49 protein-coding genes and 1 riboswitch (2 of these 50 running past the window's edge) are annotated in these 57,011 nt (G+C 73.2%); of the genes, 30 read left to right on the plus strand and 19 right to left on the minus strand.

Going from position 1 to position 57,011, the window contains the following annotated elements; genetic code table 11:
* On the plus strand, window positions 1-1,623 hold the 3' portion of the coding sequence (pcrA, locus tag AB0J57_RS24980) for a DNA helicase PcrA (protein ID WP_366130501.1). Its footprint begins 840 nt before the window's first position; the window shows 1,623 of its 2,463 coding nt (coding positions 841-2,463); its start codon lies off the left edge, out of view; its stop codon occupies window positions 1,621-1,623.
* Window positions 1,624-1,630: 7 nt separating this feature from the next.
* Here pcrA and AB0J57_RS24985 read toward each other — a convergent pair whose 3' ends face one another.
* Together AB0J57_RS24985 and AB0J57_RS24990 are read right to left on the minus strand one after the other, a co-directional pair.
* Window positions 1,631-3,046 (minus strand): M23 family metallopeptidase, encoded by a 1,416-nt coding sequence (locus AB0J57_RS24985; protein WP_366130502.1) that lies wholly within the window; start codon window positions 3,044-3,046, stop codon window positions 1,631-1,633.
* Between the two features lie 239 nt (window positions 3,047-3,285).
* The gene (locus tag AB0J57_RS24990; RefSeq protein ID WP_366130503.1) at window positions 3,286-4,113 is read right to left on the minus strand and encodes an alpha/beta fold hydrolase; all 828 of its coding nucleotides are present in this window, start codon (window positions 4,111-4,113) and stop codon (window positions 3,286-3,288) included.
* 297 nt (window positions 4,114-4,410) lie between these two features.
* On the opposite strand from AB0J57_RS24990, the gene AB0J57_RS24995 reads away from it, so the two are divergent.
* Window positions 4,411-4,824, plus strand: a complete 414-nt coding sequence (locus AB0J57_RS24995; RefSeq protein ID WP_073753619.1) for a cobalamin B12-binding domain-containing protein — start codon at window positions 4,411-4,413, stop codon at window positions 4,822-4,824.
* A 145-nt stretch (window positions 4,825-4,969) separates the two neighbouring features.
* Here the strand turns inward: AB0J57_RS24995 and AB0J57_RS25000 are convergent, their stop codons facing one another.
* Window positions 4,970-6,562: a DUF5691 domain-containing protein gene (locus AB0J57_RS25000; RefSeq protein WP_366130504.1), complete on the minus strand. Its 1,593-nt coding sequence runs from the start codon at window positions 6,560-6,562 to the stop codon at window positions 4,970-4,972.
* A 15-nt stretch (window positions 6,563-6,577) separates the two neighbouring features.
* Window positions 6,578-7,924, minus strand: coding sequence for an SWIM zinc finger family protein (locus AB0J57_RS25005; RefSeq protein WP_366130505.1), 1,347 nt, complete (start codon window positions 7,922-7,924; stop codon window positions 6,578-6,580).
* A 144-nt stretch (window positions 7,925-8,068) separates the two neighbouring features.
* Between AB0J57_RS25005 and AB0J57_RS25010 the strand changes: the two genes are divergently transcribed.
* The 8 genes from AB0J57_RS25010 (at window position 8,069) to sucD (ending at window position 17,840) form a co-directional block, all read left to right on the plus strand.
* Window positions 8,069-8,491, plus strand: a complete 423-nt coding sequence (locus AB0J57_RS25010) for an MmpS family transport accessory protein (protein ID WP_366130506.1) — start codon at window positions 8,069-8,071, stop codon at window positions 8,489-8,491.
* Between the two features lie 124 nt (window positions 8,492-8,615).
* Window positions 8,616-9,737, plus strand: a complete 1,122-nt coding sequence (locus tag AB0J57_RS25015; protein WP_366130588.1) for an AAA family ATPase — start codon at window positions 8,616-8,618, stop codon at window positions 9,735-9,737.
* The gene (locus tag AB0J57_RS25020; RefSeq protein ID WP_366130507.1) at window positions 9,734-12,136 is read left to right on the plus strand and encodes a DUF5682 family protein; all 2,403 of its coding nucleotides are present in this window, start codon (window positions 9,734-9,736) and stop codon (window positions 12,134-12,136) included. Before AB0J57_RS25015 ends, AB0J57_RS25020 begins: the two co-directional genes overlap by 4 nt.
* Complete coding sequence (locus AB0J57_RS25025) at window positions 12,123-13,286, plus strand: VWA domain-containing protein (RefSeq protein WP_366130508.1); 1,164 nt, start codon at window positions 12,123-12,125, stop codon at window positions 13,284-13,286. The genes AB0J57_RS25020 and AB0J57_RS25025 overlap by 14 nt, the downstream gene beginning before the upstream one ends.
* Before the next feature lie 104 nt (window positions 13,287-13,390).
* Window positions 13,391-14,467: a hypothetical protein gene (locus AB0J57_RS25030; RefSeq protein WP_366130509.1), complete on the plus strand. Its 1,077-nt coding sequence runs from the start codon at window positions 13,391-13,393 to the stop codon at window positions 14,465-14,467.
* Between the two features lie 93 nt (window positions 14,468-14,560).
* Window positions 14,561-15,484, plus strand: coding sequence for a hypothetical protein (locus AB0J57_RS25035; RefSeq protein WP_366130510.1), 924 nt, complete (start codon window positions 14,561-14,563; stop codon window positions 15,482-15,484).
* 272 nt (window positions 15,485-15,756) lie between these two features.
* Window positions 15,757-16,935, plus strand: a complete 1,179-nt coding sequence (gene sucC / locus AB0J57_RS25040) for an ADP-forming succinate--CoA ligase subunit beta (protein WP_366130511.1) — start codon at window positions 15,757-15,759, stop codon at window positions 16,933-16,935.
* A gap of 20 nt (window positions 16,936-16,955) precedes the next feature.
* Entirely contained in the window at window positions 16,956-17,840 is an 885-nt protein-coding gene (sucD, locus tag AB0J57_RS25045; RefSeq protein ID WP_366130512.1) for a succinate--CoA ligase subunit alpha, read from the plus strand.
* Between the two features lie 387 nt (window positions 17,841-18,227).
* On the opposite strand, the gene AB0J57_RS25050 is transcribed toward sucD, so the two are convergent.
* Window positions 18,228-19,343, minus strand: a complete 1,116-nt coding sequence (locus AB0J57_RS25050; protein WP_366130513.1) for a sigma factor-like helix-turn-helix DNA-binding protein — start codon at window positions 19,341-19,343, stop codon at window positions 18,228-18,230.
* A 116-nt stretch (window positions 19,344-19,459) separates the two neighbouring features.
* Here AB0J57_RS25050 and AB0J57_RS25055 point away from each other — a divergent pair, with 116 nt between their 5' ends.
* Window positions 19,460-21,124, plus strand: a complete 1,665-nt coding sequence (locus AB0J57_RS25055) for a DUF6350 family protein (protein ID WP_366130514.1) — start codon at window positions 19,460-19,462, stop codon at window positions 21,122-21,124.
* 3 nt (window positions 21,125-21,127) lie between these two features.
* Here AB0J57_RS25055 and AB0J57_RS25060 read toward each other — a convergent pair whose 3' ends face one another.
* Window positions 21,128-21,940 (minus strand): hypothetical protein, encoded by an 813-nt coding sequence (locus AB0J57_RS25060; protein ID WP_366130515.1) that lies wholly within the window; start codon window positions 21,938-21,940, stop codon window positions 21,128-21,130.
* 249 nt (window positions 21,941-22,189) lie between these two features.
* Between AB0J57_RS25060 and purN the strand changes: the two genes are divergently transcribed.
* Window positions 22,190-22,807 (plus strand): phosphoribosylglycinamide formyltransferase, encoded by a 618-nt coding sequence (gene purN / locus AB0J57_RS25065; RefSeq protein WP_366130516.1) that lies wholly within the window; start codon window positions 22,190-22,192, stop codon window positions 22,805-22,807.
* Window positions 22,794-24,371, plus strand: a complete 1,578-nt coding sequence (gene purH / locus AB0J57_RS25070) for a bifunctional phosphoribosylaminoimidazolecarboxamide formyltransferase/IMP cyclohydrolase (protein WP_366130517.1) — start codon at window positions 22,794-22,796, stop codon at window positions 24,369-24,371. Before purN ends, purH begins: the two co-directional genes overlap by 14 nt.
* Before the next feature lie 98 nt (window positions 24,372-24,469).
* Here purH and AB0J57_RS25075 read toward each other — a convergent pair whose 3' ends face one another.
* The 4 genes from AB0J57_RS25075 to AB0J57_RS25090 all read right to left on the minus strand — a co-directional run bounded on the left by AB0J57_RS25075 (window position 24,470) and on the right by AB0J57_RS25090 (window position 27,977).
* Entirely contained in the window at window positions 24,470-24,889 is a 420-nt protein-coding gene (locus AB0J57_RS25075; RefSeq protein ID WP_366130518.1) for a hypothetical protein, read from the minus strand.
* Between the two features lie 87 nt (window positions 24,890-24,976).
* Window positions 24,977-26,362 (minus strand): protein kinase, encoded by a 1,386-nt coding sequence (locus AB0J57_RS25080; protein ID WP_366130519.1) that lies wholly within the window; start codon window positions 26,360-26,362, stop codon window positions 24,977-24,979.
* Window positions 26,359-27,126, minus strand: coding sequence for an FHA domain-containing protein (locus AB0J57_RS25085; protein ID WP_366130520.1), 768 nt, complete (start codon window positions 27,124-27,126; stop codon window positions 26,359-26,361). Before AB0J57_RS25085 ends, AB0J57_RS25080 begins: the two co-directional genes overlap by 4 nt.
* A 263-nt stretch (window positions 27,127-27,389) precedes the next feature.
* Window positions 27,390-27,977, minus strand: coding sequence for a hypothetical protein (locus AB0J57_RS25090; protein ID WP_366130521.1), 588 nt, complete (start codon window positions 27,975-27,977; stop codon window positions 27,390-27,392).
* A gap of 223 nt (window positions 27,978-28,200) precedes the next feature.
* Between AB0J57_RS25090 and AB0J57_RS25095 the strand changes: the two genes are divergently transcribed.
* The 5 genes from AB0J57_RS25095 (at window position 28,201) to AB0J57_RS25115 (ending at window position 34,024) form a co-directional block, all read left to right on the plus strand.
* Complete coding sequence (locus AB0J57_RS25095; protein WP_366130522.1) at window positions 28,201-29,067, plus strand: bifunctional methylenetetrahydrofolate dehydrogenase/methenyltetrahydrofolate cyclohydrolase; 867 nt, start codon at window positions 28,201-28,203, stop codon at window positions 29,065-29,067.
* Between the two features lie 23 nt (window positions 29,068-29,090).
* On the plus strand, window positions 29,091-29,849 hold the full coding sequence (locus AB0J57_RS25100) for a DUF3017 domain-containing protein (RefSeq protein ID WP_366130523.1): 759 nt from the start codon (window positions 29,091-29,093) through the stop codon (window positions 29,847-29,849).
* Window positions 29,850-30,134: 285 nt separating this feature from the next.
* Window positions 30,135-31,361 carry an NADP-dependent isocitrate dehydrogenase gene (locus tag AB0J57_RS25105; RefSeq protein ID WP_366130524.1) on the plus strand — a complete coding sequence of 409 codons (1,227 nt, stop codon included), beginning with the start codon at window positions 30,135-30,137 and terminating at the stop codon, window positions 31,359-31,361.
* 469 nt (window positions 31,362-31,830) lie between these two features.
* Window positions 31,831-32,883: an XRE family transcriptional regulator gene (locus AB0J57_RS25110; protein WP_366130525.1), complete on the plus strand. Its 1,053-nt coding sequence runs from the start codon at window positions 31,831-31,833 to the stop codon at window positions 32,881-32,883.
* A gap of 151 nt (window positions 32,884-33,034) precedes the next feature.
* A complete protein-coding gene (locus AB0J57_RS25115) occupies window positions 33,035-34,024 on the plus strand; it encodes a malate dehydrogenase (protein ID WP_366130526.1) in 990 nt (329 codons plus the stop codon).
* A gap of 12 nt (window positions 34,025-34,036) precedes the next feature.
* Here the strand turns inward: AB0J57_RS25115 and AB0J57_RS25120 are convergent, their stop codons facing one another.
* Window positions 34,037-35,194: an acyltransferase gene (locus AB0J57_RS25120; RefSeq protein ID WP_366130527.1), complete on the minus strand. Its 1,158-nt coding sequence runs from the start codon at window positions 35,192-35,194 to the stop codon at window positions 34,037-34,039.
* A gap of 106 nt (window positions 35,195-35,300) precedes the next feature.
* On the opposite strand from AB0J57_RS25120, the gene AB0J57_RS25125 reads away from it, so the two are divergent.
* From AB0J57_RS25125 to AB0J57_RS25155, 7 genes are all read left to right on the plus strand, one after another.
* Window positions 35,301-35,555 (plus strand): helix-turn-helix transcriptional regulator, encoded by a 255-nt coding sequence (locus AB0J57_RS25125; protein ID WP_126886202.1) that lies wholly within the window; start codon window positions 35,301-35,303, stop codon window positions 35,553-35,555.
* Window positions 35,552-36,085 carry a hypothetical protein gene (locus AB0J57_RS25130; RefSeq protein ID WP_366130528.1) on the plus strand — a complete coding sequence of 178 codons (534 nt, stop codon included), beginning with the start codon at window positions 35,552-35,554 and terminating at the stop codon, window positions 36,083-36,085. Before AB0J57_RS25125 ends, AB0J57_RS25130 begins: the two co-directional genes overlap by 4 nt.
* Window positions 36,086-36,220: 135 nt before the next feature.
* On the plus strand, window positions 36,221-37,705 hold the full coding sequence (locus tag AB0J57_RS25135) for an aldehyde dehydrogenase family protein (protein WP_366130529.1): 1,485 nt from the start codon (window positions 36,221-36,223) through the stop codon (window positions 37,703-37,705).
* 19 nt (window positions 37,706-37,724) lie between these two features.
* On the plus strand, window positions 37,725-39,251 hold the full coding sequence (locus AB0J57_RS25140) for a GMC family oxidoreductase N-terminal domain-containing protein (RefSeq protein WP_366130530.1): 1,527 nt from the start codon (window positions 37,725-37,727) through the stop codon (window positions 39,249-39,251).
* Window positions 39,251-40,330: a glycine betaine/L-proline ABC transporter ATP-binding protein gene (locus AB0J57_RS25145; RefSeq protein WP_366130531.1), complete on the plus strand. Its 1,080-nt coding sequence runs from the start codon at window positions 39,251-39,253 to the stop codon at window positions 40,328-40,330. Before AB0J57_RS25140 ends, AB0J57_RS25145 begins: the two co-directional genes overlap by 1 nt.
* A complete protein-coding gene (locus AB0J57_RS25150; RefSeq protein ID WP_366130532.1) occupies window positions 40,327-42,222 on the plus strand; it encodes an ABC transporter permease subunit in 1,896 nt (631 codons plus the stop codon). Before AB0J57_RS25145 ends, AB0J57_RS25150 begins: the two co-directional genes overlap by 4 nt.
* Window positions 42,223-42,224: 2 nt before the next feature.
* Window positions 42,225-43,181, plus strand: coding sequence for an ABC transporter substrate-binding protein (locus AB0J57_RS25155; RefSeq protein ID WP_366130533.1), 957 nt, complete (start codon window positions 42,225-42,227; stop codon window positions 43,179-43,181).
* A gap of 3 nt (window positions 43,182-43,184) precedes the next feature.
* On the opposite strand, the gene AB0J57_RS25160 is transcribed toward AB0J57_RS25155, so the two are convergent.
* The 3 genes from AB0J57_RS25160 to AB0J57_RS25170 all read right to left on the minus strand — a co-directional run bounded on the left by AB0J57_RS25160 (window position 43,185) and on the right by AB0J57_RS25170 (window position 47,139).
* Window positions 43,185-45,995: a SpoIIE family protein phosphatase gene (locus AB0J57_RS25160; RefSeq protein WP_366130534.1), complete on the minus strand. Its 2,811-nt coding sequence runs from the start codon at window positions 45,993-45,995 to the stop codon at window positions 43,185-43,187.
* A gap of 45 nt (window positions 45,996-46,040) precedes the next feature.
* Complete coding sequence (locus AB0J57_RS25165) at window positions 46,041-46,538, minus strand: SgcJ/EcaC family oxidoreductase (RefSeq protein WP_366130535.1); 498 nt, start codon at window positions 46,536-46,538, stop codon at window positions 46,041-46,043.
* A gap of 94 nt (window positions 46,539-46,632) precedes the next feature.
* Window positions 46,633-47,139, minus strand: a complete 507-nt coding sequence (locus AB0J57_RS25170; protein WP_366130536.1) for a DinB family protein — start codon at window positions 47,137-47,139, stop codon at window positions 46,633-46,635.
* A gap of 125 nt (window positions 47,140-47,264) precedes the next feature.
* Between AB0J57_RS25170 and AB0J57_RS25175 the strand changes: the two genes are divergently transcribed.
* The gene (locus AB0J57_RS25175) at window positions 47,265-48,326 is read left to right on the plus strand and encodes a GNAT family N-acetyltransferase (RefSeq protein ID WP_366130537.1); all 1,062 of its coding nucleotides are present in this window, start codon (window positions 47,265-47,267) and stop codon (window positions 48,324-48,326) included.
* Here AB0J57_RS25175 and AB0J57_RS25180 read toward each other — a convergent pair.
* Window positions 48,305-49,030, minus strand: a complete 726-nt coding sequence (locus tag AB0J57_RS25180) for an isocitrate lyase/phosphoenolpyruvate mutase family protein (RefSeq protein ID WP_366130538.1) — start codon at window positions 49,028-49,030, stop codon at window positions 48,305-48,307. The two genes, AB0J57_RS25175 and AB0J57_RS25180, sit on opposite strands and share 22 nt — an antisense overlap.
* Entirely contained in the window at window positions 49,027-49,551 is a 525-nt protein-coding gene (locus AB0J57_RS25185) for a carboxymuconolactone decarboxylase family protein (protein ID WP_366130539.1), read from the minus strand. The genes AB0J57_RS25180 and AB0J57_RS25185 overlap by 4 nt, the downstream gene beginning before the upstream one ends.
* Window positions 49,552-49,598: 47 nt before the next feature.
* On the opposite strand from AB0J57_RS25185, the gene AB0J57_RS25190 reads away from it, so the two are divergent.
* Window positions 49,599-51,047 carry a PLP-dependent aminotransferase family protein gene (locus tag AB0J57_RS25190; RefSeq protein ID WP_366130540.1) on the plus strand — a complete coding sequence of 483 codons (1,449 nt, stop codon included), beginning with the start codon at window positions 49,599-49,601 and terminating at the stop codon, window positions 51,045-51,047.
* Window positions 51,048-51,051: 4 nt separating this feature from the next.
* Here the strand turns inward: AB0J57_RS25190 and rocD are convergent, their stop codons facing one another.
* Window positions 51,052-52,254 carry an ornithine--oxo-acid transaminase gene (gene rocD, locus AB0J57_RS25195; RefSeq protein WP_366130541.1) on the minus strand — a complete coding sequence of 401 codons (1,203 nt, stop codon included), beginning with the start codon at window positions 52,252-52,254 and terminating at the stop codon, window positions 51,052-51,054.
* Window positions 52,255-52,362: 108 nt separating this feature from the next.
* Window positions 52,363-52,454: riboswitch (ZMP/ZTP riboswitch) on the plus strand.
* Window positions 52,455-52,490: 36 nt separating this feature from the next.
* On the opposite strand from rocD, the gene glyA reads away from it, so the two are divergent.
* The 3 genes from glyA to AB0J57_RS25210 all read left to right on the plus strand — a co-directional run bounded on the left by glyA (window position 52,491) and on the right by AB0J57_RS25210 (window position 55,690).
* A complete protein-coding gene (glyA, locus tag AB0J57_RS25200; protein WP_366130542.1) occupies window positions 52,491-53,768 on the plus strand; it encodes a serine hydroxymethyltransferase in 1,278 nt (425 codons plus the stop codon).
* Between the two features lie 150 nt (window positions 53,769-53,918).
* Window positions 53,919-54,932: a tryptophan--tRNA ligase gene (gene trpS, locus AB0J57_RS25205; RefSeq protein WP_366130543.1), complete on the plus strand. Its 1,014-nt coding sequence runs from the start codon at window positions 53,919-53,921 to the stop codon at window positions 54,930-54,932.
* 167 nt (window positions 54,933-55,099) lie between these two features.
* Window positions 55,100-55,690 carry a 2'-5' RNA ligase family protein gene (locus tag AB0J57_RS25210; protein WP_366130544.1) on the plus strand — a complete coding sequence of 197 codons (591 nt, stop codon included), beginning with the start codon at window positions 55,100-55,102 and terminating at the stop codon, window positions 55,688-55,690.
* 3 nt (window positions 55,691-55,693) lie between these two features.
* On the opposite strand, the gene AB0J57_RS25215 is transcribed toward AB0J57_RS25210, so the two are convergent.
* Entirely contained in the window at window positions 55,694-56,455 is a 762-nt protein-coding gene (locus AB0J57_RS25215) for a decaprenylphospho-beta-D-erythro-pentofuranosid-2-ulose 2-reductase (protein ID WP_366130545.1), read from the minus strand.
* A 24-nt stretch (window positions 56,456-56,479) separates the two neighbouring features.
* On the minus strand, window positions 56,480-57,011 hold the 3' end of the coding sequence (locus tag AB0J57_RS25220) for an FAD-binding oxidoreductase (protein ID WP_366130546.1). Its footprint extends 836 nt past the window's final position; only the last 532 of its 1,368 coding nucleotides appear in the window; the start codon falls outside the window, past its right edge; the stop codon is at window positions 56,480-56,482.

Below are 57,011 nucleotides of genomic sequence, written 5' to 3' on the forward strand. Positions count from 1 at the left end.
CGCTTCCGCCACGTCCTCGTCGACGAGTACCAGGACACCAACCACGCCCAGTACACCCTCGTCCGCGAGCTGGTCGGCACCGGGTACGAGGACCTGGACCCGGCCGAGCTGTGCGTCGTCGGTGACGCCGACCAGTCGATCTACGCCTTCCGTGGCGCGACCATCCGCAACATCCTCCAGTTCGAGGAGGACTACCCGGACGCGACCACCATCCTGCTGGAGCAGAACTACCGCTCCACGCAGACGATCCTGTCCGCCGCCAACGCGGTGATCGAGCGCAACGAGAGCCGCCGCCCCAAGAACCTGTGGACCAACGCCGGCGAGGGCGCCCGCATCATCGGGTACGTCGCGGACACCGAGCACGACGAGGCGCAGTTCGTCGCCGACGAGATCGACCGGCTGACGGACGCGGGCGAGGCGAAGGCCGGCGACGTCGCCGTCTTCTACCGGACGAACGCCCAGTCCCGTGTGTTCGAGGAGATCTTCATCCGCGTCGGCCTGCCGTACAAGGTCGTCGGCGGCGTCCGCTTCTACGAGCGCAAGGAAGTCCGGGACGTGCTGGCGTACCTGCGCGTGCTGGCCAACCCCGAGGACAACGTCCCGCTGCGCCGCATCCTCAACGTCCCCAAGCGCGGCATCGGCGAGCGCGCCGAGGCGATGATCGACGCGCTGGCGCTGCGCGAGAGGATCACCTTCCCGCAGGCGCTGCGCCGCGTCGACGAGGCGTACGGCATGGCGGCGCGCTCGGCCAACGCCGTGAAGCGGTTCAACACGCTGATGGACGAGCTGCGGACCGTCGTGGAGTCCGGTGCCGGACCGGCGGTGGTCCTGGAGGCCGTCCTGGAGCGGACGGGATACCTCGCCGAGCTCCAGGCCTCCACCGACCCGCAGGACGAGACCCGCATCGAGAACCTCCAGGAGCTCGCCGCCGTGGCCCTGGAGTTCGAGCAGGAGCGCGGTGAGGAGCCCGGCACCCTGGCCGAGTTCCTGGAGCAGGTGGCCCTCGTCGCCGACTCCGACCAGATCCCCGACGAGGACGAGGAAGGCTCCGGCGTCATCACGCTGATGACGCTGCACACCGCCAAGGGCCTGGAGTTCCCGGTGGTCTTCCTGACCGGCATGGAGGACGGCGTCTTCCCGCACATGCGCGCCCTCGGCCAGACCAAGGAGCTGGAGGAGGAGCGGCGCCTGGCGTACGTGGGCATCACGCGCGCCCGCGAGCGGCTCTACCTGACGCGGTCGACGATGCGCAGCGCGTGGGGCCAGCCCTCGTACAACCCGCCGTCGCGGTTCCTGGAGGAGATCCCGGGACAGCACCTGGAGTGGAAGCGTACGGGCGCGATGGCCAAGCCCGCCGGACCGACGTCCGGGATCGCCTCGTCCCTGTCCTCGTCGCTCTCGGCCCGCTCCCGGTCCGGCCCTTCGGGCTTCGCCACGCGGCGTACGTCCGACAAGCCGGTGATCTCGCTGGCGGTCGGGGACCGGGTGACGCACGACCAGTTCGGGCTCGGGACCGTGATGGCGGTGACGGGCGCGGGCGCCGACGCGCAGGCGACGATCGACTTCGGGGACGAGAAGCCGAAGCGGCTGCTGCTGCGGTACGCGCCGGTCGAGAAGCTGTAGGAGTCGCTCAGCTCGTCGGGTCGAGGCCGTGGCTGCGCAGCCACGGCAGCGGGTCGATCGCGGCGCCGCCGCCGGGCCGTACCTCGAAGTGGAGGTGCGGTCCGGTGGAGTTGCCGGAGTTGCCCGAGTACGCGATGACCTCGCCGGCCTTGACCTCGCCGGAGCGGATCTTGGTGCTGCTGAGGTGGCAGTACCAGGTCTCGGTGCCGTCCTTGGCGGTCACGATCGCCATGTTCCCGTACGCGCTGTTCCACTGGGTGCGTACGGTGCCGTCGGTCGCGGCCATCACGGGCGTGCCGTACTGGACGGGGAAGTCGATCCCGGTGTGCAGGGACATCCAGTTGACGCCCGCCTGCCCGTAGCGCGCGCTGAGCTGGTGCAGCTCCACGGGGAGGGCGAACTTGGGCCGCATCGCCTCGCGGCGGGCCGCCTCCTCCTCGCGCTTCTTGCGCTCCGCCTCCTGGCGCGCCTTGAGGTCGATGCGCTCCTGGGTGCGGCTGGCGCGGTCACCGAAGTCGCGGGCGTCGGCGCTGAGCGCGGCGAGCTGGGTGTCGAGTTCGCTGTTGGCGACGACCGGCTTGACCGAGGCCGGGTCGGCGGCGGTCACCGCCTTCTCGTCGGTCTTGTTCTCGCCGGGGGTGCTGCCCGTGAGGCCGCTGACGGACGCGGCGGCGATACCGGCGACGCCCATCACACAGGCGGAGGGCACCGCGACGGTCAGGAGCGCGGAACGCTTGGCGGGGGTGCGGCGGCGGCCACGGCTGCCTCCTCCTCCGCCTCCGCCGGAGCGGCGGCTGGCGCGGGGGGCGACGGGCGCGACCGGTGCGATCGCGGTCTCGGTGAGGCTGTCGTGCACGGCGGCGGGCTCGGGCTCGTACTCGTACTCGGGCTCGGCCTCGTACTTGCCCTCGGCCACCGGCTCTTGCTCGGCCGCGGACTCGGGCTCCGGCTGCGACTCGGGCGTCGGCAACTGGTCCGCCGCCGCGTAGTCGTACTGCTCGGGGACGGTGAACGTCTCGGTCGGCGCGGCGGCGTAGTTCCAGGCGGTGGCGTCGTACGCGCCGGTGTCGAAGGTCGCTGTCGCGGCGGCGGCCACGTTCCACTGGCCGGTGGTGTCGTACGCGCTCGCCTCGCTCCAGGCGCCGGCGTCCCACTGCCCGGTGTGCTCCGAGTACTCGACGTACCCGGTGGTGTCGGTGGTGGTCCACTGCTGGGTGGCGGCGGCCCACTGGCCGCTGTCGTACTGGCCGCTGTGGTCGGCGGTGTAGCCGGCCTGGTAACCGCTGCTGCTTTCGTAGGCGTTCTCGTACGTGCCGGGAAGGGCGCCGAAGAGAGGATCGGTGGCGAAGCTGCCGGTCTCGAAGCTGCCCGTGGAATAGGCGTCGTCTCCGACGTACCCGGCGTGGGGGTGCTGGTCGTTCACCAACTTCTCTCTCGCCTCGGCAGCAGGACCAGGTCTGGGATCGGCCCCGGCGAAGGGGGACCCAGAGGGGAAAGCAGTGGGCGCGACTGTACCCGGCGGTACGCGCGAGCGACAATCTTCCGTGGGTTTTAGCCCCGGGGGAAAGGGGCATTCGGCCGCCTTTCGGCGGAGTGTGGGGAGAGCTTTGGCCGTACGTTCGAGAAGTGTTCGAAGTTTGACCGGGGTTTGATCGGGCCGCGTCAGGCGACGGACACGGAATCGGATGTTCCGGCGGTCGCTCCGTCGGACTCCAGGGCCTGGCGGATGCCGGCGGCCACCGCCGGGTGCACGGGCAGGGCGAGGTGGCCGATCCCGGTGACGCGTACGTTCCGCGCGATCAGGTCCGGGTGATCGATGCGTGCCGTTTCCACGGGCACCATCCACCGGTCGAGATCGCTCCAGAAGCTGACGAAGTGCGTACGGCAGTGAGGGGCCGGCTCGCTCAACTCCCGCAGCACTGCGGAGCCGGGGCGCATCTGGCGCACCAGGGGGTGCGCGCCGGCGAGCGGCGCGACGCTCGTGCCGGAGTGCGGCGTGCCGAGGGTGACCAGGGTGCGGACGCGCCGGTCGCCGCCGAGCCGCTGGACGTAGTAGCGGGCGATCAGTCCGCCGAGGCTGTGCCCGACGATGTCGACCTCGGGGTGCCCCGTGCGGTCGCAGATCTCCTCGACGTGGCGGCCGAGCAGCTCGGCGGCGGCGCGGATGTCGCAGGTGAGCAGGGAGTAGTTGAGTGACTCCACATGGCGCCGGCCGTGCCGGGTGAGGGACCGGCGCAGCAGGACGAAGACGGAGCGGTTGTCCACGAAGCCGTGCAGCAGCACGGTCGGCGGGTGGGCGTGGCCGCCGGTGACATCGGTGTCGTCGGCGCCGCCGGTGACGGGCGGCCGGCGTTCCGGCGTGAGGCCGGTGGGGTAGAGGACCAGATGACCGGCGAGGATGGCCAGCTCCAGGGCGGTGGCCTTGATCAGCGCGGTGGACAGCCGGAAGGGGAAGAAGGACAGCAGCTTCCAGGGCAACAGGACCTTCACGGCCGACCTCCGAACTGGGGTGCCGTCTCGGAGGGTGGTGGCGATGAGGCCGTACCGCCGCGCCGCGCGGCTGGCGGCACGGTGATACGACGACCTCGTTGCGGCTCCCGTAGCGATCGTCCCGGCTCTCCTGTGGCCGATGGGGCCGCCCGGTGCGGGGACGACGCGTGGCGAACATGTCCCACGTGTGATTTCCCCCTCGCTATCCACCGCGAAACGGCCGGTTGCGGGATGCTGTCGATAACGTTCGTTCACCTCCCCGGCATTTAGGTACGGGGGACGCATGTGGAGGCAGTGATGGGTGTGACCGGTCCGATCCGCGTGGTGGTGGCCAAGCCGGGTCTCGACGGCCACGATCGCGGCGCGAAGGTGATCGCGCGGGCGCTGCGTGATGCCGGTATGGAGGTCATTTACACCGGCCTGCACCAGACGCCGGAACAGATCGTCGACACGGCGATCCAGGAGGACGCGGACGCGATCGGTCTGTCGATCCTGTCGGGCGCCCACAACACGTTGTTCGCGAAGGTGCTCGAGCTGCTGAAGGAGCGCGACGCGGAGGACATCAAGGTGTTCGGCGGCGGGATCATCCCGGACGCGGACATCGCGCCGCTGAAGGAGAAGGGCGTGGCGGAGATCTTCACGCCCGGCGCGACGACGGCGTCGATCGTGGACTGGGTCAACGCCAACGTGCGCGTCTCCGCCGAGGCCTGATCCCCGGCGGGGTACCCCGGGCGGGCGGGCCGCCCCGGGGTGGCGCCCTTCCCGTGACGGCCCGCGGCCCTCGGATGCCCGTGCGCGGGCGGGCACCGTCGGGGGCCGCTCCGGGGGCTGCGTGTCCCCCTTTCGTGGTCTGCCCTCAGGCCAGTTCCGCCAACATCGCCGCGCGGAGGCGCAGCGTGGCGACCAGGCGCTGGAACGCTTCCGACCAGTAGCCGCCCGCCCCCGGTGACGCGCCTTCCGGTTCGTCCGGGAGCGCCGTGAGGACCTCCAGGCGGTCGGCCTGGCCGGGGTCGAGGCACCGTTCCGCCAGGCCCATCACGCCGCTGAAGCTCCAGGGGTAGCTCCCCGCGTCGCGGGCGATGTCCAGCGCGTCGACCACCGCGCGGCCGAGCGGCTCGGCCCAGGGCACCGCGCAGACGCCCAGGAGCTGGAACGCCTCCGAGAGCCCGTGCGCCGCGATGAAGTCGGCGACCCAGGCGGCCCGTTCGTCGCCGGGCAGGATGGACAGCAGCTTGGACCGCTCGGCGAGCGAGGAGGTGCCGGGGCCCGTCGCCGGGGGCGTCGTCGGCGGGCCGAGGAGCGCGCGGGCCCAGGCCGGGTCCCGTTGCCGGACCGCCGCGCGGCACCACGCGGCGTGCAGCTCGTCGCGCCAGTCGTCCGCGACCGGCAGGGCGACGATCTCGACGGGCGTACGGCCGCCGAGCCGCGACGGCCACAGGGACAGCGGGGCGGACTCGACCAACTGGCCCAGCCACCAGGACCGTTCGCCCCGGCCGGACGGCGGATCGGGCAGGACGCCGTCGCGCTGCATGCCCGCGTCGCACTCGTGCGGCGCCTCGACGGTGATCAGCGCGTCGCCGCCCGTACGGTCCAGGCCCACGCAGGTGGACGCGCGCTCGGCCATGCGGTGGGCGAGCGCCGAGTGGGGCAGCGCGGACAGCAGCTCGGCGGCGGTGGAGCGGACGTTGCGGCTGCGGTCGGAGAGCGCCTGTTCCAGGAACGGCTCGTCGGCGTCGGACAGGTCACCGCGCAGCGAGTCGAGGAACATCAGCCGGTCCTCGGCCCGCTCGGTGGGCCAGGTCGAGGCGAGCAGGGCGACCGCGGCGGCCGGGTCGTGGGCCCGTACGGCGCCGAGCACGGCGACCCGCTCGGCGAACAGCCCCTCCTCCCACAGGCGCCGCACGGCGTCCTGGTCGGCGGGGTCGGGCAGCGCGGTCCCTCCCGAGGCGCCGCGCAGCGCGAACCGCCACTCCGGGTTGAGCCGGGCCAGCCACAGCCCGCGCGGCCCGGCGAACGCCAGCGCCGCCGGCCGCAGGTCGGTGCGCGCCCGGGCAGTGTCGAGGAGCGCGGGCAGGGCGGCCGCCGGCGCCCGGTAGCCGTGCTCGTCGGCGGCCGCCAGCCACTGCGGGAGCAGCTCGGTGAGGTCGGGAGCCGCGCCCCGGCGGCCGCCGCCCGAGGAGGCGCCGGAACGGTCGGCGAGCAGTTGGCCGAGCCGGCGCCGGGCCGCGTCGGGAAGCGGTGGCCGGTCGTCGTGCGGCGCCGGCTCGGGCAGGGCGGCGGCAGGCCCGGGGAGCAGCCCCGCCCGGCGCCGTACGGTGTGCAGCGCGGCGGCGTCCAGCAGTGCGGCCGGCGCGTCCTTGCCGGGCGCCAGGACGTCGGCGGCCGGCGGGCGGCGGTCGGTGCCCAGCAGCGCCGTGGTGACGAGGTCTTCCCAGGTCGTGGTGGTCATCGTGTCCTCCGTACGTCAGGTCAGCGCGACCGTCTCGGGCGTGTCCGCGGACCAGGCGGTCAGCGGGGTGAAGCCGCGGTGCCCGCACTCGCCGAACACCGTGACGGGCCTGCCGCCGGACAGGGCGGCCAGCCGCCACAGTCCGGGCCGGCCGAGCGCGGCCGGGGTGACCGGCAGCGCGGCACCGCCGTCCGCGTCGGCCATCTGCCAGGCGCCCTCCTGGGACGGCACGGGTATCACGCCGGTCAGCGTCACCGGCCAGGACTCCAGCCACGGGTCGTCCCGCAGGGCCGTTCCGTAGGCGGCCGGCGCGTCGGCCACGGGCCCGCCCGGCGGCGGCCCGGCGCCGGGCACCGGTGGGGAGAACCGCTCGCCCAGCTCCGCCCGCAACTGCCCCGCGCCCGGGTACGGGACGACCTCGGCGTCGATCGTCACGCCCACGGGCAGGGCGAGCTCGGGTGCCCGCCCGGCCGCGCCGAAGGAGAGCAGCAGCGCCGTGCGCCCGCTCTCCCGCCCGTACAGCCAGACGCGGCGCGTGGTCAGCCTGCCGTCGGAGGTGTCGTACTGGGCGAGGACCGACCAGTGGTCCCGCACGGCCGGGCCGTCGGCGGGCGCCGTCAGCCCGACCCTGGTGCGTACCGTCGCGGCCAGCGGCTCCGGGAGCCGCTCGATGTCCAGCCAGGCCCGGTCGAGCAGGTGCGTCAGCGAGCACTCCTCCAGCAGCCGCACCGGCCAGCCCGGACCCGAGCCCGGTATCGCGCCCAGTTCCCTGACCCGGCCGGCCAGGCCGGGCGCCTGCGCGTCGACCATCCGGGCCGCGGTCTCCTCCCACAGCCCGTACCCCGACCGGTCGGCGGCGGCGAGCCCGCCGCGCAGCAGGTCGGCCAGCCGCTGCTCCAACTCCTCGGCGCCCGCGGTGATCCGGGCGGACCGCTGCTCGGCCCGGCGCCGTGCCGCCTCCGGATCGGTGCTCTTCGCGGGCGTCCCGCCACCCGCTTCTCCCTTCCCGGCGGCGCGTGCGCGCCGGCCCTCCAGCCACTGCGCGGCCCAGTCCGGCACGTCCGAGCCGCGCAGGGCCTCCCCGTCGGCCGCCCAGAGCAGCAGCAGCCCCAGCGCGTGCTTGCACGGGAACTTCCGGCTCGGACAACTGCACTTGTACGCCGGGCCCTTGGTGTCGACGACCGTCTGGTACGGCCTGCTGCCGCTGCCCTTGCACAGTCCCCAGACGGCCCCCGAGCCGTCGCTTCCGCCGCCCGACCACGGCCCGGCCGTGCCGAGCCTGCTGCCCGCTCTGCGTGAGGCGTCGTCAGGAGCCAGTGCCAGCACCTGTTCCGCCGTCCAGCGCACCCCCTGCTGATTCATGCCACCGACGGTAGGCGGCGCCACTGACAATCGGCGGTGACCAGCGGGTTCGCCGGGAGGCAGGCGTCTCGCGCGACCGGTTGACTTTGCTTTCCCTTTACTGTTGTCTGCCGGTGACGCAGTCAACTCATCCGGGGGGTCAGCATGAACCGCATCAGCCGCTCCATCGCTTCCGCACTCGTCGCCGGCGGGCTCGTCGCCGGGCTCGGCGCCTGCTCCGAGATCGCGGACGAGGCCGCCAAGCAGGTCGAGAAGGAAGTGAACGAGCAGTACGAGGTGACGTACGAGATCACCGGCAAGGGCATCGACTCGATCGACTACCACGTCGACGGCGGGGACACGACGAAGCCCAAGGTCGAGTCCGTGCAGAAGCCCACGCTGCCGTGGAAGAAGACGGTGAAGCTCCGCGGTCTGCTGCCGCCCGGCGTGATCCCGGTCGCGGTCGACCCGGCGGGCGTCGAGATGACCTGCAAGATCACCTACCAGGGCAAGGTCATCTCCGAGCAGTCCGCGAAGGGCATGGCCGCCGCCACCGGCTGCATCGCCGTGTCGCCGGTCGCGGGCTGACACCGCGCCAACTCCGTTCGAACATCGGCCGTTTCCGCCTCTGAGTTGCGGAAACGGCCGATTGTCAGTGGCATGGTGCACGGTGGATTCCACACCCGGTCGAACACGATGTGGAGGGGGATCCATCACCGTGCCCGTAACCACCGAAGCCACCGCGCCGTCCCGCGACGAGGCCCTGCGCCCGCACGCCGAGGACGCGTTCGCGCACGAACTGAAGGCGCTCGCGGCGGCCGACGACCGGCCGCGCCCGGCCCGCTGGCGACTGTCGCCGTGGGCCGTCGCCACCTACCTGCTCGGCGGCACACTGCCCGACGGCACCGTGATCACACCCAAGTACGTGGGACCGCGCCGGATCGTCGAAGTCGCCGTCACCACCCTCGCCACCGACCGCGCCCTGCTCCTGCTCGGCGTCCCCGGCACCGCCAAGACCTGGGTGTCCGAACACCTCGCCGCCGCCGTCAGCGGAGACTCGACCCTCCTGGTGCAGGGCACGGCCGGCACACCCGAGGAAGCCATCCGGTACGGGTGGAACTACGCGCAGTTGCTCGCCCACGGGCCCAGCCGCGACGCCCTCGTGCCCAGCCCCGTCATGCGCGCCATGTCCGACGGCATGACCGCCCGCGTCGAGGAGCTGACCCGCATCCCGGCCGACGTGCAGGACACCCTCATCACGATCCTGTCCGAGAAGACCCTGCCCATCCCCGAGCTGGGCCAGGAGGTCCAGGCGGTCCGGGGATTCAACCTCATCGCCACCGCCAATGACCGGGACCGGGGCGTCAACGACCTGTCCAGCGCGCTGCGCCGCCGCTTCAACACCGTGGTGCTCCCGCTGCCCGCGACCCCGGACGCCGAGGTCGACATCGTCTCCCGCCGCGTCGACCAGATAGGGCGCTCCCTCGACCTGCCGGCCGCACCCGAGGGCATCGACGAGATCCGCCGGGTCGTCACCGTCTTCCGCGAACTGCGCGACGGCGTCACCACCGACGGCCGCACCAAGCTCAAGTCCCCCTCCGGGACCCTGTCCACGGCCGAGGTCATCTCCGTCGTCACCAACGGCCTCGCCCTCGCGGCCCACTTCGGTGATGGCGTGCTGCGCCCCGGCGACGTGGCCGCGGGCATCCTCGGCGCGGTCGTCCGCGACCCGGCGGCCGACCGGGTCGTCTGGCAGGAGTACCTGGAGACGGTCGTGCGCGAACGGGACGGCTGGAAGGACTTCTACCGGGCCTGCCGGGAGGTGTCGGCATGACGGCCACGACCGGCCCCCTGCTGCTCGGCGTCCGCCACCACGGCCCCGGATCGGCCCGCGCCGTGCGGGCCGCGCTCGACGCCGCCAAGCCCCCGGCCGTGCTGATCGAGGGCCCGCCCGAAGGGGACACCCTCCTGCCGCTCGCCGCCCACGAGCGGATGAGCCCGCCGGTCGCGCTGCTCGCCCACGCCGTGGACGACCCCGGGCGGGCGTCGTTCTGGCCGATGGCCGAGTTCTCCCCCGAGTGGGTCGCCATCCGCTGGGCGCTCGACCACGGCGCCGCCGTCCGCTTCATCGACCTGCCCGCCACCCACACGCTCGCCATGGCCAAGGACCCCACCTGGGAGGACGGCGAGGGCGAGGAGACGGACGGCGGCGAGCCCGAGGACCGTCGGTACGGACTGCGCGTCGACCCCCTCGCCGTCCTCGCCGAGACCGCCGGATACGACGACCCGGAGCGCTGGTGGGAGGACGTGGTCGAGCACCGCGGCACCGGAGCCGCGCCCAACGGCCCGCCGGGCCACGGCACCCCCGGGCACGGGCACGACCACGCCGGCGATCACGACCCGGTCGCGGTCTTCGCCGGACTCGCCGACGCCATGGCCGCCCTGCGCGAGACCTATGGGCACGGCGGCCACCACCGCGACCTCGTCCGCGAGGCGTACATGCGCCTCCAGCTCCGTGCCGCGCGCAAGACCCACGGGGACGGCGTGGCCGTCGTCTGCGGTGCCTGGCACGTGCCGGCGCTCGCCGCGAAATCCACCGTCACGGCCGACCGCGCCCTCCTCAAGGGCCTGCCCAAGGTCAAGACGGAGACCACCTGGGTGCCCTGGACGCACCGCCGGCTCGCCCGGCACAGCGGTTACGGCGCCGGTATCGACTCGCCCGGCTGGTACGGGCATCTGTTCAGCGCCCCCGACCGGCCGGTCGAGCGCTGGATGACCAAGGTCGCCGGGCTGCTCCGCGACGAGGACCGGATCGTCTCCTCCGCCCACGTCATCGAGGCCGTACGGCTCGCCGGGACGCTCGCCGCCATGCGCGGGCGCCCCCTCGCCGGACTCACCGAGACCATCGACGCCGTACGGGCCGTGATGTGCGACGGCTCCGACGTGCCGCTCGGGCTCATCAGGGACCGGCTCATCATCGGCGACGCGCTCGGCGAGGTGCCCGAGAGCGCCCCCGCCGTTCCCCTGCAACGCGACCTCACCAGGCTCCAGCGCACCCTGCGCCTCAAACCCGAAGCCCTGGAGCGCGAACTCGACCTGGACCTGCGCAAGGAGACCGACGCGGCGCGCAGCCGCCTGCTGCACCGGCTGCGGCTCCTCGGCGTCGGCTGGGGCGAACCGGCCGCCGGACGCGGCAGCACCGGCACGTTCCGGGAGAGCTGGCGGCTTCGCTGGGAGCCGGAGTTGTACGTCCGGGTCGCCGAGGCCGGCGTGTGGGGCACCACCGTGCTCGCGGCCGCCACCGCCAAGGCCGAGTCGGACGCCGCCTCGGCGACCGCGCTCGCCGAGGTCACCGCCCTCGCCGAGCGGTGTCTGCTGGCCGGGCTGGCCGACGCGCTGCCCGTGGTGATGAAGGCCCTCGCCGACCGGGCCGCGCTGGACGCGGACGTCGGCCACCTCGCCCAGGCCCTGCCCGCGCTGGCCCGCTCCCTGCGGTACGGCGACGTGCGGTCCACGGACACGGCCGCGCTCGGAGAGGTGGCCACGGGTCTCGCGGAGCGCGTCTGCGTCGGCCTGCCGCCCGCCTGCACGGGCCTCGACGCGGACGGCGCCGCCGAGATGCGCCGCCACCTGGACGCCGTCCACACCGCGATCCGGCTGCTTCCGCAGGCCGGGGACATCACCGGCCGCTGGGCCGCCGTCCTGCACAAGCTCGCCGCGCGGGAGAGCGTGCCCGGCGTCATACGGGGGCGGGCCGCCCGGCTGCTGCTGGACGACGGGCGGCTCGCCGAGGACGAGGCCGCCCGGCTGATGGGGCTCGCCCTCTCGCCCGGCACGCCGCCCGCCGACGCGGCCGCCTGGATCGAGGGGTTCGTCGGCGGGGGCGAGGCCAACCCCGGCGGCGGGATGCTGCTCGTCCACGACGAACGGCTCCTCGGGCTCGTCGACGCCTGGCTCACCGGGGTTCCGGCCGAGGCGTTCACCGATGTACTGCCGCTGCTGCGGCGCACGTTCTCCGCGTACGAGCCGGGCGTCCGGCGCACGCTGGGCGAGTTGGTGCGGCGCGGCCCGGCGGGCGGCGGCCCGGCCCGCCCGGAGGCCGGGGTGCCCGGCTTCGCGCCGGAGCTGGACGAGACGCGGGCGGACGCGGTACTGCCGCTGCTGCGGCTGCTGCTGGGCACGGGGGACAGGGACGGCAACGAGCTGTTGGGGGTGGGCTGTGAGCGGGACTGAGGACGAGCGGCTGCGGCGCTGGCGCCTGGTGCTGGGCGGGGGAGCGGCCGACGGGACGGGCTGCGCGCTCGCCGGGACCGATGCCGCCATGGACGGCACGCTGGCCGCGCTGTACGGAGAGAAGAGCGGCCAGGGCCGCGGCGGGCGGGACCGTTCGGCGGGGCTCGGAGCGTCGGCGCCGTCCGTCGCCCGCTGGCTCGGCGACATCCGCACCTACTTCCCCAGCTCGGTCGTCCAGGTGATGCAGCGTGACGCGATCGACCGGCTCGGTCTGTCGACGCTGCTCCTGGAGCCCGAGATGCTGGAGGCGGTCGAGGCGGACGTCCACCTCGTCGGCACCCTGCTCTCGCTCAACAAGGCGATGCCCGAGGCGACGAAGGAAACGGCACGGGCCGTCGTACGCAGGGTCGTCGACGACCTGGAGAAGCGGCTCGCCACCCGCACCCGCGCCACGCTCACCGGCGCGCTCGACCGCAGTGCGCGCATCAGCCGGCCGCGTCACCGGGACATCGACTGGGACCGCACGATCCGGGCGAACCTCAAGAACTACCTCCCGGAGTACCGCACGATCGTGCCCGAGCGGCTCATCGGGTACGGGCGGGCCGCGCAGTCCGTGAAGAAGGACGTGGTGCTCTGCATCGACCAGTCCGGTTCGATGGCGGCGTCCGTGGTGTACGCCTCGGTGTTCGGAGCCGTGCTCGCCTCCATGCGGTCCATCGCGACCCGGCTCGTCGTCTTCGACACGGCCGTCGTCGACCTCACCGACCAGCTCGACGACCCCGTCGACGTCCTGTTCGGCACCCAGCTCGGCGGCGGCACGGACATCAACCGGGCGCTGGCGTACTGCCAGTCGCAGATCACCCGCCCGGCCGACACCGTCGTCGTGCTGATCAGCGACCTCTACGAGGGCGGCATACGCGACGAGATGCTCAAGCGGGTGGCGGCGATGAAGGCGTCGGGCGTGCAGTTCGTCGCGCTGCTCGCACTCTCCGACGAGGGCGCCCCGGCCTACGACCGCGAACACGCGGCGGCGCTCGCGGCGTTGGGTGCCCCGGCGTTCGCGTGCACCCCGGACCTCTTCCCGGAGGTGATGGCGGCGGCGATCGAGAAGCGGCCCCTGCCCATACCGGACATGGCGACTCATCAGTAACACGGGACTTGCGTCACCCGGGGATGTTCGTGCAAGCATCAGCGCGACGTACGCGGAAGACGATGTTCCGCGACTTGCTTCGCAAAGGGGGGGATCCGGGCATCGTGGCCGCCGTAGCCGTCGTCCCCGTCGCCGTTCCGCGCTTCGCGCGCGGGACGGTGGCGCGGCGCACCCTGGCGGTCGTGCTGTTCCTCGGGGGCCTGCTGGCCCTCGGCCTCCTCTGCGGGTCCCCGGCGCACGCGGCGCACCAACCGTCGTCGGCGCCCGTCGGCCCGGAGCGTCCGGCCGCCGCCGGGATCACCCCCGGCACGGTCGGCCCCGTCACGGGCGTCGTGCGCGGGGCCACGGAGACCACCGAGCCGGTGGCCCCTTCCGCGGGCGCGCCCGCCGCCGTGCCGGCCACGGGCGCCGACGCCCTGCCCGGAGCCGGGGCAGCGCCCGGTGCCGGAGCGGGACTCGGTGCCCTGCCCGACGCCACTGCCGTGCCCGGTGCCGGTCTCGTGCCCGACGTCGGTGCCGTGCCCGTCACGGGCGCCGTGCCCGGGGCCCTGCCCGGAGCCGGTACCGCTCCCGGCGCTCTGCCCGACGCCGGGGCAGCGCCCGGTGCCGTACCGGGGCACGTCGTCGGCGGCGTACAGGGCGCGACCGGGGCCCTTCCGGGCCAGGCGGAGTGGCCGGCGGCGCCGGTCGCACCCGCCGTGCCCGTGACGCCGGCGCCCCAGGCGCCGTCGGTGCCGCTCGCGCCGGGCGCGCTTCAGGTGGAGCCGCAGTCGCGACCGCAGTCGGAGTGGGCGTTCCCGGCCCAGTGCGGGGAGCGGAGCACGCCGCCCGGCGCGCCCGGGTCCGAGGCCGCCGCGCCCCGCACCCCGGCCGGCGTCGCCCCGTACCTCACGCGGGCGTACGGGCACGCCTTCACCGACCGGGCCGACCGGGCCGACCGGGGCCACCGGTCGGCGGGCGCGGTGTTCGCCGCGCCGCTGCCCTTCGCGCCCGGCCCCTGCCACGGCGCCGTCCGGCAGTCCGCCGCCGGTGACAGCGGCACGCCGCGCACGGGCGGTGACCAGCACGCGCTGGCGTCCACGGTGGACGCCCACCCCGGACCGGTCCGGGGCGCCGCGCTGCCGGCGACCGCCGCGTCCGTCCAGGACCGGCCCCACAACATCCTCGAATTCCCCGGCTAGGGCAGGCCTCCCCCCGCTCAAGACCTGCCGCGCGGGGGCGGGACAGGTCTGCCCGCCGTCTCAAGAACCGAATTCGAAGGATCCGACGCACCCATGCACAAGAACATCCGCCGCTCCATAGCCGTCGCCGCCACCGCCACCGGCATGTGGGCGATCGGCACCGCCGCCGCCAGCGCGACCGAGGTGTCCGTCTCGGTCCCGCTCTCCTCGCCGGACAAGGCGGCCGTGGCCGCCGACACGCCCGTCGACTCGCTCGTCGACGGCACCACCGCCGCCGCCACCGCCGACGTCCAGGCCACCCAGCAGGTCACCCAGGACGTCCAGCAGGACACCCAGCACCTCGCCCAGCAGGTGACCCAGGACGTCCACACCGACACCCGGTACGCGTCCGCGCAGGTCCAGGGCGTCGGCGGCGAGGTCCAGAGCGAGGTCCAGGGCGAGATCGACTACCTCTTCGGCCCGCTCGACGCCTTCGCCCACGAGGTGCAGAGCGACCCCGTCGCCACCGCCACCCCCCTCGCGGACGCCGCCCTCCAGGACACGCTGCCGCCCATCGCGTACCGCACCGTCCACGCCGCCGCGCCTGTGGCGGGCCAGGCCGCCGGTGACGCGGCCGTCCTCGCCGAGGACGTGGTCTCCGACGCGTACCCGTTCGCCGAGGGCGTCGTCTCCGGCGTCCAGCCGCTGGCCGGCGGCGTGGCCGGGCAGGTGGACCCGTTCGCGGACGGCGTCACCGGCTCCGTGCAGCCGTTCGCGCAGGCCGTCGTCGACACCGTCTCCGACCACGTCCAGCCGGTCGCCCAGGGCGTCGGCGGCAGCGCGACGGGCCTGGCGTACGGCGTGACCGGTGAGGTGGCGCCGTTCGCGTACGACGTCACCGGCGACGTCCAGCCCTTCGCGACCGGCCTGGTCGAGGGCGTCACCTCCGACGTCCAGCCGCTCGGCGCCAACGCCGTCTCCGGCGTGCAGGGCACCGTCGGCACGGTCACCCCGGACTACCTCCCGTACGGCGTGTGACCGGAGTCTGATCCGGTACGAAATCCGTAGCAACGGGCGGTCTCACATCCGGTGGGGCCGCCCGTTTGAGGTCCGTGCCTGTGACAGGTATCACCGCTCCGGTGTGATCTGCGATTTAGGTGCCCAGGTCTCACGGGGATAATCTGCGAGACGGACATGCCGCGTCCACGGACACCGTGTACGCCTCCCTTGTGACAGCGCAGTCACGTTGCCCTCCGCGGCACGCCCACGCAGACAACGAACCGCGATCACACGAAAAGGGACGGACGCGCGTGGACCTGTTCGAGTACCAGGCGAGGGATCTCTTCGCCAAGCACGGTGTACCGGTGCTGGCCGGTGAAGTCATCGACACGCCTGAGGCGGCGCGCGAGGCCACCGAGCGACTTGGCGGCAAGTCGGTCGTCAAGGCGCAGGTGAAGGTCGGAGGCCGAGGCAAGGCCGGCGGCGTCAAGCTGGCCGCCACGCCGGACGAGGCCGTCGCCCGCGCGACGGACATCCTCGGTATGGACATCAAGGGCCACACGGTCCACAAGGTGATGATCGCCGAGACGGCACCCGAGATCGCCGAGGAGTACTACGTTTCGTACCTCCTCGACCGCACCAACCGCACCTTCCTCGCCATGGCCTCCGTCGAGGGCGGCATGGACATCGAGGAAGTCGCGGCCACCAAGCCCGAGGCCCTGGCGAAGATCCCGGTCGACGCCAACGAGGGTGTCACCGAGGCCAAGGCCCGCGAGATCGTCGAGGCCGCGAAGTTCCCGGCCGAGGTCAAGGACCAGGTCGCCGAGATCCTCGTGACCCTGTGGAAGACCTTCGTCGCCGAGGACGCCCTCCTCGTCGAGGTCAACCCGCTGGCCAAGGTCGCCGACGGCCGGGTCATCGCCCTCGACGGCAAGGTGTCCCTGGACGCCAACGCCGACTTCCGCCAGCCCGAGCACGAGGCGCTCGAGGACAAGGCCGCAGCCAACCCGCTCGAGGCTGCCGCCAAGGCCAAGGGCCTCAACTACGTCAAGCTCGACGGCGAGGTCGGCATCATCGGCAACGGCGCCGGCCTGGTCATGTCGACCCTGGACGTCGTCGCGTACGCCGGCGAGGCGCACGGTGGCGTCAAGCCCGCCAACTTCCTCGACATCGGCGGCGGCGCCTCCGCCGAGGTCATGGCGAACGGCCTCGAGATCATCCTCGGGGACCCCGACGTCAAGTCCGTCTTCGTCAACGTCTTCGGCGGCATCACCGCCTGCGACGAGGTCGCCAACGGCATCGTCCAGGCCCTGAACCTGCTGTCCTCGCGCGGCGAAGAGGTCACCAAGCCGCTGGTCGTGCGCCTCGACGGCAACAACGCGGAGCTGGGTCGCAAGATCCTGTCGGACGCCAACCACCCGCTCGTGCAGCGCGTGGACACCATGGACGGCGCGGCCGACAAGGCCGCCGAGCTCGCGGCTGCGAAGTAAGGGACGAGGTCAGAAACACCATGGCTATCTTCCTGACCAAGGAAAGCAAGGTCATCGTCCAGGGCATGACCGGTGCCACGGGCATGAAGCACACCAAGCTCATGCTGGGTGACGGCACCAACATCGTCGGTGGCGTGAACCCCCGCAAGGCGGGTACGACCGTCGACTTCGACGGCACCGAGGTCCCCGTCTTCGGCTCCGTCAAGGAGGCGATGGAGAAGACGGGCGCCGACGTCTCCGTCCTCTTCGTGCCGCCGGCCTTCGCCAAGGCCGCCGTCGTCGAGGCGATCGACGCCGAGATCCCGCTGGCCGTCGTCATCACCGAGGGCATCGCGGTCCACGACTCCGCCGCGTTCTACGCGTACGCGGTCGAGAAGGGCAACAAGACCCGGATCATCGGCCCGAACTGCCCCGGCCTGATCACCCCCGGCCAGTCCAACGCCGGCATCATCCCGGGCGACATCACCAAGCCCGGCAAGATCGGTCTGGTGTCCAAGTCGGGCACGCTGACCTACCAGATGATGTACGAGCTGCGCGACATCGGCTTCTCGTCCGCCGTCGGCATCGGTGGCGACCCGGTCATCGGCACCACCCACATCGACGCGCTCGCGGCCTTCGAGGCCGACCCCGAGACCGAGCTGATCGTGATGATCGGTGAGATCGGTGGCGACGCGGAGGAGCGGGCGGCCGACTTCATCAAGGCCAACGTCACCAAGCCGGTCGTCGGCTACGTCGCGGGCTTCACCGCCCCCGAGGGCAAGACGATGGGCCACGCCGGTGCGATCGTGTCCGGTTCGTCCGGCACCGCCCAGGCGAAGAAGGAGGCCCTCGAGGCCGCGGGCGTCAAGGTCGGCAAGACCCCGACCGAGACGGCCAAGCTGGCGCGCGCCATCCTCGCGGGCTGAGTCACCGCCTGACACAACCGCAGCCGCACAGCGATGGGCCCGCCCCCGGACGTACTCCGGGGGCGGGCCCGTCGGCGTATGAGGCCGGGCCGCGTCCGCGCAGGCCCGTCGTCGGTACGCGTCCGACGGCGCCGGGCCGCGTCCGTGGCCGTCGGCCGGTGCGGCGCGTGCGCTCGCGCGCGGCGGCGTCCCTGCGCGTCCCTGCGCGTCCGCGCGCGTCCCTTCGCGTCCGCGCGGCAGTGCGCGTCCGGCGACGGACGCGGCTGTGCGGGCCCGTCGTCGGTGCGCGTCCGATCGCGCCGGCCGCGTCCGTACGCGTCTGCGCGTCAGAACGCGCGGTAGGCGGCCATCAGCTCGGCGACGGCCGCGTCCCTGCGCGTCCGTGCGTCAGTGTGCGTCCGGGACCAGCCGTGCGGGTCCGGTGACCGGTTCGGAGCTGAGCCGGTCGCGCAGCGCCTCGTCCTGGGGGCTCAGGCGCTCGGGACCGCTGAGGACCGGGACCCCGCCGACCGCCTCGCCCGGCGCCAGGGGCGGCCGGTACCCGGTCGGCGCGGTGGCCAGCGTGAACGCCGTCGCGCCGACGATGACCGTCGTCAGCGCGATGGCCGCCCTCGTCCAGAACCTGGCCCGGCGCTCACTGCCGCTGCGCACGGTCCGCGGAGTGGCCAGCACGATGGTCGGCCCCTTGGCCAGCAGCGCGGCCAGCCGCTGGTGCAGGACCGCCGGGTCGGCGAGCTCGGGGATGCGCGCGGCGAGCACCTCGCGGGCGTGCAGGACGCGGTTGCCGGCCGCCGGGGTGCTCGCCTCGGTCTCCGCCGCCGTCTCCGGCAGGTCCAGGCCGAGGCCGTCGTACAGCAGCAGCGTGCGGCGGTACGCGGGCGGCAGCTCCAGCAGCGCCCCGCGCAGCGCCTGGGCGGCCCGGTCGGTGGTCGGGGCGTCGGGGTGCCGGTAGGAGCGGCGCAGCCGGTGCCAGGGCGACAGGGCGTACTCGTGCATCGCCGCCCGCACCCACCCGGCCGGGTCCCGGTCGACCGCGACCTCCGGCCAGCGCTCCCACGCCAGGTGGAAGGCGTACTCGACGGCCTCGCGGGACAGTTGGCGCCGCCCGGTGAGCAGGTAGGCCTGCTGTACGAGGGCGGGGGCGGCGTACGCGTACAGCGCGTCGAACGCCTCGAACGCGTCGGAGGGCGCGGGCGCGGGGGCGGGCACGACGGCGGCCGCGGGCTCCGGCTCCCGTGAGGGCCCCCGTGAGGGTTCCGGCGACTCCTTGGGGTCCGGGCGGTCCGCGTGGGCGGCGCCCAGCAGCCTCGCGTACGCCTCCCGTTTGCGCCCGCGCGGGCTGGTGCGCCCCGTCTCCCAGGAGCGCACGGTCGCGCGCGTGACCCCGACCAGTTGGGCGAGCTGTTCCTCCGTCATGGACATCGCCTCGCGCAGCCGGCGCCGCTCCTTGGGGGAGGGCAGCGGTGGCGCGGAACGGGGGGTGGTGGCCGTGGTCCGGGTCATGGCCGGCCCCCGGCAGGGCTGCACTCGACGAAAAAGTACATAACCGTATATTGCGCGCCACACCGGCCATTCTCCCGTTACATGGATCAAGCGCGTGTCGTTGGCAGCATGGCGCCGTGACCGAAGCGACCGACCACCCGCCGGCCCTCGTCCAGGGCGGCCGGACCGCCGCGCTGGCCGGGGCCTGTGTGCGCGGCGCGCTCGCCGCCGGGCTCGGACTCGGCTCCGTCACCGTCCTGGTGATGGTGATGTGGATCAGCTCCCCGTACCCCGACAGCGGCCCCGGCGGCGCCCTGCACGTCGCCGCGGGCGTCTGGCTCCTCGCCCACGGCGTCGAACTGGTGCGCCCCACAACGCTCTCCGGGACGCCCGCGCCCGTCGGCGTCGTCCCGCTGCTGCTCGTGACGCTGCCGGTGTGGCTGGTGTACCGGACCGCGCGGGACGCCGCCGAGCCCGGTGAGGCCCGCCCCAGGCCGTCGGCGACCGGCGCCGTGGGTGCCGTGACGGGCGGCTACCTGCTGGTCGCCGCCGGGGCCCTGGGGTACGCGGCGGGCGGGCCGCTGCTCGCCGAACCCCTCGGCGCCGCGCTGCACGTGCCGCCGCTCGTCGGGCTCGCCGCGGCCGCCGGGGTGTGGACCGCGCACGGGCGGCCGTCCGGGCCGTTGCCGGCCTGGGTGCCCGAGCGGGTCCGGGTCGGGCTGGCCCGTTCCCGGACGGCGGTCGCGGTACGCGCCGCGGGCGCCGGGCTGGGCGTGCTCGTGGGCGGGGGAGCGGTCCTGGTCGCGGTCTCACTGGTGTGGCACGCGGGCGCGGCGCGCGAGTCGCTGCTCGGCCTGTCCGGCGTCTGGTCGGGACGGATGGCGCTGCTGCTGCTGTCGCTCGCGCTCGCCCCCAACGCGGCGGTGTGGGGGGCGGCGTACGGGCTCGGGCCCGGCTTCCTGCTCGGTACGGGGGCGACGGCGACCCCGCTCGGGGTGACCGGGGCCGCCGGGCTGCCGCCCTTCCCGCTGCTGGCCGCCGTACCGGCGGACGGGCGGGGGACCTGGGTGCACTGGACGGCCGCGGTGGTCCCGGTGGCGGCGGGCGCGGCGGTCGGATGGTTCTGCGGGGGACGGGTGCGGGGAGCGGGGGTGCGCGACGCGGGGCTGCGGGACGCGGCGGTGGCCGCGCTGCTGGCGGCGGTGCTGGTGGGGGCGGCGGTCGCGGCGCTGGCGGCGGCCGCGGGCGGGCCGCTGGGCACGGGGCGCCTCGGGGCGTTCGGCCCGGTGTGGTGGCGCGTGGGCGGGGCGGCCGTGGCGTGGACGGCGGGGCTGGGCGTGCCGGTCGCGCTGGCGGTGCGGGCGTGGCGGCGGCGGGACCGGGGCGTGGCGGCTGCGGTACCGGAGCCGCTCCCGGGCACGCCGCCGGTGCCGGTGCCGGACACGGCGGCCCCCGCGCCGGCCGGGGCCGCGCCCGCCGGACTCGTGCCCGCCGCGGCCACCGCCGCCGATCGGCCGGCTCCCGAGGACGACCCCGGCGACCCGGCCTTCGAGCCGTACGACTTCCTCCCGGCGGCCTGGGAGGACCCGTCGGCCCGCGAAGCCCGCTGGACGGCGCTCAAGGAGGCCTCGGGCGGCCTCATGGCGGCCTTCCCGCCGACCATCCCGGCCCGCGAGACCCCGGCCCTGGAGGTCCCCGCCCGCGAGACTCCGGCCCGCGAGACCGCGGCCCACGAGACTCCGGCCCGCGAGACACCCGACGAGCCCGCCGAGAACCAGGCGGCCCCCGGCGAACCCGTCTAGGCCCTACTCCTTGACGCCGAAGACGTCGCGCAGCGGCTCGGGGAGCATTTCGTTGCAGGAGAGCTGGCCCGTCTTGGTCAGGGCGTCGTCCACGCACGCGTAGTAGTCGCGGTAGACGATCTGGATCGTGAACGTCGCCGCCACGATCATCAGGGCCAGCGCCGCCGTGACCAGACCGCTCACCGCGGCGGTCGTCTGCGGGCGGCCCGAGCCGGGCGCGGGGCCGGCCGGGGCCGGGTCCGGGGCGCCGGTCGTGACCGGCTGGGGGGCGGCGGCCGTGCGGGACTTGCCGCGCAGGGAGCTGATGCCCCAGTACAGCGCCAGGGTGCCCAGGAGCAGACCGATCTCCGGGAAGTCGAAGATCGCGAAGAAGAACGCCCACATGCCCGACAGCAGCGCGTACCGCGCGCGGCGCTGCGCCGGGTCGGTCGGGTCCCAGCGGAGGTTGGGCGCCTCGGGGCCGCCCTGGCCCTGGCCGCCGCCCTGCCGCCCGTCGCTCGGGCGGTTGCCGAAGCCGCCGGAGGAACGCCCCGGCTGCCGCGGGCTCCACTGGCTGCCCCAGGCCGGGCGCTCCCGGTCCCGGGAACCGTCCGCGGAGCCGTCGGAGCCCTCGGAGCCGTCCGCGGAGCCGCTGGAACCGGCGGAGCCCTCAGCGCCCTCTCCGCCGTCACCGTTGTCCGGTCGGCGCGGCTGCCAGGGCTGGTCCGGCCTGCCCTCCGGCGGCGGCGCGAACGGATTGTTCTCGTCCCTGGGCTCCGTGGACTGGCGTTCCCGCGGCAGGAGGTGGATGGCCGTGCGGCGGCGTCGGTCCGGCATGTGGTGAACGTCTTCCCCTCAGACCCCGGGCCGGCGCGACAGCGCGGGCGGGGGTCTCGTGTCGTCGTGTCCGTCCGTTCGGGGACGGCCCTGCCTCAGACGCTACCCCCCGGCTCCGCCCCCGTCCCGTGGGGGCGGCTCGGTGTGCCGGTATCGTTGCTGACGGTCGGCTCTCTCGTAGAGTTCCCCGTATCGAGGGGCCCGATTCATTCGTACGACCATACAAAGCAACGCGAAAAGGGTTTCCCCGTGGCTGCCGCCCGCCTCGTCGTCCTGGTCTCCGGATCGGGCACGAACCTCCAAGCTCTGCTCGACGCCATCGGTGATGATCCCCAGGACTTCGGGGCCGAAATCGTCGCCGTCGGCGCCGATCGCGACAGCATCGCCGGTCTGGAGCGGGCGGAGCGCGCCGGACTGCCCACCTTCGTGTGCCGGGTCAAGGACCACGCCACGCGCGACGAGTGGGACCACGCGCTCACCGAGGCGACCGCCGCGTACGAGCCGGATCTCGTCGTCTCGGCCGGGTTCATGAAGATCCTCGGGAAGGAATTCCTGTCCCGGTTCGGCGGCCGGATCGTCAATACGCACCCGGCCCTGCTGCCCAGTTTTCCCGGTGCCCACGGAGTGCGGGACGCGCTCGCGCACGGCGTGAAGGTCACCGGATGCACCGTCCACTTCGTCGACGACGGCGTCGACACCGGCCCGATCATCGCCCAGGGCGTGGTCGAGGTCCGGGACGAGGACGACGAAGCCGCTCTCCATGAGCGCATCAAGGAAGTCGAGCGCTCGCTGCTCGTCGAGGTCGTGGGGCGTCTGGCCCGGCACGGCTACCGCATTGAGGGACGAAAGGTTCATGTCGGTGAATAAGCCCATCCGTCGCGCGTTGATCAGTGTCTACGACAAGACGGGGCTGGAGGAGCTCGCCCGCGGGCTGCACGAGAACGGCGTCGAGCTGGTCTCCACCGGCTCCACCGCGGCGAAGATCGCCGCCGCCGGCGTCCCGGTCACCAAGGTCGAGGAGCTGACCGGCTTCCCCGAGTGCCTGGACGGCCGCGTCAAGACCCTGCACCCGCGCGTGCACGCCGGAATCCTCGCCGACCTGCGCCTGGACGCGCACCGCGAGCAGCTCGCCGAGCTGGGCGTGGAGCCGTTCGAGCTGGTCGTGGTGAACCTGTACCCGTTCCGCGAGACGGTCGCCTCGGGCGCCACGCCCGACGAGTGCGTCGAGCAGATCGACATCGGCGGCCCCTCCATGGTCCGCGCCGCCGCCAAGAACCACCCCTCCGTCGCGGTCGTCACCTCCCCGGCCCGGTACGGCGACGTCCTCGACGCCGTCAAGGCGGGCGGCTTCGACCTGGCCGCGCGCAAGCGCCTGGCCGCCGAGGCGTTCCAGCACACCGCCGCGTACGACGTCGCCGTCGCGTCCTGGTTCGCCGGCGAGTACGCCGCCGCCGACACCGTGTCCGACAGCGGCTCCGCCGCGGGCGGCTTCCCCGACTTCCTGGGCGCCACCTTCGAGCGCAAGACCGACCTCCGCTACGGCGAGAACCCGCACCAGGGCGCCGCGCTCTACGTCGACGGGACGGGCGGCCTCGCCGAGGCGGAGCAGCTCCACGGCAAGGAGATGTCGTACAACAACTACACGGACACCGACGCCGCGCGCCGGGCCGCGTACGACCACGCCGAGCCGTGCGTGGCGATCATCAAGCACGCGAACCCGTGCGGCATCGCGATCGGCGCGGACGTCGGCGAGGCGCACCGCAAGGCGCACGCCTGCGACCCGCTGTCCGCCTTCGGCGGCGTCATCGCCGTCAACCGGCCGGTGACCGTGGAGATGGCCGAGCAGGTCGCCGAGATCTTCACCGAGGTCATCGTGGCGCCCTACTACGAGGCCGGCGCGGTCGAGGTCCTCTCGCGCAAGAAGAACATCCGCGTGCTGCGCTGCCCCGACGCGCCGTCCGCCCCCGTCGAGGTCAAGCCGATCGACGGCGGCGTGCTGCTCCAGGTCACCGACCGCCTCCAGGCCGACGGCGACGACCCGGCCAACTGGACCCTCGCCGCGGGCGAGGCCCTGCCCGCCGAGGAGCTGGCCGAGCTGGCCTTCGCCTGGAAGGCGTGCCGCGCGGTCAAGTCCAACGCCATCCTGCTCGCCAAGGACGGCGCGAGCGTCGGCGTCGGCATGGGTCAGGTCAACCGCGTGGACAGCGCCAAGCTCGCCGTCGAGCGGGCCGGCGAGGAGCGGGCCCGTGGCTCGTACGCCGCGTCCGACGCGTTCTTCCCGTTCCCCGACGGCCTGGAGATCCTCACCGCGGCGGGCGTCAAGGCCGTGGTGCAGCCGGGCGGTTCAGTCCGCGACGAGCAGGTGATCGAGGCCGCGAAGAAGGCGGGCGTGACGATGTACTTCACGGGCACGCGCCACTTCTTCCACTGACACTTCTTCCACCGACACGGCTTCCACCGACACGACGCGACGGCGGGCCGCATCCTCCACGAGGATGCGGCCCGCCTCGCCGGAACGGGCGGCGGCCCTCAGACCCGGCGCATCCACACCGCGTAGCTGGTGGCGGTCCAGTGGCTGCTGTCGCCGGGCGCCTTGCTGAAGTTGTCGACGTCACCCTGGGGGCACGCCTGGCCCGAATAGTCGGCGTCGTACTTGCCGTTCGTGCCCCACCATTCGATGACGACCTGGGCGCAGTAGCCGTCGGCGGCGGTGTCCTTGACCCAGCCCGAGGCCGCGGTGGTCGAGATGGTGCCCGCCGAGCTCCCGTACGACGTGGACCTGCTCCACGAACCCTGGGCGGTGAAGTCCCCGCTCTTCGTGACGAGGACCCAGCCTTCTCCGGACGGCGCCTCGGGGGCCCGCGACTCCGCGGCGGCGGGTGCCGCCAGCCCTGCCAGTAGAGCGGCCGAGGCGGTGGCTCCCAGGAGTGCCTTGCGTACGATCGACATGCCGTTTCCTTCCTCCGTTGGTGTGCTCGCGTCCGAAGATGCCGGGGACCGGGAGGGGGCGGAACCTGGAACGTTGCAGGGTCCGTCTCAGCAGTGATCGACCCATCGGTGGGACAGCGGGGCGTACGTCCCCGCCAGGTTGCCCTGCTGCCGTACGGAGGTGCAGCCGGTCCGGCGGCTGTCGCGGGTGAGGTCGACGCCCACGGGGGTGAAGTCGCGGCCCCGGAAGTACTCCACGCCGCCCCACCGGGACCCGTCGTCGGGCATGTTGACGAAGACGGACCTCACCGGCCGGTCCCTGGTCCACGCGCAGGTCTCCTTCCCCGCGAGCCAGTCCGTGTCGTCGCGCTCCCAGCCGCACATCTCGCCGTTGCCGTGCTGCTCGCTGAAGAAGCAGACGGAGCGCTGCGGGCAGTGGTGATAGCCGTACGACAGCTCGTCGTCGCGCAACAGGTGGACCCCTGAGGCCCCCAGGAGCGCCGACGCGAAGGCGGCCGCCACCAGGGCCGGGCGCCGCCGCCACCGGTGCGGGCGCGGTCTCGGCAGGCGGGCCGAACGGGCAGCCCCCGCGGCTCGCTCCACCCGCCGCAGCAGTGAGGCCGTGTCGTGGGCGGCGCGCTCCGCGTGCGTACGGGCAAGGCAGTCCGTGATGATGTCCCGCCACGCGCGCGGAAGCTCGGGAGACAGGCGGAGTTCCTCGGCGCCCCGCGCGTAACGCACCGCCGCGTCGCGGCGCGCCTCGGCCGTGCCGCCCGGCAGCGGCAGGGAGCCCGCCAGTACCAGATGGGCCAGTACGCCGAAGGCCCATACGTCGGCGGTCGGGCGGATCTCCCTGCCGTGTTCGCCGATCTCGGACCACAGCAGTTCCGGCGGGGTGTAGTCGGGGGTGGAGAAGGCGGGGGAGTAGGCGTGCGTGCCGTCCAGCTCCGCCGCGAGGTTGAAGTCGCCGAGCCTGACCGTGCCGTCCCGCATCAGCAGCACGTTGGCGGGCTTCAGGTCGCCGTGCAGCCACCCCGCGTGGTGGAGCTGGTGCAGCCCAGCGCACACCTGCGCCAGCAGTGCGGGCCCCGACCCCGGCGCCGGGGCCCGGGCCAGCAGGGTTTCCAGGGAGCCCTCGGCCCGTTCCAGTACGAGGACGGTGGCACCGTCGAGTTCGGGGTGATCCGGGTCGTCGACCGTCAGCGCCTCGTACATGCGGATCAGCCGTGGCGCGCGCAGCCGGCGCAACAACCCCACTTCACGCTCGGCCAGTTCCCGCAGATGACGCAGCCGGCGCGGCGTCTGCGTACCGGTCGGCAGGAACTTCAGCGCGGCGTGCCGGGGCAGTCCGGGCGGCCCGTCCCCGGTGCGCCGGGCCGCGTACACACTGCCGAACGCGCCGGACGCGATGGCCTCGCGCACCTCCCAGCGGCCGACGCGGTAGCCCTTCGGCACCGGCACCGCGAACGGCTGCTCCGGCGGTGGGGCGCTCATCGCATCGCCCCGCTGGGAAGGGCGGCGAGGACGATGAGATCGTCCTCGCGGACCAGATCGAAGCGGAGGGCGAGCGAGACCAGAGATTCCTTCTTGCCGTTCTTGCGCGGGCCGGTGTCCGCGGTGTCCGGGGCCGGCTTGAGGCGCAGCTTCACCGCGAGGTAGTCGATGTTCCAGTTCACCGACGAGCGGTTCGCCGCCGGCCAGGTGGGCCGCAGCCGCTCCACCACCTGGTCGAGGGTGGGCAGCGGGGCGTGGGGCAGGCCACGCAGCCGTGGCTCGCACAGGGCGGCGAGGACCGCGTAGTACCGGGTGGTGCGGTCGAGGGCGAACGCCGGGGCGGTGGCGGCTCCGGAGAGGCCCGCGCGGTCGACGGCGCGGTAGTCGTGGCGCGGCGCCCAGACGTCGAAGCTGAGCAGCTCGCCCGCGGCGGGCAGGACCACGCGGGAGAACTCGAACGGTACGGGTGCGTCCAGGCGGCCCGGCGCGATCTTGATGTGCTCACCGGCGCCCTCGGGGTTCTCCACCACGTAGGTCTGCTCGTGGCTGAGATTGCTCAGGATCCAGAACGCGCGGTGCGCGGTGATCTCCCCGGCGACCCGGGACACCCCTTCGTGGGCGATGGCCAGACCGTCCTCGGCGGTGGCCGCCCTGCCGAAGACGAGCCTCTCGCCCGCCGCGAGCCTGATGCGGCTGTCAGGGCTCCGACCGGTGCTGCCGCCGGTTCCGCCGCACCGCGGTGGAACAACGATGATGGTGTACACGGAGTTCCCCCTCCTCCTGCGCCAACGGCAGTCAGGGTAAGGGCTTTCCCGAGGAGGCGTCCGTGTCCGAGCGGCAGGGTAAACGGCCGTTTCGGCGTAAACGTACGAAGGCCGCCGGGGTGGTTCATCGTTCGTTCGGCGGGCGTTTATCCGGCGGCCCTTGACGGTGGGCCGGGGGACGCCGGTGGAGACGGCGAGGGCCGTGTGCCACCGCCGGAGAGCGGTGGCACACGGCCCTTGTCTGCGTACGATCCGCGCGCGTATCAGTAACGCGGGCGGTTGAACCAGGCGGTGGCGCTGCTGTTGACCATCGACGCGAGGATGATGCCGCCGATGGCGAGGCCGATGATGCCGCCGATCGCCGCGCTGGTGGTGCCCTGCGTGAAGTTGCTCAGGCTCATCAGGATGAACAGCGCGGAGTAGACGATGGTCGTCACGCGAACGCCGTTGCCGCCCTTGGAGAACTTGGCGCCGAGGACGATGGCCCAGACCGCGAAGGCGATCAGGATCAGGACGACGATGAAGCCGAGCCCGGCGAGACCGTCCGTCGCGTCACCCGCGCCCACCGAGTCCGAGACGTCCTGCGCCGCGGCGATGACGAAGGCGAAGATGATGCCGAAGATGATCTGGAGACCGGCCACGATGAACAGCAGCACGCGCGCCGTCTGCATCAGACCGGGCATCGTCATCGGCGCGCCGCCCGGGTAGCCGGCGCCGTACGCCGGCGGGGGCGGGGCGGCCGGGTAGCCGTAGCCGGGCTGCTGCGGCTGGCCCTGCTGGGGGTAGCCGTAGCCGGGCTGCTGGGGCTGGCCCTGCTGGCCGTAGGGATTGTTCGGGTCGCCGAAGCTCATGGCGGGTTTCCTCCGTTGTTTTGCGGGGACGGCGCGGCCCGCGCGGAGGAACTTCACGAACTTTTTAGCGGTTTGCCCCCCGGCACTGCCCGCGGCACTGCGCGGATCATCGTCGTCGTATCGTCGACTTTTTGTCCAGTCGGATAACGAGGGTGTTGTGCAAGTGCAACCTCCAACGGCCTCGAATTGGAACCGGGGCGGGGTCATCCGCGAGGATGGGCACATGACCGCCCAGATTCTCGATGGCAAGGCCACCGCCGCCGCGATCAAGTCCGACCTGACCGCCCGCGTGGCGGACCTCAAGGCCAAGGGCATCACCCCGGGCCTCGGCACCGTCCTGGTCGGCGACGACCCGGGCAGCCAGAAGTACGTCGCGGGCAAGCACCGCGACTGCGCGGAGGTCGGCATCGCCTCCATCCAGCGGGAACTGCCCGCCACCGCCACGCAGCAGGAGATTGAGGCGGTCGTACGCGAGCTGAACGAGGACCCGGCCTGCACCGGCTACATCGTGCAGCTCCCGCTGCCCAAGGGCATCGACGAGAACCGCATCCTGGAGCTGATGGACCCGGCCAAGGACGCGGACGGGCTCCACCCGATGAACCTGGGCCGCCTCGTGCTCAACGAGCCCGCCCCGCTGCCCTGCACCCCGAACGGCATCATCGCGCTGCTGCGCGCGCACGGCGTCGAGATCAACGGGGCGGAGGTCGTGGTCGTCGGCCGCGGCACGACCATCGGGCGCCCGATGCCGCTGCTGCTCACCCGCAAGTCCGAGAACGCGACCGTCACGCAGTGCCACACGGGTACGCGCGACCTCGCCGCCCACCTGCGGCGCGCCGACATCATCGTGGCCGCGGCGGGCGTGCCGCACCTGATCAAGCCCGAGGACGTCAAGCCGGGCGCCGCCGTCCTGGACGTGGGCGTCAGCCGTGACGAGAGCGGCAAGATCGTCGGCGACGTCCACCCGGGCGTCAACGAGGTCGCCGGGTGGCGCGCCCCGAACCCGGGCGGCGTCGGCCCGATGACGCGGGCCCTGCTGCTGGTCAACGTCGTCGAGGCGGCCGAGCGCGCCGCCGCCGCGACCGCGAGCTGAACCGGACGGAAGAGGGCGACCCCATGGGCGTACGGGCGAACGACGACTCCGCCACCGCGGCCGGAACCCCGGCCCCGGCCACGGGCGGGCCGGCCGAGGAGACGGCGGCCCGCGCGGCGGCCGACGGCAGCTCACCGGACCCCGGCGCGGCGGCCGACCGCCCCGCCACCGCCCCGGCCGGGGCACCCACCCCGGCGGGTGACGCCCCCGGCGCCCCCGACGCACGGCCCACCACCGACGCCACCGGCCGCTCCGGCACCACCGCCGCCACCGGCTCCGGCCGCGAGGAGTCCCGTGCCGCGGCGGCCGGCCGCCCTCGTGCCGGGGCCACCGCGCCGGCCGAGGCGCCCGCCCCGGGCGCCGGGCGCACCGCCCCCGGCGCCCGGGCGTCCCGGCGGCCGCCGACCGTTACGCGGGACACCGCGCGGCCCGAGGGCGGCGGGCGGGCCGCGCCCGGGGACGCGCCGGCGCCCGCGCGGCAGTGGCCGCTGCTCACCGTGCTCGGACTGACCGCGCTCGGGCTGCTGGTCGTCGGGTTCGACCCGTTCCCGCAGGCGCCCCGCATCGGGGCCATGCTGATCGGCGTCGCCCTGCTCACCGGTGCCGCCATGCGGCGCGCCCTGCCGTCCGTCGGGATGCTCGCCGTCCGGTCGCGGTTCACCGACATGGCCGCGTACGGCCTGCTCGGCGCCGCCATCGTGCTGCTGTCGCTGATGACCCAGCCGGACCCCTGGCTGGAGATCCCGTTCCTGGAGGACGCCGTCCGGTTCGCGGTGCGCTAGGGCCTCTCGTTCGGATCTTGCTGGGCTCGTGACGCCTGGACACCGCACCTCGCGGCGTTGTCGTCGGTCGCCAATGTCCCCCGTAGCCCTTCGGGCACGGGAGGTGCCCCCACCGCAGTGGCTCCCTCCTCCGCCTTGCGATGCACGGCGCCAGACGCCACTCGCTGATCCAGCCTGATCCAAACGAAAGACCCTGGACGGCCACGTCGGGCGGCCGCGTACGTCCTCGCGCTCTACCTTGACGACGAGACATGTCGTCGTCGCGCGAGAGGGACGTACCGCCTCATGTCCAAGATCACGGTAGCCAACCCCGTCGTCGAGCTCGACGGCGACGAGATGACCCGCATCGTCTGGCAGTTCATCCGGGACCGGCTGGTCCTGCCGTACCTCGATGCCGACCTGAAGTACTTCGACCTGGGCATCCAGAACCGCGACGCCACGCGCGACCGGGTGACCGTCGAGGCCGCCGAAGCCATCAGGGAGCACGGCGTCGGCGTCAAGTGCGCCACGATCACGCCGGACGAGGCGCGCGTCGAGGAGTTCGGCCTCAAGGCGATGTACCGCTCGCCGAACGCCACCATCCGCGCCCTCCTCGGCGGCGTGCTCTTCCGCGAACCGATCATCATGAGCAACGTGCCACGGCTCGTCCCCGGCTGGACCCGGCCCATCGTCATCGGCCGCCACGCCTTCGGCGACCAGTACCGCGCCACCGACCTCAAGGTGCCCGGCCCCGGCACGCTCACCATGACCTTCACGCCGAAGGACGGCACCGACCCGGTCGAGCTGGAGGTGTACGACTTCCCGGGCGCGGGCGTCGCGCTGTCGATGTACAACCTCGACGAGTCGATCCGCGACTTCGCGCGCGCGTCGTTCCGCTACGGCCTCGCCCGTGGCTACCCGGTCTACCTGTCCACGAAGAACACGGTCCTGAAGAAGTACGACGGGCGCTTCAAGGACGTCTTCCAGGAGGTCTTCGACGCCGAGTTCAAGGCCCATTTCGACGCGGCGGGCCTGACCTACGAGCACCGGCTCATCGACGACATGGTCGCCTCGGCCCTGAAGTGGGCGGGCGGCTACGTCTGGGCGTGCAAGAACTACGACGGCGACGTCCAGTCCGACGCCGTCGCCCGCGGATTCGGCTCGCCCGGGCTGATGACCTCCGTCCTGATGTCCCCCGACGGCCGGACCGTCCTCGCGGAGGCCGCGCACGGCACGGTCACCCGCCACTACCGCCGCCACCAGCAGGGCCGGTCGACCTCGACGAACCCGGTCGCCTCCGTCTTCGCCTGGACCCGGGGCCTCGCCCACCGCGGCGCCCTGGACGGGACGCCGGAGGTGACCCGGTTCGCGCAGACCCTGGAGCAGGTGTGCGTGGAGACGGTCGAGGGCGGCCAGATGACCGAGGACCTGGCCCGGCTCATCTCCCCGGAGCACCCGTGGCTGACCACGGAACAGTTCCTGGACGTCCTCGACACCGGCCTCCAGAAGCGGATGCTCTCGCTGGAGCCCTGATGTGAGCCCTCGGCTGGGAGTCCTGATGTGCGCCCTCGGCCGTGAGTCCCCGATGTGAGTCCCGACGCGAGCCCTCGACGCGAGCCGCGCCGCTGTGACTCGCGTCATGCGGGTCGCGGCGCCCATCCTCTCCCCCGAGCAGGACGGGCGCCGTGACCTGCGTATGAGCGTCATGCACGCGCCAAGCTCGATCAAGGTATGTCCGGGGCCTGTGGCACGGAGGTGACCATTCCGGCATGGTGTGATCGACCCGCAACGGATGCGAAACTGGGGCGGCACTCAGGACAAGGGCGCGTAAGGGGGCACGCCCATGTTCCGAATGCGCCCGTGCGCCCCCGCTTCAGGAACTGTCATCCTGGCTCCGCGCATCCCTCTCGGTGGACACCTTGGTGAGCTCCGGGAGGCGTCAGGGGGGGGCACACAGCGCGGGGAGCACATCAGGCACGTACCGGGGGACAAGGGGGAGGCAATGCCTCGTTGGAAGGCGCTACCGGAGGAACTCGACCCGCAGGTCAAGGAGTTCGCGAGTCAGTTGCGCCGGCTGGTTGACCGCAGCGGGCTCAGCATCGCGGCGGTCTCGGACCGCACCGGTTACAGCAAGACGTCGTGGGAGCGCTATCTGAACGGGCGGCTCCTCGCGCCCAAGGGGGCGATCGTCGCGCTGGCCGAGGTCACCGGGACGAACCCGGTGCACCTCACGACCATGTGGGAGCTCGCGGAGCGCGCCTGGAGCCGCGCCGAGATGCGCCACGACATGACGATGGAGGCCATACGGATCTCCCAGGCGCGCGCCGCGCTCGGTGAGTTCGGCGGCGACGCCGGGCCGGGCGCCGACGGCTCGTCACGGGTGAAGGCGGCCCCGGGCCCCGACCGCGGTGCCCACCGCGCGCCGGCCGGCCGCCCGTCCGTCATACCGCCCGACGGCGGTCCCAACGGCCCCGCCCGCCGCGGCCCGGCCGCCCCGCCCGCGCCGCCCACCGCGCCCGCGCGCGCACAGGCCCGGGCCGCCCGGGGCGGGGGCAAGAACAAGGCGACCCTGTTCCTCGCCGGTGTCGTCGGCGCCCTGCTGGTGATAGCCGCGGCCGTCCTGCTGACCGACCTCGGCGGCGGCGGCGACGAACCCGCGAAGAACGTCGCCCAGTCGCCGTCGGCCACGCCCAGCACCAGCGCCTCCAAGTCGCTGCCCGCCGGGGTGAAGTGCAGCGGCGACGACTGCACCGGCCAGGACCCGGAGGCCATGGGCTGCGGCGGCCAGTACGCCACGACGACCGGCTCCGCGACGGTCGGCACGACGAAGGTCGAGGTCCGCTACAGCGAGACGTGCGGGGCGGCCTGGGCCCGTATCACCCAGGCGGTGGCCGGGGACAAGGTCACGATCAGCGCGGGCGGCGAGACCCAGAACGGCTCAGTGAAGATCGACAAGGACGCGTACACGCCGATGGTCGCGGCGGCCGACGGCACCGAGCCGAAGGCCTGCGCCACGCTCGCGAACGGCACGAAGGGCTGCACGGGGGAGCAGTGAGCCGAGACACAAGGGGGCGGGGGTTGAGGGGGGTCCGGGTCGGATAGCCTGACCGCTGGATATCTCTTCACGTCGAGACACCGATCGATCAGGAAGGATGTCCAGCACCAGGGGCACGGCCCCACCGCCAGTCTGTCTTACGGAGATCGCCATGACCCGCACTCCCGTGAATGTCACCGTGACCGGCGCGGCCGGCCAGATCGGTTACGCGCTGCTCTTCCGCATCGCCTCCGGCCACCTGCTCGGCGCGGACGTGCCGGTCAAGTTGCGCCTCCTGGAGATCCCGCAGGGCCTCAAGGCCGCCGAGGGCACCGCCATGGAGCTCGACGACTGCGCCTTCCCGCTGCTGCGCGGTATCGAGATCACCGACGACCCGAACGTGGCCTTCGACGGTGCGAACGTCGCCCTCCTCGTCGGCGCCCGCCCCCGCACGAAGGGCATGGAGCGCGGCGACCTCCTGGAGGCCAACGGCGGCATCTTCAAGCCGCAGGGCAAGGCCATCAACGACCACGCCGCGGACGACATCAAGGTGCTGGTCGTCGGCAACCCGGCCAACACCAACGCGCTCATCGCGCAGGCCGCCGCCCCGGACGTACCGGCCGAGCGCTTCACCGCGATGACCCGTCTGGACCACAACCGCGCGCTGTCGCAGCTCGCGAAGAAGGCCGGCTGCCAGGTCTCCGACATCAAGAAGCTGACGATCTGGGGCAACCACTCCGCCACCCAGTACCCGGACATCTTCCACGCGGAGATCGCCGGCAAGAACGCCGCCGAGGTCGTCAGCGACCAGGCGTGGCTGGCCGACGAGTTCATCCCGACCGTCGCCAAGCGCGGCGCGGCCATCATCGAGGCCCGTGGCGCCTCCTCGGCCGCCTCCGCCGCGAACGCCGCGATCGACCACGTCCACACGTGGGTCAACGGCACCGCCGAGGGCGACTGGACCTCCATGGCCATCCCGTCCGACGGCTCCTACGGCGTCCCGGAGGGCCTGATCTCCTCCTTCCCGGTCACCTGCAAGGACGGCAAGTACGAGATCGTCCAGGGCCTGGACATCAACGAGTTCTCGCGCACGCGCATCGACGCCTCGGTGCAGGAGCTCACCGAGGAGCGCGACGCGGTTCGCGGCCTGGGCCTGATCTGACACACGAACACCTCACCGCCCCCGGTAGCTCTCCCGCTGCCGGGGGCGCGGTGTTTCCGCATCGGCCCCGGGGCCCAGGTACGGGCGGCGCAGCCGCAGGAAGGGCAGTTCGATGGCGTGGTACGTCACGAACGACACCGCGACCGTCAGCGGCAGGGCCACCAGCAGCGTGACCAGGAAGGCGCACCACACGGGCGGCAGCCCGCCCGGGAACCACCGGGACCCCCACTCGCCGATCACCGTCAGCACCATGAAGTGCGTCAGGTAGACCGAGAAGCTGACCTCCCCGAGCCGGGCCGCGCCCCGTGAGAGCCACCCACCGCGGCTTTGCCGGACGCTCGCCACGTACACCGCCACCACCAGCGCCCACACCGCGCCCTCCGCACTGCTCCAGGCCAGCTTCAGCGGGCTGTCGGAGACGAACCCGTGGACCTGGTTGAAGGACCAGAGCAGGCCCAGCGCCAGGGCCGCCGCGACCGGCGGCAGCCACCGGGCCCGCAGCCGGCCCGGGTGGTGGACGTACACCCAGGCGGCCAGCATCCCGAGCAGGAACTGGTCGATCCGCCCGGCCAGGCCCAGGTACAGCGACGCCGTGTGCGGTTCGGGCGCCGGGCTGCTGAGCCACACCAGCGCCCGCAGCAGTGACACCGCCGCCAGCAGTCGCAGCAGGGCGCCGGGCCCGCGCTCGCCGAGGAGCCGGACCAGCAGCGGGAAGACCAGGTAGAACTGCATCTCCACGCACAGCGTCCAGAAGACGCCCCCGTACGGCTGGGTCGGCGTCGCGAACGTCAGGACGCGCACCAGGTCCTGGAACGTGGGCAGGGAGACCTGCGTGGCCAGGCCGAGGACGGCGACGACCAGGTAGAGCGGGTAGATGCGCAGCAGCCGGTTGGTGAGGAAGCGGCCGTAGCGGATGGGCCTGCCGTACGCGCCGACGGTGAAGATGAAGCCGGACAGGACCATGAACAGGGCCACGCCCGTGTGGCCCTCGAAGACGAGCGTGGCGGCCGGGTTGGCCGAGTAGAGCCAGTCCGTCGCGGGGACGAAGCGGCGGCCCTCGATGCGCGCGCTGAGCAACTGGCACCCGTGGTAGAGGACGACGAGCACGGCGGCGACGGCCCGCAGGTGGTCGACGGGGGCGAGGTAGACGCGGTCGTCGCTGCTGCGCATGGACGCACCCTAGGTCCGCGCGGGCGCCCCGCCGGGGAGCGACGCCCGGACCGGTCATCCATTCGGATCATTGCGAAAGTGCTAATGAATGTAGTACTTCTTATACATGAGTGAGCAGGTGCACAACAGGCTGGCCGTGGTGAGGGCGGAGCGGAAGGTGTCGCGCCAGGCACTGGCCGACGCCCTGGGCGTCCACTACCAGACCATCGGCTACATCGAGCGGGGGCAGTACAACCCGAGCCTCGACCTGGCGCTGAAGGCCGCCAGGTACTTCGGGCTTCCGGTGGAGGCGCTGTTCTCCCTGGAGCCGTTCCAGCCGCTCACCGACGAGATCTACGGGGCACACGGGAGGAAGCAGTGACCATCACCGCGACGCGCAACGACCGGCGCATGTACATGATCATGAACCAGGACGCCGGGACCGCCATGCACGCCACCGCCGCACGGCGGCGGCTGGTCGTCGGGGCGCACATCGCTCTGACCGTGGCGTCGGTGGCCGCCTGGCTCGGCGCCGTGCACGGGGTCTCCGTCTGGTACGCGTTCGCGATACTCGCCCTGCTGGCGCCCTGGTGCGTGGCGATGGGCGTCATCAACGGCTCCACCCGCGGGCTGCTTCAGTTGCGCGGCCACATGCTGGACGAGCGCCAGCTCGTGGAGCGGGACCGGGTCCGGGCCATCGCGCACCGGATCACCGTCGGGCTGCTCTTCGCCGGGGCGGCCGGGACGGGGCTCGCCACGTGGCTCGGCGAGGTCCGCTTCGACGGCGCCCTGCTGTTCCCGGCGCTGTTCGCGCTGCTGGTCACGCACTGGCTGCTGCCCTCGTGGGTGGCCTGCCTGCGGGTGCAGGACGACGCCCCCGACGAGGTGGAGGAAGCCCTGCACGGCAACTGAGCGCGACCGCCCGGCTACCCACGCCGGGAGTGAGCAAACCCACTTTCGCGCATGCTTTCCGCCCCCCGGGGCAGGGACCCCGGTCGCCGACCACCGTCGGTGACGAAAAGATCGGGAACGGAAGGCAAACGCGACGTGTCGGACCAACAGACCATCCACGTGGGCGGAGAGTGGCGAGCAGCGGCCACCGGCGCCACGCGCGAGATCCTCGACCCCGCCGACGCCACGACCCTCGCGGTCGTCGCGGAAGGCGGGGCCGAGGACACCGACGCCGCGATCGCCGCCGCCCGCACCGCGTTCGACCAGGGCTCCTGGCCCCGCACGCCGGTCGCCGAGCGGGCCGCGCTGTTGCGCCGCGTGGCCGACCTGCTCCAGCGCGACCGCGAGCAGATCGGCCTGCTGGAGAGCCGCGACGCCGGCAAGACCCTCGAAGAGGGCCGCGTCGACGTCGACTGCGTCACCGACGCCTTCCGGTACTTCGCCGACCTCGTGATGAACGAGAGCGGCGGCCGGGTCGTCGACGCCGGATCGCCCGACATCCACAGCGTCGTCGTCCACGAACCCGTCGGCGTCTGCGCGCTGATCACGCCGTGGAACTATCCGCTCCTCCAGGCGAGCTGGAAGATCGCCCCGGCGCTGGCCGCGGGCAACACCTTCGTGATCAAGCCGAGCGAGATCACCCCGCTCACCACCGTCGCCCTCATCCGGCTCCTCGCCGAGGCCGGTCTCCCGGCCGGCGTCGCCAACCTCGTCACCGGCCCCGGCGACCCCGTCGGCGCCCGCATGTCCGAACACCCCGACGTGGACCTGGTGTCCTTCACCGGCGGACTCGTCAGCGGTACGAAGGTGATGCGCGCCGCCGCCGACAGCGTCAAGAAGGTCGCCCTCGAACTGGGCGGCAAGAACCCCAACGTCGTCTTCGCCGACGCCTGTGCCACCGACGAGGGCTTCGACACCGCCGTCGACCAGGCGCTCAACGCCGCGTTCATCCACAGCGGCCAGGTCTGCTCCGCCGGCTCCCGGCTCATCATCGAGGAGTCGCTGCGCGAGCGGTTCGTCACCGAACTCGCCCGCCGCGCCGAGAAGATCCGCATCGGCCGGGGCACCGACAAGGGCGTCGAGTGCGGCCCCCTCGTCTCCGCCCAGCAGCTCGCCCGCACCGAGGAGTACGTCGCCTCCGCCCTCGCCGAAGGCGCCGTCCTCCGGGCCGGCGGCGAACGGCCGCAGGGGCCCGGCTTCTTCTACCGCCCCACCGTCCTCGACCGCTGCCACCGCGGGATGCGCGTCGTCCGCGAAGAGGTCTTCGGCCCGGTCCTCACCGTCGAGACCTTCCGCACCGAGGACGAGGCCGTCACCCTCGCCAACGACACCGAGTACGGGCTCGCCGGCGGTGTCTGGTCCGCCGACCCCGGCCGCGCCCGCCGCGTCGCCGGGCGGCTGCGCCACGGCACCGTCTGGATCAACGACTTCCACCCCTACCTGCCGCAGGCGGAGTGGGGCGGCTTCGGCAAGAGCGGCATCGGCCGCGAACTGGGCCCGGCCGGGCTCGCCGAATACCGCGAGACCAAGCACGTCTACCAGAACCTCGCCCCGCGCCCCGTGCGCTGGTTCGCGGGCTGAGCAGGGAAACGAACGCACCATGAATGAGCACACCACGTACGACTACGTCATCGTCGGCGGCGGCACCGCCGGCAGCGTCATCGCCCACCGCCTCACCGCGAACCCCGACGTCACCGTCGCCGTCATCGAAGGCGGCCCGTCCGACGTCGACCGCCCCGACGTCCTGACGCTGCGCCGCTGGATGGGCCTGCTCGGCGGCGACCTCGACTACGACTACCCCACCACCGAGCAGCCGCGCGGCAACTCCCACATCCGGCACAGCCGCGCCCGCGTCCTCGGCGGCTGCTCGTCGCACAACACCCTCATCTCCTTCAAACCGCTGCCGTCCGACTGGGACGAGTGGGAGGAGGCCGGGGCCGAGGGCTGGAACGCCGCGGCCATGGACCCGTTCTTCGACAAGCTCCTCAACAACATCGTCTCGGTCGACGAGAAGGACCGGAACGCCATCGCCCGCGACTTCGTCGACGCCGCCCAGGCCGCGCTCGGCGTCCCGCGCGTCGAGGGCTTCAACAAGAAGCCGTTCCACGAGGGCGTCGGGTTCTTCGACCTCGCCTACCACCCGGAGAACAACAAGCGCTCCTCCGCCTCGGTCGCGTACCTCCACCCGATCATGGACGAGCGCCCCAACCTCCACCTGATGCTGGAGACCTGGGCGTACAAGCTGGAGCTGGACGGCACGCGTGCCACCGGCGTCCACGTCCGTGCCAAGGACGGCACCGAGCGGCTCGTCACCGCCCGGCGCGAAGTCCTCGTCTGCGCGGGCGCCGTGGACACCCCCCGGCTGCTGCTGCACTCCGGCATCGGCCCGGCCAAGGACCTCGAAAAGCTCGGCATCCCCGTCGTCCACGACCTTCCGGGCGTCGGCGAGAACCTGCTCGACCACCCCGAGTCGGTCATCGTCTGGGAGACCAACGGCCCCATCCCGGAGAACTCCGCCATGGACAGCGACGCGGGCCTCTTCGTGCGCCGCGACCCCGAGTCCAAGGGCCCGGACCTGATGTTCCACTTCTACCAGATACCGTTCACTGACAATCCGGAGCGGCTGGGCTACGAACGCCCCGCCCACGGCGTGTCGATGACCCCGAACATCCCCAAGCCGCGCAGCCGTGGCCGCCTCTACCTCACCAGCGCGGACCCCGAGGTCAAGCCCGCCCTCGACTTCCGGTACTTCACCGACGAGGACGACTACGACGGCCGCACCCTCGTCGACGGCATCCGCATCGCCCGCGAGATCGCCAAGGCCGAGCCGCTCGCGAGCTGGCTCAAGCGCGAGGTCTGCCCCGGCCCCGAGGTCACCGGCGACGAGGAGCTGAGCGAGTACGCCCGCAAGGTCGCCCACACCGTCTACCACCCCGCCGGCACCTGCCGCATGGGCGCCGTGGACGACGAACAGGCCGTCGTCGGCCCCGACCTGAAGATCCGTGGGCTCGACGGCATCCGCATCGCCGACGCGTCCGTCTTCCCGACCATGCCCGCCGTCAACCCGATGATCGGGGTGCTGATGGTCGGCGAAAAGGCAGCCGAACTACTGGGAGGTGGTGCCTGATGAGTACGACCCAGGTCGACATGACCCCCGTCTTCTCCGTCGAGAACCTGTGGAAGGTCTTCGGCCCCAAGGCCGACCGCGTACCCGGTTCCCCCGGGCTCGCCGGCCTCCCCGCCGCCGAACTGCGCGAACGCACCGGCTGCACCGCCGCCGTCCGGGACGTCTCCTTCGACGTCCGCAAGGGCGAGGTGTTCGTCGTCATGGGCCTGTCCGGCTCCGGCAAGTCCACCCTCGTACGCTGCCTGACCCGGCTCATCGAGCCGACCTCCGGCACCGTCGCCATCGACGGCGAGGACATCCTGTCCATGGACAAGTCCCGGCTGCGTGAACTGCGCCGCCACCGGGCCGCCATGGTCTTCCAGCACTTCGGCCTGCTGCCGCACCGCTCGGTCGTCGACAACGTCGCCTACGGGCTCGAAATCCAGGGCATGAGCCGCGCCGAACGGCGCGCCAAGGCCGCCGAGGTCGTCACCAAGGTCGGCCTGGAAGGCATGGAGGACCGCAAGCCCGGCCAGCTCTCCGGCGGCCAGCAGCAGCGCGTGGGCCTCGCCCGCGCCCTCGCCGTCGACCCCGAAGTGCTGCTGTTCGACGAGCCGTTCAGCGCCCTCGACCCGCTGATCCGGCGCGACATGCAGGAGGAGGTCATCCGGCTCCACCGCGAGGAGGGCCGCACGATGATCTTCATCACCCATGACCTCAACGAGGCGCTGCGCCTGGGCGACCGCATCGCGCTGATGCGCGACGGCCGCATCGTCCAGCTCGGCACGCCCGAGGAGATCGTCGGCTCGCCCGCCGACGACTACGTACGCGACTTCGTGCGGGACGTGCCGCGCGAGCAGGTCATGACCGTGCGCACCGCCATGCGCCCGCCGTGCGACGGCGACGCCGACTCCGGTCCGGCCGTCGCGCCCGGCGCGACCGTATCCGAGGCCATCGAGGCGGTCGCCCGCAGCGGCGGCCCCGTACGCGTCGTCGACTCCGGCCGCTGCGTGGGCGTCGTGGACCACGAGGGCCTGCTGTCGGTCGTTGCCGGTGTCCCGGTCGGGGGCCCGGCCGCCCTGGGGAAGGCGGCGGCATGACCGCAGCCGTGACCGCCCCCGCGCGGCCCCGCCTGCCGGTCGCCGCCCGCAGGTACTGGCCGCTGGCCGCCGTCCTCGTCCTGGCCCCCATCGGGCTGCTCCTCGCCGGCGGCGGCAGTTGGCCCGCCGCCCTCTCCGTCGACCTGTCCGGGCCGCTCGGCACCGCCAGCGACTGGATCGTCGACAACCGCGACAGCCACCCGCTGTTCCTGTACTTCTTCGGGCACGTCAGCAACGCCGTCGTCCTGTCCGTGCGCGCCGTCTACCTGGTGCTCCTCGCCGCCGGCTGGGCCGGCGTCACCGCCGTGGCCGGCATCCTCGCCTGGCGCGTCGCGGGCCTCCGGCTGGGCGTGACCACCGTCGCCGCGTTCGCCGTGTGCGGGCTGCTCGGCATGTGGGTGCCCACCATGCAGACCCTCGCCCTCATGGTCGTCGCGGTGGCCGCGTCCGTCGTGCTGGGCGCGCTGCTCGGCCTCGGCGCCGGGCTGTCGGACCGTACGTACCGGGCGCTGCGCCCCGTCCTCGACACCATGCAGGTGCTGCCCGCCTTCGCGTACCTGCTGCCGGTCGTCCTGGTCTTCGGCATCGGCGTCCCCGCCGCCGTCCTCGCGACCGTCGTGTACGCCGCCCCGCCCATGGCCCGCCTCACCGCGCTCGGGCTGCGCGGCGCCGACCCCGGCGTGCTGGAGGCCTCCGCCTCGCTCGGCGCCACCGGCAAGCAGCGGCTGCTGACCGCCCGCCTGCCGCTGGCCCGCAAGGAACTGCTCCTCGGCGTCAACCAGTCGATCATGATGGCCCTGTCGATGGCGGTCATCGCGTCCGTCATCGGCGCGGGCGGCCTCGGCGACCGCGTCTACCAGGCGCTCGCCTCCGTCGACGTGGGCGCCGCCCTCGCCGCCGGCATCCCGATCGTGCTGCTCGCGGTCGTGCTGGACCGCACGGCGACCGGCGCGCGTGCCGTACGCGGCCGGGACTGGGCGGCCTGCGGCGTGGCCGTGCTGGCCGCCGCGGTGACCGGCCGGCTGGCCGGCGGGCTCACCTGGCCCCAGGCGTGGCACGTCGACATCGCCGAGCCCGTCAACCGCGCCGTCGACTGGATGACCGCCCACCTCTACTCGGGCGTCCCCGTCATCGGCGGCACCGCCGACTGGGCGGCCCACTTCACCGGGTGGGTCCTCGACCCCGTACGCGACGGGCTCCAGGCGCTGCCCTGGTGGTCGCTGCTGCTGGTGGTCGGCGTGCTGGCGCTGCTCGTCGGCACCTGGCGCACCGCGCTGACGGCCGTCGCCGCGATGGGCGCCATCGGGGTGCTCGGGGTGTGGGACGCGTCGCTCGACACCCTCTCCCAGGTGCTGGCCGCCGTCGCGGTCACCCTCGTCCTGGGCTTCGCCATCGCGGTCGCGGCGGCGCGCAGTTCACGTGTCGAACGGCTTCTGCGCCCGGTCCTGGACGTCTTCCAGACCATGCCGCAGTTCGTGTACCTGATCCCGGTGGTCGCGCTGTTCGGCGTGGGCCGCGCCCCGGCGGTCGCCGCCGCCGTGGTGTACGCCCTGCCCGCCGTCGTCCGCATCACCACCCAGGGCCTGCGCGGCGTCGACCCCGTCGCGCTGGAGTCCGCCCGCTCGCTGGGCGCCACCGGCTGGCAGCAACTGCGCCAGGTCCAGCTCCCGCTCGCCCGCCCGGCGCTGCTGCTGGCCGTCAACCAGGCGGTCGTCCTCGTCCTCGCCGTCGTCATCATCGGCGGCCTGGTCGGCGGTGGCGCGCTCGGCTACGACGTGGTGTTCGGCCTCGCCCAGGGCGACCTGGCGACCGGCCTGGTCGCGGGCGCCGCGATCGTCTGCCTGGGCCTGATGCTCGACCGGGTCACCCAGCCGACCGGAAAGGAGGCCTGAGCATGCGTAAGCGCATCATGGCCCCCCTGATCGCCGCCGTGACCCTGCTGCCCCTGGCCGGCTGCGGCGCGGCCGACATGACCAAGCAGGCGTCCCCGTACGCCGCCGCCCAGGGCACCAAGACGGTCACCCTGTCCGTCCAGTCCTGGGTGGGCGCGCAGGCCAACGTGGCCGTGGCGAAGTACCTGCTCGAACACGAGCTGGGCTACCGCGTCGACACCGTCCAGGTCGACGAGATCCCCGCCTGGGACGCCCTCAGCCAGGGCCGGGTGGACGCCCTCCTGGAGGACTGGGGCCACCCGGAGCAGGAGCAGCGGTACGTCAACGACAAGAAGACCATCGCGCGCGGCGGGGACCTGGGCGTGACCGGCCACATCGGCTGGTTCGTCCCCACGTACTTCGCCAAGGCGCACCCGGACGTCACCGACTGGAAGAACCTCAACAAGTACGCCGACCAGCTCCGCACGGCCGAGAGCGGCGGCAAGGGCCAACTGCTCGACGGCTCCCCGTCGTACATCACGAACGACAAGGCGCTGGTGAAGAACCTGGGCCTGGACTACAAGGTCGTCTTCGCGGGCTCCGAGGCGGCGCAGATCACCCAGATCAAGCAGTTCGCCAAGGAGAAGAAGCCCTTCCTGACGTACTGGTACAAGCCCCAGTGGCTCTTCGAGAAGGTCCCCATGACGGAGGTGAAGCTCCCCGCCCACAAGAAGGGCTGCGACGCCGACCCGAAGAAGGTCGCCTGCGCCTACCCGCACACCCCGCTCCAGAAGTTCCTCAACGCCGACTTCGCCAAGAAGGGCGGCAAGGCGGCCGCCTTCCTGAAGAACTTCCGCTGGACGACGGAGGCCCAGAACGACGTGTCCCTGATGATCGCCGAACAGAAGCTCTCGCCCGAGGAGGCCGCCGAAAAGTGGGTCAAGGCCAACGAGCCGACCTGGCGGGCGTGGCTGCCGTAGGGGCTAGAGGTCGTCGAACATGGCCAGGAGGGACTGCTCGTCCGGTTCCGGGGCGTGGCGCTGGTCGGTGGGCGGGACCTGTTCGGCCCAGACCGTTTTGCCTTGGGGCATGAAGCGGGCGCCCCAGCTCTTGGTGAACTGGGCCACCAGGAAGAGGCCGCGGCCGCCCTCTTCGGTGGTGGCCGCGCGGCGGATGCGGGGGGAGGTGTTGCTGCGGTCGGAGACCTCGCAGATCAGGGAGCCGTCGCGGAGCAGGCGGAGGCACACCGGGCCCTGGCCGCCGTAGCGCACGGCGTTGGTGACCAGCTCGCTGACCACCAGGCCGGTGCTGAAGTCCAGGTCCGTCAGGCCCCATTCGGCGAGTTGGTGGTGCGTCAGGGACCGCGCCTCGGCCACCACCGAGGGGTCCGAGGGCAGCTCCCAGGAGGCGACCCGGTCGGTGGGCAGCGCGTGGACGCGGGCCAGGAGCAGGGCCACGTCGTCGCGGGGGCCGTCGGGCAGGAGGGTGGCCGTGACCCGGTCGCAGATGCGCTCGAGTGACGGTTCCGGTCCGGTGAGCGCGGTCAGGAGCTGCTTGGTGCGGGCGTCGGTGTCGGTGTCGCCGAAGCCGCGGCTCTCCTTGAGCAGGCCGTCGGTGTACAGCGCCAGCAGGCTGCCCTCGGGCAGATCGGCGGTGGCCGGTTCGTACGGCTGGAGCCCGCCGAGCCCCAGGGGCGGACCGGCCGGCAGGTCGAGCAGCCGGGGCGGGCCGTCCGGTGGCAGCAGCGCGGGCGGCGGGTGACCGGCCCTGGCGGCCGTGCAGTGGCAGGACACCGGGTCGTACACGGCGTACAGGCAGGTCGCCGCCGTGGCGGGGTCCTCCTCGTGGGCCGGGCCGGACGTACGGCTGACCAGGTCGTCCAGGTGGCTCAGCACCTCCTCGGGCGGCAGGTCCATGGCGGCCAGGGTGTGCACCGCCGTCCGCAGCCGGCCCATGGTGGCCGCCGCCTGGAGGCCCTGACCGGCCACGTCCCCGACCACCAGGGCCACGCGCATCCCCGACAGCGGGATGGCGTCGAACCAGTCGCCGCCCACACCCGCCCGGGCGTCCGCGGGCAGGTAGCGGGAGGCGACGTCGACGGCCGTCAGCCGGGGCGTCTCGCGCGGCAGCAGGCTCCGCTGGAGGGTGAGGGATGCCTGGTGCTCCCGGCTGTAGCGGCGGGCATTGTCCACGCTGATCGCGGCCCTCGCCGCCAGCTCGCCCGCCAGGGTCAGGTCGTCCTCCTCGTACGGCCTGGTCCTGCCGCGCCGGTAGAACCCCGCCAGGCCCAGCACGGCGCCCCCCGCGCGCAGCGGGGCGCCCAGGTAGGAGTGCACGCCCTCGCCGAGCAGGTCGATGGGGTGCTCGTCGCCGGCCGGGGGCCCGGTCAGGGCGGCCGTCAGCACCGCGTCCGCGACCGGCCGGCCGCCGGCCAGGCACCGGGCCTGCGGGGTGCCGGGCGGGTAGGCGACCCGCTCGCCGAGGCGGCCGATCCGCGCGTCACGGGAGTCCTCGCCGGCCCAGACCGCCGCCCGGCGCAGCGCCGCGCCGGTGACCTCGTCCCCGGCCGGGGACTCCTCGCCCGCCAGGGCGCTCTCGACCAGGTCGACCACGACGACGTCGGCGAAGCGCGGTACGGCGATCTCGGCCAGCTCCTCGGCGGTGCGCCGTGCGTCCAGGGTGGTGCCGAGGCGGGCGCCCGCCTCGTTCAGCAGCGCCAGCCGCCCGCGCGCCTCGGCGGCCAGGCGGCCGACGCCCGGCTCGCCCACCAGCAGCAGCCACGCGTCGGCCCCGTCCGCCTCCTCGGCCGATTCGCGGGGCACGTCCGGCGGTTGCCGCAGCAGCGGTACGTCACGGCCGTCCGGCGCGGTCGCGGTGGCCCCCGTACCGGCGAGGCCGGCGGCGCGGGCGCCGGTGCCGGTATCACCCGCGTCCCGGAAGGTGACCTCCACGGCCGCGCCCTCCGCGTCGCCGTGGTGCAGTTCCCGGCGGCGCAGCGTCGCCACACGGCCGCCGCCCAGCGACACCTCGGCGAACGTCTCGTCGCTGGAGGAGATCAGCTCGATGGCGTTCTCCAGCAGCGCCAGCCGCTCCTCCGGGGCCAGCCGGGGCGCCGCCGCGCCGAGGGGGGTGAGTTCGCCGGAGCCGAGGCGCAGCTCGGCGTGCTCGCCGCGCTCCCTGGCGCGGAGGAAGGAGCTCATCAGGTTGCGCTCGCGGGCCGTGCTCAGTTCCAGCAGGCGTTCCGCGATGCGGTCGGTGGCGTCCTGGAGGGCGAGCGCCATGCCCGGCCGGGCCATTTCCCGGGGTATGGAGAGGTTGACCGCGCCCTGCACGGTGCCGCCCACGGGGTCGCGCACCGGGGCGGCCATGCAGGTCAGTTCCTTGAGGTTGTGGAGGAAGTGCTCCTGGCCGACGACCACGAAGGGTGACCGGGTGCTCAGCACCATGCTGACGCTGCTGGTGCCCATGAACCGCTCGTCGACATTGGCGCCCGGCACCAGCGAGGCGGCGTCCATGAGCTCCAGCCCGTCGGGGTCGCCCCGCCGGTCCACGATGTTCGCCTTGGCGTCGGCCAGCGTCACCGTGACGGGCAGCCCCGAGAACCGCTCGCACAGGTGCTCCAGCACGGGTGCGGCGGCTCTGATGAGCCGGGAGTCCGGATCGAGGTCGCTCTCGACCGGCAGGGCGGCGCCGCCCTCGGTGTCGATCCCCAGCGACTTCGAGCGCTGCCAGGAGGCGAGGATCTCCGGACGCACTCCGTCGTCGCGTGGCCTCTGCTCACCGCGATCGTCCACATAACCAGGATAATCGGGCGAATCGCCCCGCGCGGTTCCGCCTGGTCAGCCCGCGGCGAGCGTCTCCGGGTCGATGACCTTGGTGTTCTGCGCGGCGGCGACCCGCCATACGCCGTCGTCCTTGGCCAGGACGTACAGCGGGGTGCCGGGCACCGCGTCAGGGTTGGCGGCCACCAGCGACTCCGGGTCCGCCTGCCCCTGGAACACCTCGTCCAGCCGCTTCCCGTCGCGGGTGACCGGCCGCTGGCGCACCTTGACCGCGGCGACGTCGGGGCGCACGAACAGGATGTGCTCGACCTCGTAGGTGGCGGTCACGTCGTGGTCGATCGTGCCGGGCAGGACCTTGTGCGTGAAGGCGCTGATCTCCTCGTACCCGGTCAGCCGCTTCCCGTGGGCGGTGGTCCAGAACGCGTCCTGGCGGAACCCGCTCATGAACGCGTCGGGCAGGGCGTTCTGCTGCGCGTGCTGCACGCCGGCGACGAACGCGACGATGGCGTCCACGTCTGCCTGCGGGACGGCGACGCCGGTGACCTGAGGGCTCATGATGTCTCTCCAAGCGGCTGAGAGTTCGTTACGGAGTTCGTTACGGCGAACAGCCTCCGACCTCAAGTGCGGTCGATGTCAACGCGCTTGGGGATCACGGCCCGACCGTGCCGTCGACGCCCTCGCGGAGGAAGTCCGCGTGGCCGTTGTGGCGGGCGTACTCGTGGATCAGGTGCAGCATGACGTGGCGCAGGGACACGTCGACGTTCCAGCGGGCGTTGTGGCCGGTGACGTCGAGCGACGGGGCCGACTCCTCGATGCGGCGGGCGTGTTCGACCTCCTCCTGCCAGGCGGCGAACGCCTCCGAGCGGGTGGACGCCGTCGCGTCGTACGCCACCTGGTAGTCGCCCTCGGGCGACCAGACGAGCGGAACGTCCTCGCCGTTGATGGTCCGGCGGAACCAGGCGCGTTCCACCTCGGCCATGTGGCGGACCAGGCCCAGCAGGGAGAGCGTCGACGGCGGCATCGAGCGGCGGCGCAGCTCCTCGTCGGACAGGCCGTCGCACTTCATGGCGAGGGTGGCGCGGTGGTAGTCCAGGAAGGCGCGCAGCATCCCGCGTTCGTCGCCGACCAGCGGCGGGTCGATGCGTTCGGTGGTCACGGATCAATCCCTTCGAAGGGCACGTGCGTACGGATCCCAGGATGGATCACACGCCACAGCGCGGCCCAGCGGTTATCCGCGAAAACCGGTGGCTCCGCCGGGCGTACGGCCGTAGGGTCGCGGCCATGACGATCACGGCGGCACAGGACGTCGACGAAGCGGTCGCCGTCGCCGCCCGCGCTCTGCGTGAGGTGGCGGACCGGGACTGGACCGGCGCGGCGGCCGGGCTGGAGTGGAGCTGCTACGACACGGCGGTCCACGTCGCCGACGACTTCATCGGCTACGCCACCCAGTTGACCGGCCGGGCCACCGACTCCTACGCCCCCTTCGAGATCAGCGCCGGGCCCGGGGCCACGCCCGCCGGGCTGGTCCGCGTCATCGAGGCGACCGGCGGGCTGCTGTCCGCCGCCGTGCGCACCACGCCCGACGACGTACGGGCCTGGCACCCGTACGGCATGGCCGGGCCGGGCGGCTTCGCGGCGATGGGCGTCGTCGAGGCGCTGCTCCACACGTACGACATCCTCGGCGCCCTCGGCGTCCCCGGCTGGCGGCCGCCCGGTCACCTGCCCGCCCGCGTCCTGGACGCCCTCTTCCCGCACGTCCCGCGCACGGACGACCCCTGGCGGACCCTGCTCTGGGCGACGGGCCGGGCCGAGCTGGACGACCGGCCGCGCCCGGCCGTCTGGCGCTGGTACGCCGACCCGGTGGCCGCCGGACGCCTGGTGCTGTGCGAGGTCTCCCCGCACGTCGCGGCCGACCTGCACGGCGGCGGCACCGGTGGCTTCGCGTGGGCCGACGGCGGGCCGCCGGAGGGCACCCGGTTCGCCGCCGGCATGGTGACCGAGGCCGGCGAGGCGGGGACGTACCGCCCCGGCTGGGGCACGTACGCCATCGTCCGCGCCTCCGACCGCCGCGCGGTGGGCGCCATCGGCTTCCACGCCGCCCCGGACGCCGACGGCCGCGCGGAGATCGGCTACGACCTGGTGGAGGGCGCCCGCGGCCACGGCTACGCCACCGAGGCCGTGCGCGCCCTCACCGACTGGGCCCTCGCCCGGCCGGGGGTGACCGTGCTGCGCGCCACCGTCGACCACGGCAACACCCCCTCGCACGGCGTCGTCACCCGCGCCGGCTTCACCAAGGCCGCCGAGGACGGCGACAACACCGTCTACGAGCTGCGCCGCACCTGAGCGGCGATGTCCCGCACCGCGTCCATCGCGCGGTGCAGCAGCCCCGGGCCGAACGTGATCCGCGAGGCACCCAGCCGGCCCAGCTCGGCGACCGGCGGGCCGCCGGGGGACGGGGCCACGTTGATGGGCCCGTCGATCCGCGCCCGGAGCGCCGGAATGTGCTCGGGCGGCACGCCGATGGGGTAGACGCAGTCGGCGCCCGCCGCCACGTACAGCCGCGCCCGGGCGATGGCGTCCTCCGGGTCGGTCAGGCCCCGGATGAAGGTGTCCACGCGGGCGTTGACGAACAGGTGGCCGCCCGCCTCCGCCCGTACCTCCGCCAGCCAGTCGGCGTGTGCGCGCGGGTCCCTGAGCGTTCCGGCGCGGGAGTCCTCCAGGTTCACGCCCACCGCGCCGGCGTCCAGGACGCGGGCGACCAGTTCCTTGGGCGCCAGCCCGTAGCCGCCCTCCACGTCCGCCGACACGGGGACGGACACCGCGCGGGTGATCCGGGCGACGGCCGCGAACATCTCGTCGGCGGGCGTCGCCCCGTCCTCGTACCCGAGCGACGCCGCCACCCCCGCGGACGGCGTGGCGAGTGCCGGGAACCCGGCCTCCTCGAAGGCCCGGGCGCTGGCCGCGTCCCACGGGCCGGGCAGGACCAGGGGCTCCTCGGGGGCCCGGCCGTGGTGCAGGGCGCGGAAAGCGGCGACGGCGTCCGTCACTTGGCCGTGCCCTTGAACTGGCCCGGGGTGTAGTGGCCCGGCACCATGCGGGTGGAGACGGCGAACCGGTTCCAGGCGTTGATGACGGTGATCGCGGCGATGAGCTGGGCCAGTTCGGTCTCGTCGAACTGCTTGGCGGCCTTCTCGTACACCTCGTCCGGCACGAAACCGTCCGTCAGGACGGTGATCGCCTCGGTGAGTTCGATCGCCGCCAGCTCCTTCTCGGTGTAGAAGTGCCGCGACTCCTCCCAGGCGCTGAGCTGGACGATCCGCTCGACCGACTCACCGGCCGCCAAGGCGTCCTTGGTGTGCATGTCCAGGCAGTAGGCGCAGTGGTTGAGCTGCGAGGCACGAATCTTCACCAGCTCCAGCAGGACCGGGTCGACGCCCTGCCGGGCGGCCGCGTCCAGCCGGACCATGGCTTTGTAGACGTCGGGTGCCTGCTGGGCCCAGGCGAGGCGGGGGGTGTGCTCGGTGGCGTACTCGGCGGTCGTCGTCTCAGTCGTCTCTGTCGTCGTCATGGCTATGACCCTACGGGGATTGTGGCGCAGGGGTATGGTCCACTTCCATGACGGATTCCTGGGCCACTTTCGGGGCCGACCTGCATGTGGAGCTACGCGGCCCGGGGCTGCGGTCCGGCCTGATGGACGCGCTGCGGGAGGCCGTCCGGACCGGGCGGCTCGCCCCCGGGACGCGGTTGCCGTCCTCCCGGTCGCTCGCCGCCGACCTGGGCATCGCCCGCAACACGGTCGCCGACGCGTACGCCGAACTCGTCGCCGAGGGCTGGCTCACCGCCCGGCAGGGCTCCGGCACGCGCGTGGCCCGGCGTGCCGCCCCGCGCCCCGGCCCGGGCACGGGGGTACGCGGCGGGTCGCGCGGCGCGTCACGCGGGGGTGCCCAGGCCGGCCCCGTGCCGGTCCGGCGCCCGCCGGTCCGCCGCCCCGCCGCGCACACCCTGCACCCCGGCACGCCCGACCTCGGATCGTTCCCGCGCGGCGAGTGGCTCAAGGCGGCCCGCCGCGCTCTGACGTCCGCCCCGCACGAGGCGTTGGGGTACGGCGAACCGCACGGCCGCATCGAGCTGCGTACCGTCCTCGCCGACTACCTGGCACGGGCCCGGGGCGTGTACGCCCACCCCGACCGCATCGTCGTCTGCTCCGGCTTCGTCCACGGGCTGCGCCTGATGGCCCAGGTGCTGCGCGGGCGCCAGGTGCGGGACGTCGCCGTCGAGTCGTACGGGCTCGACATCCACTGGAACCTGCTCACCGAGGCCGGTCTGCGCACGCCCGCGCTGCCGTTCGACGAACACGGCACGCGCGTCGGCGCGTTGGGCCGCCAGGGCGCGGTGCTGATGACGCCCGCGCACCAGTTCCCGCTCGGGGGCGCGCTGCCGCCGGACCGGCGCGCCGAGGTCGTGGACTGGGCGCGGCGGACGGGCGCGCTGATCCTGGAGGACGACTACGACGGCGAGTTCCGCTACGACCGCCAGCCGGTCGGCGCCCTCCAGGGCCTGGACCCCGAGCGCGTGGTCTACCTCGGTACGGCGAGCAAGTCGCTGACGCCCGGGCTGCGGCTGGGGTGGATGGTGCTGCCGGAGGCCCTGGTGGGGGACGTACTGGCGGCGAAGGGCCACTCCGAATGGGTGTCGAGCGCGCTGGACCAGCTCACGCTGGCGGAGTTCATCCGCTCGGGCGCGTACGACCGGCACGTGCGGGGCATGCGGCTGCGCTACCGCCGGCGGCGCGACCAGCTCGTGGCCGCGCTCGCCGAGCGGGCGCCCGACATCCGCGTCACCGGCATCGCGGCCGGCCTCCACGCCGTACTCGAACTCCCGCCCGGCATGGAGCGGTCCGTCGTCCAGTCCGCCGCCTGGCAGGGCCTGGCCGTCCAGGGCCTGGACCGCTTCCGCCACCCGGACGTCCCGCCCGGCCGCGATGCCCTGGTGGTGGGCTACGCCACCCCGACCGACAGCGCCTGGGCGGGCGCCCTGGACGCCCTGTGCCGCGCGTTGCCCTGAACCGTCAGCGCAGCACCTGGCGCAGTTGCTCCAGGCCCCAGTCCAGGTCCTCCTTGCTGATCACCAGGGGCGGGGCGATGCGGATGGTCGAGCCGTGGGTGTCCTTCACGAGGACCCCGCGGTCCATCAGCTTCTCGGAGATCTCCCGCCCCGTGCCCAGGCTCGGCACGATGTCCACGCCGGCCCACAGGCCACGGCCGCGCACCGCCTCCACGGCGCCGCCGCCCACCATGAGCCCCAGCTCGTGGTGGAGGTGGTCGCCCAGCTCGGCCGCGCGCTGCTGGTACTCGCCGGTGCGCAGCATGGCCAGCACCTCCAGCGCCACCGCGCACGCCAGCGGGTTCCCGCCGAACGTCGACCCGTGCTCGCCCGGCCGGTGGACCCCGAGCACCGCCGCGCTCGACACGACCGCCGACACCGGTACGACTCCGCCGCCCAGCGCCTTGCCCAGCAGGTACATGTCCGGGACCACGCCCTCGTGTTCGCACGCGAACGTCCGGCCCGTGCGCCCCAGGCCCGACTGGATCTCGTCCGCGATGAACAGCACGTCCCGGCGCCGGGTCAGCTCCCGGACCGCCGGCAGATACCCGGGCGGCGGCACCAGCACCCCGGCCTCGCCCTGGATCGGCTCCAGCAGCACGGCCACGGTGTTGTCCGTCATGGCCTCGTCCATCGCCGTCAGGTCCCCGTACGGCACGATCTCGAACCCCGGCGTGTACGGGCCGTGGTCCGCCCGCGCCTCGGGGTCGGTGGAGAAGCTGATGATGGTGGTCGTGCGGCCGTGGAAGTTGTTCGCCGCCACGATGATCTTCGCCATGCCGTCCGGCACGCCCTTGACGCGGTAACCCCACTTGCGGGCGGTCTTCACGGCGGTCTCCACCGCCTCCGCCCCGGTGTTCATCGGCAGCACCATCTCCATGCCGCAGAACTCGGCGAGCCGCGTGCAGAACTCGGCGAACCTGTCGTGGTGGAACGCCCGCGACGTCAGCGTCACCCGCTCCAACTGCGCCTTCGCCGCCTCGATCAGCCGCCGGTTGCCGTGGCCGAAGTTGAGCGCCGAGTAGCCGGCGAGCATGTCGAGATAGCGCCGCCCCTCGACGTCGGTCATCCAGGCACCCTCCGCCGACGACACGACGACGGGCAACGGGTGGTAGTTGTGCGCGCTGTGCGCCTCGGCGGAAGCGATCGCGTCTTGTGTGCTCGACACGGGATCTCCGTTCGTCCTGCGGCGTGGGGCGGGAGTGGCGCCTCTTTCTATCGTCGCTCGACATGCGGACGAAGAAACCTCGCGCCCCGGGTGGCGGCTAGGCTAAGGGATACGCGCGGCGACTGGCGTACGGGGAAGCGACCCCGGGGGAGCCGTGCGCGGCAGACCACACGAGGGTGCCGCCCGCCTGGGCACCCGGAGACCTCGTCCGTGCTGCCGGCCCCCTGGAGGACGCCATGACCAGCCTTCCCCTTCCCGCCCACCACCCGGCCCTGTCCGCCTCCGATCCCGAACTGGCCGCGCTCGTCGGCGCGGAGGAGCGGCTCCAGGCCGAGACCCTGCGGCTGATCCCGAGCGAGAACTACGTCTCGCACGCCGTCCTGGAGGCCTCGGGCACCGTCCTCCAGAACAAGTACAGCGAGGGCTACGCCGGCCGGCGCTACTACGAGGGCCAGCAGAACATCGACCAGGTCGAGCTGCTCGCCATCGGCCGGGCCAAGGCCCTCTTCGGCGTCGACCACGCCAACGTCCAGCCCTACTCCGGCTCCCCGGCCAACCTCGCCGTCTACCTCGCCTTCGCCGAGCCCGGTGACACCGTGATGGGCATGGCCCTCCCCATGGGCGGTCACCTCACCCACGGGTGGGGCGTCTCCGCGACCGGCAAGTGGTTCCGGGGCGTGCAGTACGGCGTACGCCAGGACACCGGGCTCATCGACTTCGACGAGGTGCGCGACCTCGCCCTCAAGGAGCGCCCCAAGGTCATCTTCTGCGGCGGCACCGCCCTGCCGCGGACCATCGACTTCGCGGCCTTCGCGGAGATCGCCCGTGAGGCGGGTGCCGTCCTGGTCGCCGACGTCGCCCACATCGCCGGCCTGATCGCCGGTGGCGCGCACCCCTCGCCGGTGCCGCACGCGGACGTGATCTCCACGACCACCCACAAGACCCTGCGCGGACCGCGCGGCGCGATGCTCATGTGCCGCGAGGAGCACGCCAAGGCCATCGACAAGGCGGTCTTCCCCGGGCTCCAGGGCGGCCCCCACAACCAGACCACCGCCGCCATCGCCGTCGCCCTCCACGAGGCGGCCCAGCCCTCCTTCCGGGACTACGCCCACCAGGTCGTCGCCAACGCCAGGGCCCTCGCGGAGGCGCTCCTCGCCCGCGGCTTCGACCTGGTCTCCGGCGGCACGGACAACCACCTGATCCTGATGGACCTCACCCCCAAGGACGTGCCGGGCAAGGTCGCCGCGAAGGCCCTGGACCGGGCCGGGATCGTCGTGAACTACAACACCGTCCCCTACGACCCGCGCAAGCCCTTCGACCCCTCCGGCATCCGCATCGGCACCCCGTCGCTCACCTCCCGGGGTCTCGGTACGCAGCACATGGCGGCCGTCGCCGACTGGATCGACCGGGGCGTCGCCGCCGCCCGCACCGGCGACGAGGACGCCCTCGCCACGATCCGCGCCGAGGTCGCCGCCCTGATGGCCGAGCACCCGGCCCCCGGCATCCCGGCGTAACGCGCCCCGTCGGCGCCCCGGCCGCGACACCGCCGGGGCGCCGAGCGCGCTGTGTTCCTCGTCTCATTCATGACGCCTCGTTCACGGTGACCGCCGCGGTCGCCCGCATCCGTTCCCGAGCTGTCGGTGGCACCTGAGAGAATGAGGAACATGGCCTCTGATCGTCCTCGTGTGCTCTCCGGAATCCAGCCCACCGCCGGCTCGTTCCACCTCGGCAACTACCTCGGCGCGGTCCGTCAGTGGGTCGCGCTGCAGGAGACCCACGACGCCTTCTACATGGTCGTCGACCTGCACGCGATCACCGTCCCGCAGGACCCGGCCGAGCTGCGCGCCAACACCCGGCTCGCCGCCGCCCAGCTCCTCGCCGCCGGCCTCGACCCGGAGCGGTGCACGCTCTTCGTCCAGAGCCACGTCCCCGAGCACGCCCAGCTCGCCTGGGTCATGAACTGCCTCACCGGCTTCGGCGAGGCCTCCCGCATGACCCAGTTCAAGGACAAGTCCGCCAAGCAGGGCCTCGACCGCGCCACGGTCGGCCTGTTCACGTACCCGGTCCTCCAGGTCGCCGACATCCTGCTGTACCAGGCCAACGAGGTCCCGGTCGGCGAGGACCAGCGCCAGCACATCGAGCTCACCCGCGACCTCGCGGAGCGGTTCAACGCCCGCTTCGGTGAGACGTTCACGGTCCCGGCGCCGTACATCCTGAAGGAGACCGCGAAGATCTACGACCTTCAGGACCCCTCGGTCAAGATGAGCAAGTCGGCCTCCACCCCGAAGGGCCTGATCAACCTGCTCGACGAGCCGAAGGCGACCGCGAAGAAGGTGAAGAGCGCGGTGACCGACACCGACACCGTGATCCGCTTCGACCCCGAGAACAAGCCGGGCGTCAGCAACCTGCTGACGATCATGTCCACCCTCACCGGCACCTCCGTCCCCGACCTGGAGCGGAGCTACGAGGGCAAGCTGTACGGCGCGCTGAAGACCGACCTCGCCGAGGTCATGGTCGACTTCGTGACCCCGTTCAAGACCCGCACCCAGGAATACCTGGACGACCCCGAGACGCTGGACTCCATCCTGGCCAAGGGTGCGGAGAAGGCCCGCGCGGTCGCCGGCGAGACGCTCGCGCAGACGTACCAGAAGGTGGGTTTCCTGCCCGCCAAGCACTGAAGCCAAGCACGGAAACCGGCGCGGGCGCCGGTGCGTGTCCGCACAGCACCGGCACACCACCGGCGCTGCTCCGGTGCCGGATCCAACGACTCTGGCCACACGACGGGTCCAGCCGCCACACTGGCGGCTGAAGCCGATGACTGGACGACTGAACTGAGGAGAACGACGTGGGGACCGTAACGCTCGGCGTTTCGATCGCGGTCCCGGAGCCGTACGGCAGCCTGCTCCAGGAGCGGCGCGCGGGCTTCGGTGATCCCGCCGCGCACGGCATCCCCACGCACGTCACGCTGCTCCCGCCGACCGAGGTCGAGGCGGCGCGGCTGCCCGCGATCCGGGCGCACCTCGCCGAGGTCGCCGCGGCCTGCCGGGCGTTCCCCATGCGGCTGTGCGGTACGGGGACCTTCCGCCCGCTGTCGCCGGTCGTCTTCGTCCAGGTCGTGGAGGGCGCGGCGGCCTGCTCCTGGCTCCAGAAGCGGGTCCGTGACACCTCGGGCCCGCTGGAGCGGGAACTCCAGTTCCCGTACCACCCGCACGTCACCGTGGCGCACGGCATCGCCGAGGACGCGATGGACCGGGCGTACGAGGAGCTGGCCGACTTCGAGGCGTCGTGGACCGTCGGCTCCTTCGCCCTGTACGAGCAGGGCGCGGACGGGGTGTGGCGGCAACTGTCCGAGTACGAGTTCGGCGTCGGCCGCCCGGCACCCTCCGTGCCCGCCCAGGGCTCACCCGTCGACGAACCGGCCACCACGAGGACGTAGGGCTCACAGCGGCAGGCGGCGGAAGACCGGGCGTGGCAGGTGCCGGAGGGCCGCCATCACCACGCGCAGCGCGCCCGGCACCCACACCGTCTCCGACCGGCGCCACAGCCCCAGCTCGATCGCGTACGCCACCGCCTCCGGCGTGGTCGCGAGCGGCGCCTCGGCCAGCCCGGCGGTCATCCTCGTCCGTACGAAGCCGGGCCTGACGACCATGACGTGGACGCCCGTGCCGTGCAGGGCGTCACCCAGGCCCTGGGCGAAGGCGTCCAGCCCGGCCTTGCTGGAGCCGTAGATGAAATTGGCGCGCCGGGCGCGCTCGCCGGCCACCGACGACAGCACGACCAGGGAGCCGTGGCCCTGATCCTGGAGTGCGCCGGCGCAGATCAGCCCGGCGGAGACGGCACCGGTGTAGTTGGTCTGGGCGACCTGGACGGCGGCGAGCGGCGTCGCCTCGTCGTGCGCCTGGTCGCCCAGGACGCCGAAGGCGAGCAGCACCATGTCGATGTCGCCCTCCGCGAAGATCTTCCCGAGGGTCTCCTCGTGCGAGGCCGGGTCCAGCGCGTCGAACGGCACGGTGTGGACGACGACACCGGCGCGCAGCTCCCGGAGGGACGCGGCGGCGGCGTCCAGGGCGGGGGAGGGGCGGCCGGCCAGCCAGACCGTGCGCGTACGGCGGGCGATCAGCCGGCGGGCGGTGGCGAGGGCGATCTCGGACGTGCCGCCGAGGACGAGCAGGGACTGGGGGGCGCCGAAGGCGTCCTTCATGACGACGTACTCCTTGCGTCGGGGCTACATGCCGAGGCGGCGGGCGAGGTCCGAGGTGAACACCGAGCGCGGGTCCAGCTCGGCGCGGAGGGCGAGGAAGTCCGGCAGCCGCGGGTACATGGCGCGCAGCGCGTCCGGGCGCAGCCGCGAGTCCTTGGCGAGGTAGACGCGCCCGCCCGCGCCCGCGACCTCCTCGTCGAGCTCGTCCAGGAACGTGCCGAGGCCGCTGAGCCCGGCCGGGATGTCCAGCGCCAGCGTCCAGCCCGGCATGGGGAAGGAGAGCCAGCCGGGGTCGCCCTCCCCGAACCGTTTCAGGACGGCCAGGAACGAGGGGCAGCCCCGGCGCGCGATGCGGCGCACGATGCGGCGCAGGGTGTCCTCCCGCCCGTACCCGACGACGAACTGGTACTGGACGAAGCCGCCGCGCCCGTACACCCGGTTCCAGTGCGGGACGCCGTCCAGGGGGTGGAAGAAGGCGGACAGGCGCTGGAGCTCGCCGGTGCGGTGGCGGGGCGCCTTGCGGTACCAGAGCTCGTTGAACAGCCCGACGGTCGCG

The organism is Streptomyces sp. NPDC049837 (assembly GCF_040674455.1).
Classification (GTDB): domain Bacteria; phylum Actinomycetota; class Actinomycetes; order Streptomycetales; family Streptomycetaceae; genus Streptomyces.

What these genes read in the sequence shown, in the direction of transcription:
- AB0J57_RS24995 (WP_073753619.1), top strand. Translation starts at nt 4,411, where the DNA reads ATGGGTGTGACCGGTCCGATCCGCGTGGTGGTGGCCAAGCCGGGTCTC.
- AB0J57_RS25000 (WP_366130504.1), bottom strand. Translation starts at nt 6,562, where the DNA reads ATGACCACCACGACCTGGGAAGACCTCGTCACCACGGCGCTGCTGGGC.
- AB0J57_RS25005 (WP_366130505.1), bottom strand. Translation starts at nt 7,924, where the DNA reads ATGAATCAGCAGGGGGTGCGCTGGACGGCGGAACAGGTGCTGGCACTG.
- AB0J57_RS25010 (WP_366130506.1), top strand. Translation starts at nt 8,069, where the DNA reads ATGAACCGCATCAGCCGCTCCATCGCTTCCGCACTCGTCGCCGGCGGG.
- AB0J57_RS25020 (WP_366130507.1), top strand. Translation starts at nt 9,734, where the DNA reads ATGACGGCCACGACCGGCCCCCTGCTGCTCGGCGTCCGCCACCACGGC.
- AB0J57_RS25035 (WP_366130510.1), top strand. Translation starts at nt 14,561, where the DNA reads ATGCACAAGAACATCCGCCGCTCCATAGCCGTCGCCGCCACCGCCACC.
- sucD (WP_366130512.1), top strand. Translation starts at nt 16,956, where the DNA reads ATGGCTATCTTCCTGACCAAGGAAAGCAAGGTCATCGTCCAGGGCATG.
- AB0J57_RS25050 (WP_366130513.1), bottom strand. Translation starts at nt 19,343, where the DNA reads ATGACCCGGACCACGGCCACCACCCCCCGTTCCGCGCCACCGCTGCCC.
- AB0J57_RS25060 (WP_366130515.1), bottom strand. Translation starts at nt 21,940, where the DNA reads ATGCCGGACCGACGCCGCCGCACGGCCATCCACCTCCTGCCGCGGGAA.
- purH (WP_366130517.1), top strand. Translation starts at nt 22,794, where the DNA reads ATGTCGGTGAATAAGCCCATCCGTCGCGCGTTGATCAGTGTCTACGAC.
- AB0J57_RS25075 (WP_366130518.1), bottom strand. Translation starts at nt 24,889, where the DNA reads ATGTCGATCGTACGCAAGGCACTCCTGGGAGCCACCGCCTCGGCCGCT.
- AB0J57_RS25080 (WP_366130519.1), bottom strand. Translation starts at nt 26,362, where the DNA reads ATGAGCGCCCCACCGCCGGAGCAGCCGTTCGCGGTGCCGGTGCCGAAG.
- AB0J57_RS25090 (WP_366130521.1), bottom strand. Translation starts at nt 27,977, where the DNA reads ATGAGCTTCGGCGACCCGAACAATCCCTACGGCCAGCAGGGCCAGCCC.
- AB0J57_RS25095 (WP_366130522.1), top strand. Translation starts at nt 28,201, where the DNA reads ATGACCGCCCAGATTCTCGATGGCAAGGCCACCGCCGCCGCGATCAAG.
- AB0J57_RS25100 (WP_366130523.1), top strand. Translation starts at nt 29,091, where the DNA reads ATGGGCGTACGGGCGAACGACGACTCCGCCACCGCGGCCGGAACCCCG.
- AB0J57_RS25105 (WP_366130524.1), top strand. Translation starts at nt 30,135, where the DNA reads ATGTCCAAGATCACGGTAGCCAACCCCGTCGTCGAGCTCGACGGCGAC.
- AB0J57_RS25110 (WP_366130525.1), top strand. Translation starts at nt 31,831, where the DNA reads ATGCCTCGTTGGAAGGCGCTACCGGAGGAACTCGACCCGCAGGTCAAG.
- AB0J57_RS25115 (WP_366130526.1), top strand. Translation starts at nt 33,035, where the DNA reads ATGACCCGCACTCCCGTGAATGTCACCGTGACCGGCGCGGCCGGCCAG.
- AB0J57_RS25120 (WP_366130527.1), bottom strand. Translation starts at nt 35,194, where the DNA reads ATGCGCAGCAGCGACGACCGCGTCTACCTCGCCCCCGTCGACCACCTG.
- AB0J57_RS25125 (WP_126886202.1), top strand. Translation starts at nt 35,301, where the DNA reads ATGAGTGAGCAGGTGCACAACAGGCTGGCCGTGGTGAGGGCGGAGCGG.
- AB0J57_RS25140 (WP_366130530.1), top strand. Translation starts at nt 37,725, where the DNA reads ATGAATGAGCACACCACGTACGACTACGTCATCGTCGGCGGCGGCACC.
- AB0J57_RS25145 (WP_366130531.1), top strand. Translation starts at nt 39,251, where the DNA reads ATGAGTACGACCCAGGTCGACATGACCCCCGTCTTCTCCGTCGAGAAC.
- AB0J57_RS25150 (WP_366130532.1), top strand. Translation starts at nt 40,327, where the DNA reads ATGACCGCAGCCGTGACCGCCCCCGCGCGGCCCCGCCTGCCGGTCGCC.
- AB0J57_RS25155 (WP_366130533.1), top strand. Translation starts at nt 42,225, where the DNA reads ATGCGTAAGCGCATCATGGCCCCCCTGATCGCCGCCGTGACCCTGCTG.
- AB0J57_RS25165 (WP_366130535.1), bottom strand. Translation starts at nt 46,538, where the DNA reads ATGAGCCCTCAGGTCACCGGCGTCGCCGTCCCGCAGGCAGACGTGGAC.
- AB0J57_RS25175 (WP_366130537.1), top strand. Translation starts at nt 47,265, where the DNA reads ATGACGATCACGGCGGCACAGGACGTCGACGAAGCGGTCGCCGTCGCC.
- AB0J57_RS25185 (WP_366130539.1), bottom strand. Translation starts at nt 49,551, where the DNA reads ATGACGACGACAGAGACGACTGAGACGACGACCGCCGAGTACGCCACC.
- AB0J57_RS25190 (WP_366130540.1), top strand. Translation starts at nt 49,599, where the DNA reads ATGACGGATTCCTGGGCCACTTTCGGGGCCGACCTGCATGTGGAGCTA.
- glyA (WP_366130542.1), top strand. Translation starts at nt 52,491, where the DNA reads ATGACCAGCCTTCCCCTTCCCGCCCACCACCCGGCCCTGTCCGCCTCC.
- trpS (WP_366130543.1), top strand. Translation starts at nt 53,919, where the DNA reads ATGGCCTCTGATCGTCCTCGTGTGCTCTCCGGAATCCAGCCCACCGCC.
- AB0J57_RS25215 (WP_366130545.1), bottom strand. Translation starts at nt 56,455, where the DNA reads ATGAAGGACGCCTTCGGCGCCCCCCAGTCCCTGCTCGTCCTCGGCGGC.